This window comes from Bacillus sp. FJAT-26390 (assembly GCF_001682865.1).
GTDB lineage: Bacteria > Bacillota > Bacilli > Paenibacillales > Paenibacillaceae > Pristimantibacillus.
In genome coordinates, this window is the sequence record NZ_MAQX01000007.1 from 1 (window position 1) to 56,334 (window position 56,334).

Sequence of the window (56,334 nt, forward strand, 5' to 3'; positions counted from 1 at the left end):
ATCTTTCGTATCCAGTTTTCAGCGTGCAACACGCTACGTTTGGTGGCGATGGCGGAGGGGAACCACGCGTTCCCATACCGAACACGACCGTTAAGCCCTCCAGCGCCAATGGTACTTAGACCGCAGGGTCTTGGGAGAGTAGGACGTCGCCAAGCAGGTGTTATACTTACACCGAAGCAGCAACCGAGAGGTTGTCTGTAATTACCTTTGCACCTTGAAANGTTGTTTTCCCTTAGGGGAAATATTATGGAGAAATGTCCATCGTTCGGTTGAAAAACGGCCGCCTATGTATAAACAGAGTGCAACCGCACCAAGCTATTATATAAATGAATTTAAACGACCACTTGACCTTTTGCTAAAATTGCATATAATAAAATCAAAGTCAAAGAAAGTCAAAGTCAATTGTCCGAATATTCGGTGTCTGATGATTTTGGCTAAATAACAATTTTGTATTAATGTTTCAACTTTGGCTTTGTTGGTTATTTCTCAGGGAGGTTGGTGGTTTGCGTAACATTTCCGATCTCATCGAACAGTATCTGAAGCATATGCTCCAAGATAGCCCAGAGGGCGCAGTGGAAATTCAGCGTAATGACTTAGCTGACAAATTTTCTTGTGTACCGTCGCAGATCAACTACGTCATCAGCACTCGCTTTACCATGGAGAAAGGATACATGGTTGAAAGCAAGCGCGGAGGCGGAGGCTATATCCGTATACAACGGATTGATCTTCCGGCATTGAAGGCGATTCAATTCCACATCGAGGAAACGGTTGGAGAATGTGTTGATCAAAGTGCGGCGGAAGGACTTATTTATCAGCTGGAGGAAGCAAGGCTCATTACCAAGCGAGAAGGCAACCTGCTTCGTGCAGCCGTGCATCGCGATACAATCGCGCTCAAGCTGCCGCTAAGAGATGAAATGAGGGCCCGGTTACTCCGGTCCATGCTTATCTCATTGCTGGTTAAATAACGCGAAACCGTTTATACCCGGAGGAGGGATCACGCTTGTTTTGCCAAGAATGCGGCAAAAAGCCGGCTACGCTTCATTTTACAAAAATCATTAATGGTGAGAAGAACGAATTTCACATTTGTGAAAGCTGTGCTCGTGAGAAAGGGGAAGGAATTCCTGGGGCGCCGAATAGCTTCTCGATTCATAGCTTATTGTCAGGACTTCTTGATTTTGAGCATTTGGGCGGGTCAGGGATTGCCGGTATAAAGCAGGAAACGCTGCGATGCGAGGAATGCGGATTAACCTATTCCCAGTTCAGCAAGATCGGCCGCTTCGGCTGCAGCAATTGTTATCAAGCGTTTGAAGGTAAACTTGATCCTCTTCTCAAACGGGTTCACAGCAGTACCGTACACAGCGGAAAAATACCGAAGCGCTCAGGCGGACAAATTCAGTGCAAGCGCGAGATCGAACAGCTGAGGCGGGATTTGCAAGCGAAAATAGAGCATGAGGAGTTTGAGAGCGCAGCGCAGCTGCGTGATCGAATACGTGAACTGGAGCGCCAAATTGCCGACCTGTAAGCTGGCATAGAAGGAGTGAGTAAGGCTCTTGACTAAGCATCGATTCTCAGAACATGCACTAAGCGAATGGATGAAGGATGTAGGTCCCGAATCTGAAATTGTCATTAGCAGCAGAGTGCGCGTAGCTCGTAATCTAAGGCATCAGCCATTTCCATTACTTGCGACGAATCAGCAATCCAAGGATGTGATGGATCAGCTGACTGAAGTAAGCCAAAGCGGCAAGCTGCAGTCCATTGGTTCATTTGAAACGATTATTTTGTCAGATTTAAGCGAGCTTGATAAAAGGGTGCTCGTCGAAAAGCATCTGATAAGTCCTAATTTAGCGAATGATTCGCGATGCGGGGCCGTTATTTTGAGCGATAATGAATCTGTTAGCATAATGATTAACGAAGAAGATCACTTGCGCATCCAATGTCTATATCCAGGTTTCCAAATTCAAGAGGCTTGGGCGTTGGCCAGCGGAATTGACGATATTTTTGAAGATGCGGCTGATTATGCGTTTGATGAGAAACGCGGTTATTTAACGACATGTCCAACAAATGTTGGAACAGGCATTCGGGCTTCGGTGATGATGCATTTGCCGGCACTTGTGCTCACGTCCCAAATCAATCGTATTTTGTCAGCAGTCACGCAGGTGGGCTTAGCGGTTAGAGGATTGTACGGCGAAGGCAGCGAAGCGCTTGGCAACTTGTTTCAGGTGTCGAACCAAATTACGCTGGGACAATCCGAGAACGAGATCATTGAAAATCTTTATAGCGTAGCAAGGCAAATTATTGAGCATGAGAAAGCGGCTCGCAAGCGTCTTATGCAAGAGTCGCGGCTAAGAACGGAGGATCGCATAAAGCGATCGTACGGTATTTTGTCTCATGCATCGATTATGGATTCCAAGGAAGCGGCACAGCGATTATCGGATGTGCGGCTTGGAGCAGATTTGGGGATTTTATCTGATGTAACGCCACAAGTGTTGAATGAGCTTTTGGTAATGACTCAGCCCGGGTTTCTACAACAAACCTTCGACGAGAAGATGAGCCCAGAGCAGAGGGATTTCAGGAGAGCAGAACTCATCCGCAAGCAATTGCGCGGTGAAAAAGGCCATGGGGGTGCGTGAATATGATGTTTGGAAGATTTACGGAGCGAGCACAGAAGGTGCTTGCATTAGCGCAAGAAGAAGCAGTCCGTCTCGGACATAACAATATCGGTACAGAGCATATTTTGCTCGGTCTTATCCGCGAAGGAGAAGGAATAGCGGCCAAAGCCTTAATCGGACTTGGATTAGGACTTGAGAAAATTCAGGATGAGGTTGAAGCGTTGATCGGCCGTGGACAAGAGCAGCCGAACAACATTGCATATACGCCACGCGCGAAAAAAGTGATTGAGCTCTCGATGGATGAAGCGAGAAAGCTTGGCCACACGTATGTAGGCACAGAGCATATCCTTCTAGGCCTTATTCGTGAAGGAGAAGGCGTAGCAGCGCGCGTGCTGAATAACCTTGGCATCAGCCTCAACAAGGCTCGTCAGCAGGTGCTGCAGCTGCTAGGCAGCAGCGAGGCGGTATCGAGCAATCATGGCTCACCGGCTAACGTAAGCACGCCTACGCTTGATGGTCTTGCAAGAGACTTGACGGCTTATGCGAAGGAAGGAAATTTGGATCCTGTTATCGGACGGAGCAAAGAAATTGAGCGCGTTATTCAAGTGCTTAGCCGCCGTACGAAAAACAATCCAGTGCTAATCGGGGAACCCGGTGTAGGTAAAACAGCAATCGCTGAGGGCCTGGCACAAAAGATTATTGAGAATGAAATTCCAGAAACATTGCGCGACAAACGGGTCATGACGCTGGATATGGGCTCAGTTGTAGCCGGTACGAAATACCGCGGCGAGTTCGAGGACCGCCTGAAGAAGATCATGGATGAGATTCGCCAAGCCGGCAATATTATTCTATTCATCGATGAGCTTCATACATTGATCGGCGCAGGCGGAGCAGAGGGCGCGATCGATGCATCTAACATTTTGAAGCCCGCATTGGCACGTGGCGAGCTGCAATGTATCGGTGCAACTACGCTTGACGAGTACCGCAAATATATCGAGAAGGATGCAGCGCTCGAGCGCCGCTTCCAGCCGATTACGGTTGATCAGCCTTCGCCGGAAGAAGCGATTCAAATTTTGTACGGCCTGCGTGACCGTTACGAGGCTCATCACCGCGTGAAAATTACGGATGAAGCAATCGTGCAAGCGGTGAAGCTATCCGATCGTTATATCCCGGATCGTTTCTTGCCGGATAAAGCGATTGACCTTATTGATGAAGCTGGCTCTAAAGTACGCTTGCATTCTTATACCGTACCGCCAAATTTGAAACAGCTTGAAAATCGTTTGGAGGATATCCGCAAGGAGAAGGATTCCGCGGTTCAAAGCCAAGAGTTCGAGAAAGCGGCAGCGCTTCGCGATACGGAGCAAAAAATCCGCGAAGAGCTTGATGTAACGAAAAACCAATGGAAAGAAAAGCAGGGCCGTACCGATTCCGAGGTAACGCCGGAGGATATCGCTCAGGTTGTAGCTAGCTGGACGGGAATTCCGGTCAGCAAGCTCGCAGAAGGCGAGACGGAGCGTCTGCTCAAAATGGAAGAGATACTTCATGACCGTATTATCGGGCAAGAGGATGCCGTTAAATCGGTATCCAGAGCGATCCGTCGTGCTCGCGCTGGCTTGAAAGATCCGAAGCGTCCAATTGGTTCGTTCATTTTCTTAGGACCTACCGGCGTTGGTAAAACGGAGCTGGCAAGAGCGCTAGCCGAGGCGATGTTCGGTGACGAGAATGCGGTTATCCGGATCGACATGTCGGAGTATATGGAGAAGCATTCGACTTCACGTCTAGTCGGAGCGCCTCCTGGATATGTGGGCTATGAAGAAGGCGGCCAATTAACCGAAAAGGTACGTCGCAAGCCATATTCCGTTGTACTCCTTGACGAGATCGAGAAGGCTCACCCTGAAGTATTCAACATTTTGCTGCAGGTGCTTGAGGATGGCCGCTTGACTGATTCCAAAGGCCGCGTCGTCGATTTCCGGAACACATTGATTATTATGACGTCCAACGTTGGCGCTGACCAAATTAAACGCAATTCCTCGCTTGGCTTTACAGCCGTGCAGGATGCGGGACGTGATTTCTTGCAAATGAAGGACAAAGTGATGGCAGAGCTTAAGAAAAGCTTCCGTCCAGAGTTCCTCAACCGGATCGACGAGAGCATCGTATTCCACTCGCTTGGCGAGGAGCATATTGCTCAAATCGTTACGCTTATGTCAGAGGAGCTTCGCAAGCGCCTGCGTGAGCAAGAGGTTGATTTCGTCTTGACCGATGGAGCCAAAGCATTCCTTGCTAAGGAAGGTTATGATCCGCAATACGGAGCGCGACCGCTTCGCCGGGCAATCCAAAAGCATATCGAGGATCGTTTGTCCGAAGATTTGCTGATGGGTAAAATCCAAAAGGGCGATACGTTCACTATTGACGAAAAAGACGGCGCCTTGACGGTTACGAAAGCCATCTCGGAGCAAGAGCCTGAAGAATCAACTGCGAAATAAAGCATAAACCTAGACTGTCCCGCAACCAGAAATGATGCTTGCGGGACAGTTTTTATTATGGAATACAATTGACAATGAGAATCATTATCGTATAATGGCAGTAGAGCATTACATAGAAGGGGAGGAACAACGATGATAGTTGTTACAAATACAATTAAAGTAAAAAAGGGCCACGGGGAGACGGTAGCCAAACGTTTTCAAAATTCAAAAGGGATTGACCAATCGCCTGGTTTTGTGCGCATGGAGGTGTTGTTTACAGAAGGGCTAGAGGAATTTGATGAGCTGAAAGTAAGCACCACTTGGGAAAACAAAGCTTCCTTCGAGGGCTGGGTGAACAGCGACTCATTTCGCCAAGCGCATGCACATCGCGGAGGCCAGTCACAGGGCGCTGACGGACAGCAAACGGAAAGCGTCATGCTAGGCTCGCATCTGACGACGCATCGCGTTTTGGTTGCTCGACAAGCTGGAATTGAGGCGTAGTACATTTTTAACAAAACCCGTTTGATTCAGAATGATTTCGCTCTCTTATCCACTGTGGATAAAGGGGGCGTTTTTTTATAGATTATTTCTTTGAAAGGCTGTGGGGATATGTTGATGACTTGTGGATAATGTTGATAACTTGTTAATAAGTCTGTGGACAATGCCGATATTATAGAACAGGGATAGGTTGTATTGTGGGAAACGAATAATAGAAGCGATAATAACCTTTTTCATCAACAATGTGGGTTTATACATTGGGGATTAAATGGTAAACTTTATGTAGCATCATTTTAAGGAGTATCGCGAGGGATGGCATCAACTATTTGGTGCTAGCCCATAACGTTTAAGGAGTACGGAATGGCCAAAATTAAAACAAAGTTTGTTTGTACGGAATGTGGAACAGAAGCGGCTAAATGGCTCGGAAAATGTCCGGGTTGTCATGCATGGAACTCTATGGTGGAAGAAAAAGAAACCGTTGTGAAGACAAAGGGCGTCGGATTGTCATCGTTTCATGCGAAAGAAAAGCCGCAGTCCATCATACATATAGAAAGTGGGCAAGAGCCGCGTATCGAAACGAGGATGCTTGAGCTCAACCGAGTGCTCGGCGGAGGCGTTGTGCCTGGCTCGCTTATTCTGGTCGGCGGAGATCCCGGTATCGGCAAATCAACGCTATTGCTGCAAACCTCTCACGCGTTAGCGGTGAAGGGACTGAAGGTGCTCTATATTTCCGGGGAGGAGTCCGTGCGTCAGACGAGGCTAAGGGCGGATCGCCTTGGAGCGCTGACGGAATCGCTGTATGTATTATGCGAGACCAATATGGAGCAAATTAATGATGCTATCGAATCGGTTCAGCCAGATTTTCTCGTTATTGATTCGATTCAAACGGTGTATGACCCGAATGTGCAATCAGCGCCCGGCAGCGTATCGCAGGTCCGTGAATGTACGGCTCACTTTATGCGGGTCGCCAAAATCAAAGGGGTTGCGACTGTGCTTGTCGGCCATGTGACGAAGGAAGGCGCGATTGCCGGACCGAGGCTGCTGGAGCATATGGTGGATTGCGTTCTATATTTTGAAGGGGAGCGCCATCATACGTATCGTATCTTGCGGGCCGTAAAAAACCGGTTTGGTTCGACAAATGAAATCGGAATTTTCGAAATGGGCGAGGATGGCCTAAGGGAAGTATCGAACCCTTCCGAGTTATTTTTGTCGGAGCGCCCTCTTGGGGTATCAGGCTCGACGGTCGTCGCAAGCATGGAAGGAACAAGGCCTGTGCTGGTTGAGCTTCAGGCGCTTGTTGCGACAACCAATTTTCCATCTCCGAGAAGAATGTCTACGGGAATCGACCATCACCGTATGGCGCTGATCATTGCGGTGCTGGAGAAGAGAAACGGCATGTTCCTGCAAACGCAGGATGCGTACTTGAACGTTGCAGGCGGAGTGAAGCTCGATGAGCCGGCGGTTGACCTTGCAGCCGCCGTCAGCATTGCATCCAGCTTTCGGGATGCCCCAACCAAGCCATACGATGTCATCTTTGGCGAAGTAGGGCTAACGGGCGAGGTTCGTGCCGTATCGCGTGCGGAGCAGCGAGTGAAGGAAGCGGAGAAGCTTGGTTTTAAACGTGTCATTATGCCGGAGAAGAGCTTAAAGGGCTGGAAGCCACCCTCTGGCATAGAAATTATTGGCGTAACCACAGTGTCGGAAGCACTTAAGGCAGCGCTTGGATAGGGGGGCAGACGATGAAGGAACCTACGCAGTTAGAAATAATGAATCAATTATTGCAACTAGTCGCACCAGGTACCCCTTTTCGTGATGGGCTTGAGAATGTGCTTCGGGCCAAAACGGGGGCGTTACTTGTTGTTGGATATAGTCCTGAGGTGATGGAGGTTGTAGATGGGGGCTTCTCCATTAATTGCGACTTCTCACCGAACTATTTGTATGAGCTAGCCAAAATGGACGGCGCGATTATTTTGAGCGAGGATATGCGCAGAATATTGTATGCGAACACACAGCTCATTCCGAACAGCTCCATTCCATCGATTGAAACGGGTATACGTCACCGGACGGCGGAGCGCGTTGCTAAGCAAACGGGTAAGCTCGTCGTATCGATCTCGCAGCGACGTAACATTATTACGCTTTATCAAGGCAACCTGCGTTATTCGCTGAAGGATATGGGCGTTATTTTGACTAAGGCGAACCAGGCGATTCAAACGCTCGAGAAATATAAAGCGGTGCTTAGCCAATCGTTTACGAATTTATCTGCGCTTGAGTTTGAAGAGCTTGTTACGCTGCAGGAAGTGGCGCATGTTATTCAGCGTGTGGAGATGGTGCTGCGCATCAAGATGGAGATTAAGCGTTATGTTATTGAGCTAGGTACGGAAGGCCGATTGATCAGCATGCAAATGGATGAGCTGGTCGGCGGCGTAGAAGAGGACGCGTGGTACTTACTTAAGGATTACGCAAAAGAAAATTCGGATGAGAAGATTCGGGAAATTCGGGCAGGGTTGAAGAAGCTAAGCTCAGATGAGCTGCTTGATGCGCCGCCAATCATCCGTTTGATCGGTTATCCACATACGAGCAATATGAACGACGAATCCGTTTCCCCACGCGGTTATCGCCTCCTGAACAAAATACCGAGATTGCCGCTCATTATTATGAACAATCTAATTGAACGGTTCGGACGGCTGCCTCATATTTTGATGGCGACGATTGAAGAATTGGATGAGGTTGAAGGCATTGGAGAAGTGCGGGCACGGGCTATCAAAGAGGGTCTCAAGCGGATCCAAGAGCAGATGTTCATTGACAGGCAAATCTAAATCCCATACAATGGATTGAATGTGGTCTTTTAACGAGATGTACATTCGTTAAGGGTTTTGGGGCATAGTAGAGAAGAGGTGGAAAAGATGATCGCAAAATCGATACCGAGCCTTCTCACGGTGGGGAACCTATTTTTAGGGGTAATCGCCATCATTCTTGTATTTAATGAAAAACCAGATACAGCGGCCATGATGGTGTTAATCGCCATGCTGCTTGATGGTGTAGACGGACGCGTTGCTCGGGCGCTGAACGTTCAAAGTGAGTTCGGCAAAGAGCTAGACTCCTTATCCGATGTGATTTCGTTTGGCGTAGCGCCTGCTTTCATTATGTATGTTGTCGCTTTTCAAGATTTGAGTCCAACGTTCGCGTGGATTGTAACGGCATTGTTCCCCATATGCGGAGCGTTGCGCCTTGCTCGTTTCAACGTTATTTCAAGCGCGCCAGGCTACTTTATCGGGCTACCGATTCCGGCAGCTGGCGGTGTGTTAGCGACGCTCGCTTTATTCAAGGATGACATATACGTATCCGTGCTGCTTGCAAGCACGCTTGTGCTTTCCATACTTATGGTCAGTACGATTAAATATCCGAATTTCAAAAAGGTCGGTATTCCTAAAAGCGCGGTATGGGTTGTCCCAATCGTTATTGTGGTATCCGTCATACTTGGCCTCGTATTCAAAAACGATCTATCCAAAATATTGTTTGTACCGCTGCTGCTTTATGCGCTGTACGGCCTAAAAAAAAACGTTGATCGCCGATTGCCCAAGCGAAATCGCAAGCGGAAGAAACGCGATGAAGTCACTGAAGAGCCTGTTCAATCAGAGAAGCCAGCTTAAACCGTTAGCTTAAAAGATAAGTAAATAGCGTTCCTACACACGATCATCGGTGTGTAGGAACGCTATTTTTATTTTTTGTAATAAAATCGCAGAAATAAATGATTTAGAGCGTTGTTAACACGAAAATAAATATAATAATTGCGTACGAGATGTCGCATAATAACAGTTATACGACAAAATTAGACACAAATAATAAAATCAACACTTACTATTATATGCCATTAATACCATCTTTACAACGTGGTTTGCATTTTATATAGGCAATAAGAACCTCCTTCACTAGTCTGTTAGATATAGGCGATCAATAATTCTTCTACATAATCAGAAGCTGACTTCGTAAGTTGTTCGACGGTATGCAAATATCGCTGAGTCGTATTGATGTGCGAATGGCCAAGCGTTTCCTGCACCTGCTGCAAAGAAGCTCCGTTTAATAACGCAAGTGTGGCGTTTGTATGCCTTAGCCAGTGAGGGGTAACCGGCTTGTCCAAACCGCATTTTAAGCAAGCGGCTTTAATCATCCGCTCCACTTGTCTGGAAGTAATGCTGAACACTTGCGAATCAGAGCTGCTGCTTAGATGCGGCTTAGTACCTAAGTAGCTGGAAAATAGAAGCCATAAATGTCGTGGTACTTTTATATCTCTTATTTTACCACCTTTTCCTCTGGTGACGGTTAACCAAACGTTTGATTCCGTGGCATCTGAGTAAAAATCGCACCAGCGGATAGAGCATAATTCGGACACTCGCAAGCCCAGAAGAAGAAGGCTTAATGCTATTAAATAATTACGCTTGTTATCATATTGCAAAAATTGCAGCAGCTTGCCTACCTCATTCTTAGTTAGAAAATGCTTTTTGCTCATTAACGGAATGACGGGGAGGCGGACGCTGCTAGTCGGATTCTGCTGGAACAATCCGATGTTTGGATCACTGCCCCATTTATAAAACGATTTTAGAGCGGCGATGGTTGCGGATACGGAGGCTGGAGCAAGCGGCAAGCCTGTTTTTTCATTTTTGAGCGATAGGAGATAAACCTTGAAAGCCTCGATTTCTCTCCACGTAACATCGTTCATGTTCTTGTAGGATATGAACATCCGGAATCGTTCAATGGCTCTGTAGTAGCTCTTATAAGTATGCTGCGATCTGCTGCGGTTGCTCAAAAACATCTGGATTTTTTGTTCATCCGTAAATGTTATTTCTTTCTCCTTTACTACCTGTAAAGCTAGTCTTTCCTCTGAAAATGACCCAACTATCATCAGAATTCCTCCTCTTGTTGTCGTATAACTGTTATTATGCGACATCTCGCTGTATGTATAATATTTCAAGTCTATAGACTATATTTGACAAAATGAGCTCTAAAAGCAACTGTATGGCAATCTCGATGTGATTGAGAAGGAGAAGCGGATGACGATTAGTCCAGGTTATGCGGAAGTGATGTCCTTACAGCAAACCAACGTAGGCAGTTGGATGAAGTACTTGATGTATAAGAGTCCGGCTACTTATCGGCACTGTGTCAGAGTAGCCCTGTTGGCTGAAATATTCGCTCCACATTTACCTATTAGCGACAATGAGAAAGAAGCCTTCATAAGGGGAAGTTTCCTGCATGATGTGGGGAAGGTGAGAGTTCCAAATGAAATTTTGCACAAAAAAGGCCGATTGAGCGAATGGGAGTGGAGCATACTTCGCAGGCATCCCCAATACGGCGAGGAAATTTTGATCAATCATTCATTCTACGATGTAAATATTTTGCAATTGGTCAGATACCATCATGAGCGATACGACGGTGCCGGTTACCCTGACGGGCTCATGGGAGATCAAATCCCTATTTTCGCAAGAGCATGCTCGATTATTGATGCGTTTGATTCGATGCTGTCGTCTCGGCCTTATCGCATGCCCCTTACGAAGGAGCAGGCTTATACCGAGCTGCAAAAAAACAATGACTTACAGTTTGACGGGTCACTGGTGGATTTGTTTTTAAATATACCCGATGAAGAAATGGGGCTATATTTTAGCTGTATGAAGTCGAAGGCGAAGTAGCCGGACATAAAGAAAAAGCTTTGAGGAAAAGGTCCTCAAAGCTTTAGACAATGGTCTGGCTCAATCATTATGTCCTTGTAAGCACTTACGTTAAGTTAAACAGTCCTAAAGTCGAGCATTTGTCGTACTCGTCAGCAATAACCTCATCGAGTTGAATATCCAGCAAATTGCATAAAGCCGTCATGTAAAATAAGTTGCGTCCAAGATCAGACTTCAATACGTCGCGGCAATGCTCGCACACGGCTCCCGTGAGATGACTTTGCAGTGTTGTTTTTGCATCCTCAAGATTAAGTTCGTCTGAGTATTGCTGCTTGCGGGCATTTAGCTCGATACAGCCGCAATCTGTCACTGCTTTCGTGACTGCACGGTTGACAGAAGCGCTTGACTGACCGAATTTGGACATGACATCTAGTAAGCTGCGGTGCCGGAGCAGCAATTCGGATACTTGCTGCTGAAATTGATCCAGTGTAGGAGCGCTCATCGGTTCCACCTCTTTCACCAACCTCGTATGATGTAATCTTAATTTCCATTATAAGCTTCCTACCCTCTCTTTTCAAAATGTGAATTATTAAAATTTATAAATGTTTGCAATTAATAGGCTCCCCCACGGTTAGCAAGGCAATTATTGGAACATAATTGTAGTGGAGGTGAACCATAATGGTTAGACGAATTATTCAAATAATGGGTATGTTGTTCGGTGGTATGGCAGGCGGTGAGGTATACGGATGGATGAATGGAGCGACCGTATGGTCTGGCTCATCCTTCGGAATGCTACAGCGATCCGGCACTTATTACATGAATGTAGCAATTGGCGCGGTTTTTGGTGTGGTTGTGGCAACGATGCTTGCAGGGCAAGTCATTCGTTATATGCAAAAGGGCGCGGAGCAAACGGCAGCGCTTCCGATGCAGCAGTTGATTGCAGGGGCAGGCGGCCTGCTTGCGGGTTTATTGCTCACCGTATTGATTTATCCCGCTGTATCCGGCTTGGAAGGCTTAGGAAAACTCATTCCTGCAGCTATGATGGTATGCTTCGGCTATTTGGGTATGCGCATTGGCCTTCATAAGCAGGAGGAATTGGCTGAGGGCTTTGCTGCTTTAATTGAGAAGCGCAGGATCGCTCCGGCTGCAGATGAAGCAGGCGGCTACGAGGAGCATAAAATTTTGGACACGAGCGTTATTATTGATGGCCGTATTGCAGATATTTGCAAGACCGGGTTTATTGAAGGAACGCTTGTTATTCCGGAGTTTGTGCTCGAGGAGCTGCAGCATATAGCGGATTCTTCCGACTTGCTGAAGCGCAATAGAGGACGGCGCGGGCTCGATATTTTGAACAAGATTCAAAAAGAGCTTGATGTGAAGGTCCTTATTTATGAAGGAGACTTCGAGGAAATCGGAGAAGTGGACAGCAAGCTGGTTAAGCTGGCTAAGGCGCTTCACGGCAAAGTGGTTACGAATGATTTTAACTTAAACAAAGTGTGTGAGCTGCAAGGCGTATCGGTGCTGAATATTAATGATTTGGCTAATGCTGTGAAGCCTGTCGTCCTGCCGGGAGAAGAAATTATCGTTCAAGTGATAAAAGACGGCAAAGAGCATGGACAAGGTGTCGCGTATTTGGATGACGGCACGATGATCGTCGTTGAGGGCGGACGCGAATATATCGGCACGACGATGGAGGTGCTCGTGACAAGCGTGCTGCAAACGTCTGCGGGCCGAATGATATTCGCAAAGCCGAAGCTGTTGGAAAAAGCGCTGTAACAAGGTATGATAGTACTATTGTTTAAGCGCAAACGGCTGACGCCGTCCTTTGGCGTCAAAAGCTCGTTTCGCGGTGAAATATAAGAATATGGATAAGACGGAGTCTTATGCATGCTTATATTTTAACACAGTGTGAGGCGGGTCGAAGGCATGGGAGCAGATTGGGGAGTTATCATCGTTGCGGCCGGCAGAGGGACGCGGATGGGAACGAAGGAGAGCAAGCAGTACTTGCAGCTAGGGGACAAGCCTATTCTTGTCCATACGCTAGAGCTGTTTCAGTCGATGGATACAGTGAAGGAAGCTGTCCTTGTCGTAGGAAGCGATGATGTTGAGCGCTGCCGCAAGTGGGTTCAGGAATATGGAATAACGAAGGTAACAGCGGTAGTGACCGGGGGAGCAGAGCGGCAGCATTCCGTATATTGCGGACTTCAGGAGCTGACAAGCGAATGGGTGATGGTGCATGACGGCGTTCGGCCGCTTGTGACGGCTGATGCTGTCCGCGCATGCTGCGAGCAGGCGGAGAAGAGCGGCGCCTCGGTACTGGCTGTGCCGGTTAAAGATACGATTAAACAAGTGAATGAAGCGGGTGTGATCATTTCGACACCGGACCGCCGAAGCTTGTGGGCGATACAAACGCCGCAAGCTTTTCGACGTGTCCTGCTGCTGGAGGCGCATGAGCGCGCGTTGGCAGAGCAATTTGTTGGGACGGATGACGCGATGGTTGTAGAGCGTATGGGAGCTAGCGTCACCGTTGCGGAAGGCGAATACACAAATATTAAAATTACGACGCCTGAAGATTTGCCGTGGGCGGAATTTTTACTCGCGAAGCGTCGTGCCGATAGGGCAGAGGGGAACGGTGAGCAAGGATGATTCGAGTTGGGCAAGGATTTGACGTGCATCAATTGGTAGAAGGGCGTCCATGTATTATTGGGGGAGTTACAATTCCTTATGAGAAGGGATTGCTTGGACATTCGGACGCTGACGTGCTGCTGCATGCGATAACGGATGCGATTCTTGGAGCGCTTGGGCTTGGCGATATTGGCAAGCATTTTCCGGATACGGATGCCGCATTTAAGGATGCGGACAGCTTGAAGCTGCTTGAGGAGATATGGAAGCTTGTGCGCGAGCGCGGTTATAAGCTAGGCAATATCGATTCCACGATCATTGCCCAGCGTCCGAAGATGCTGCCTTATATCCCGCAAATGGCTGAAGTTATCGCTAAGGCGCTTGAGGCGGACGTATCGCAGGTGAATGTAAAGGCGACTACGACTGAACAGCTTGGTTTTACGGGACGCGGCGAAGGGATTGCTGCACAATCCGTTGTCTGTCTGATCAAGGATGTGCTATGATCGGGATTATTCAACTTTAGCCATAGTTCAGAAGCAAGCTTTTGCTTCGCAAGACTATATTAGTAAATGCTTACGAGGCAAGCTTTTGCTTCGAAAACTTTTAGGAGGTATTTGAGATGACAGCAGAGGTTCGAGTTCGGTATGCCCCATCTCCGACGGGTCATTTACATATTGGAAATGCAAGAACGGCCTTGTTCAATTATTTATTCGCAAGAAATCAAGGCGGTAAATTCATTATTCGGATCGAAGATACTGACGTGAAGCGCAATGTTGCAGGCGGGGAAGAAAGCCAGCTTAAATATTTGAAGTGGCTCGGCATGGATTGGGACGAGAGCATCGATATCGGCGGCGGGTACGGGCCGTATCGCCAGACTGAGCGCATCGAGATCTACAACAAGTACTGGCAGGAGCTGATTGATCGCGGTCTAGCTTATCGCTGTTACTGCTCCGAGGAAGAGCTTGAGCAGGAGCGGGAAGCGCAAACCGAGCGTGGCGAGACGCCGCGTTATTCCGGATTGCACCGTAACTTAACGGAAGAGCAGCGGCAAGCTTTTGAAGCGGAGGGTCGTGTGCCGAGCATTCGCTTCCGTGTGCCCGAAGGACGCACTTACACGTTTAATGATATCGTGAAAGGCTCGATCAGCTTTGATACAGCGGAGATGGGCGATTTCGTAATCGTGAAGAAGGATGGTATTCCAACCTACAACTTTGCGGTTGTGCTTGACGATTATTTGATGAAAATCAGTCATGTATTGCGCGGCGAGGACCATATCTCCAATACGCCTCGTCAGCTCATGATCTATGAAGCGTTCGGCTGGGAGCCGCCGCAATTCGGTCATATGACACTCATCGTGAATGAACAGCGCAAGAAGCTGAGCAAACGCGACGAGTCGATTATTCAGTTTATTTCCCAATACGACGAGCTTGGCTATTTGCCGGAGGCTATGTTTAACTTCATTACGCTTCTTGGCTGGTCGCCGGAGGGTGAGCAGGAGATGTTTACCCGCGAGGAGCTTGTTTCTGTATTTAATCCGGAACGTCTAAGCAAAAGCCCTGCTGTATTCGATACGCAAAAGCTGAGCTGGATGAACAATGAATATTTGAAAAAGGCGGATCTGCCGCGTCTCGTTGACCTTTGCTTGCCGCATCTGCAGCGGGCAGAGCGCGTAGCTAGCGACCTGGATGCGGAAGGCCGTGCATGGGTGACGGATCTTGTTGCGCTTCACCAGGACAAACTGCGCTATGCCGCTGAAATCGTGCCGATGACGGAGCTTTTCTTCCGCGATACGATTGAGGATGAGGGCGATGCGACTGTCGTGCTTGCAGAAGAGCAGGTGCCTGTCGTGCTTCAAGCTTTTCTGAAGCTTATTGAAGCGGGCGAAACGCCATTCCAAGTAGATGGAATAAAAGAAATGATCAAAGCGGTGCAGAAGGAGACGGGCTTCAAAGGCAAGCAGCTCTTCATGCCGATCCGCGCTGCGCTTACCGGGCAGACGCATGGCCCTGATTTGAACCAGTCGCTCGCTTTGCTTGGCAAAGAGAAGGTAACGAGCCGTCTTCGCGGACGTTTGGCTGGTTACGGGGTATAGACGCTTATAGCCGCTTTGTAATCGAGCGGACATAATGCCCTTGTCACATTTTTGGGTATTCGGTATACTATGACTAATAAATGAATGAATCGAACGGCCATGAACAGGAGAAGTACGTTTGCTTGTGGATTCGCAGAGAGGACAACCGTCATTCGAATCGGCGTCGCATCATGATGTGTGGCAATGGGAAAGCAGAATGGGGCTGAAAGTTGTCTGGTCCGCCGAACGGAAATATGCACCTGGGAGCTTTGTTCCGAGCTGTTGCATCAAGAAATGCGCGATAATAAGGGTAGGGCGGCTACGCCATATCATTTATGACGTACATTTTGCTGCACAGGGTAGGCAACAACGTATCGTCTGCGTTAAAGACCATAAGAGGAACGAATCATCAGCGCTTAAGCTGTCGATTTGTTCAAGCAGAGTGGAACCGCGAGATTACACGCCTCTGCAGCATAATATGCTGCAGAGGCTTTTTCTTTTTTATTGGAATCATATGAGCGCATGAAAAAGGAGCATTGCTTATGTTTCGTCATTTCCGATCGGACATAAATGCGGTTTTCGAGAATGATCCGGCCGCACGCAGTCGATTCGAGGTTATTTTCACCTATTCGGGCTTGCATGCCATTTGGGCTCATCGCATTGCTCATCCCCTTTTCCGCAGAGGATGGTATACTTTAGCACGAGTGATCTCTCAGGTGAGCCGTTTCATGACGGGCATCGAGATTCATCCGGGCGCTCAAATCGGTGAACGATTGTTTATCGATCACGGAATGGGTGTTGTCATTGGAGAAACCTGTGAAATTGGCGATGATGTCGTTATTTATCAAGGTGTGACTCTAGGCGGTACCGGCAAGGAAAAAGGAAAGCGCCATCCTACAATTGGCAATAATGTAGTTATTGGCTCTGGTGCGAAGGTGCTGGGCTCGTTCCAAGTCGGTGAGTTTTCCAGTATTGGATCGAATGCGGTTGTTCTGAGAGAAGTGCCTGCAAATTGCACCGTGGTAGGCAATCCGGGACGTGTCGTGAAACGCAATGGCGAGAGAGTGGGCGATCGGCTGGATCATACGCAGCTCCCCGATCCGGTAATCGAAATGTTCCGCACGATGCAGAAGGAAATAGATGAATTAAAAACCGAACTGAAGCAGCTTCGGGAACCTGTAGCTGGAGGAGAAATTCGAAAATGACAGTATCCATTTATAATACGGTATCAAGGGTTAAAGAGCCGTTTGTATCGCAAGAGCCGGGTAAAGTGAAGATGTATGTATGCGGTCCGACAGTCTATGATTACATTCATATCGGGAATGCGCGTCCCGTTATTTTCTTCGATGTTGTTCGTCGCTACTTGGAGGATGTCGGGAATGAGGTCCAATATGTTGTAAACTTTACGGATGTGGACGATAAGTTAATTCGCAAAGCGGAGCAGCTTGGTACAACAGTGCCTGAAGTGGCAGAAAAGTTTATTGCAGCGTTTTATGCGGATATCGAATCGCTTGGCGTTCATAAAGCGACGCTTAATCCGCGCGTGACGGAGCATATTCCTCAGATCGTAGCGTTTATTCAAGGGCTGATAGACAAAGGCTATGCTTATATGAGCGATGGGGATGTCTATTACCGTACAGCTGCATTCGCAGACTACGGCAAGCTGTCGCATCAGAATATTGAAGAGCTTCAATTCGGCATTCGCGTTGAAATTGGCGATCGCAAGGAGAACCAGCAGGATTTTGTATTATGGAAGGGCGCTAAGCCTGGGGAAATCAAATGGGAGAGCCCGTTTGGCGAAGGCCGTCCCGGCTGGCATATCGAGTGCTCGGCTATGGCGCGTGCCTATCTTGGAGATACGCTCGATATTCATGGGGGCGGGCATGATTTGCAATTTCCGCATCATGAGTGCGAGGTTGCCCAATCGGAGGCATTGACCGGCAAGCCCCTAGCAAACTACTGGATGCATAACGGCTATATTCACATAAACAACGAGAAAATGTCGAAATCGCTGGGCAACGGCATTTCGGTGCATGAGCTGGTGAAGCGGGTTAAGCCCCATGCGATCCGTTACTTTATGCTCTCGACACATTATCGCAGCCCGCTGAATTTCAGCGACGATACGGTTGCCCAAGCGGAGAACAGCGTAGAGCGGATCGCAAACTCTGCAGCAAATCTTAAGCACAGACTCTCAGCCATGGGCGGTGAATTTGCAGAAGCGGCAGGCAATGGCCTGGTCCCTTCGGGCGATGATGCGCTGGATGCGAGACTTAAGGCGATACATGAGCAATTCCATGCAAAAATGAGCGATGATTTTAACACGCCTGATGCGATAACCTCAGTATTCGATTTGGTAACGGAGGCGAATCAATATCTCAATCGTGCAGATGCGTCTGCAAACGGAGTATATGCTCTGCTTACTCTCCTTGAGCGTATGGATGCGGTACTTGGACTTCTGCCACAGCAGCAAGCGGACGCTGAACTGCTTGATGCGGATATCGAACAGTTAATTGTAGAGCGTACGGAAGCCCGTCAAACTAAAAACTGGGCTAGAGCCGACGAAATTCGCGATTTGCTGACGGAGAAAAACATCGTGCTTGAGGATACGCCGCAAGGCATCCGCTGGCGGCGCAAATGAGTGAGCATAATGATGTGAACATGCTGCTCTTTCATCCGCCTTCCAAAAAACCGCAGCTGATGAACCCGGTCGTTCTAGCTTATATTGGAGATGCCGTATTTGAGCTTCTCGTTCGGCAATACTTAATATCGCTTCCGAATCAGAAGCCGCATCATCTTCACCGCGAAGCGACCAAGTTTGTTTCGGCCAAAGGACAAAAGAGAACACTGGATTTATGGCAACCGCATTTGACCGAAGAAGAGGCGGACATTGTCCGCCGCGGACGCAATTCAAAATCGGGAACGCCTCCCAAAAATGCAGATCTCGCCGATTACCGGCTTGCTACCGCGCTTGAGAGCCTGGTAGGATATCTCTACTACGAGGGGCGTTTAGATAGACTGAACGAGCTGCTTGCAATAGCGCTTGGCGTTCAAGACAAGCAATAGGGCTGGAACAGCCAATCAAAATATAAAAATGATAAGAGGAGGGTAACCGATGACTGAAGAAACGATTCAAGATGAGATGATTGCCGGTAAGCACCCCGTGCTGGAGGCACTTCGTTCCGGACGCGAGATCAATAAAATTTGGATTGCCGATGGCGCGCAGAAAACGTTGACGCAGCCCATTGTTGCAGAAGCGAAGAAGTTCGGCATTGTCGTGCAGTTTGTAGACAAGAGAAAGCTTGACAGCCTCACCCCAGGCGTTACCCATCAGGGAGTTGTCGCTCAAGCGGCAGCTTTTGCCTATGTGGAAGTAGAAGAAATACTTGAACGTGCGAAGCAGCGTGACGAGGTTCCTTTTATCCTGCTGCTTGATGAAATTGAAGATCCGCATAACTTAGGCTCCATCCTGAGAACGGCTGAATGTACTGGCGTTCATGGCGTGATCATTCCGAAGAGGCGCTCTGCCGGACTTACGGCTACCGTGCTGAAGACATCAGCCGGCGCTGCCGAGCATGTTCCCGTTGCGCGAGTTACTAATTTGGCGCAAACGATCGATAAGCTGAAGGAAGCGGGCGTATGGGTTGCAGGCACTGACCTTAGCGCTTCACAGGATGTATATAAGATGAAATTTGATATGCCGCTAGTGATTGTTATTGGCAATGAGAGCAAAGGGATGGGAAGACTCATTAAGGAGAAATGTGATTTTCTCGTTAAGCTGCCTATGCTTGGCCAATTGAATTCATTGAATGCGTCAGTTGCGGCTGGCGTGCTGATGTATGAGGTCGTGCGGCAACGCCGGAGCATGTAGGCCATGAATCGGCGCGACGATATTTTATTGGTCGATGGGTATAACGTGATTGGCGCTTGGCCGGTTCTCGAGAAGCTGAAGGAGTACGCTCTGGAAGAAGCTCGGGATAAGCTGCTCGACATGCTGGCGGACTACCAAGGTTTTACGGGCATGCAAGTATACGTAGTGTTTGATGCGCATCAAGTGCCTGGACTCGGGGCCACTTATCGGCACCACAAGCTGATGATCGTATATACGAAAGAAAAGGAAACGGCTGATGAATGTATCGAGCGTCTCTGCTCGGAGCTGTTTGTAAGACGGAGGAACATTTATGTAGCCACGTCTGATCTAGTGGAGCAGCATGTCGCTTTCGGTAAAGGAGCGCTCCGCGTATCCGCGCGCGAGCTGCTTATCGATATCGGCCAAAACCGCAAAAACATCGAGCAGTCGCTGCGCGAGGATAAGCCGGGAAAACGCAATTCGGTAGACGCTATCGTCAGCCTTGAGGTTCGAAGCAAGCTCGAAAAGCTTCGCCGTGGAGAGAAATAATGGGAATGGGCTTTTCAATGGCTTTGGCAGAAGCGGGACATGTCGCCCCATTCATGCCACAAAGTTACAAAATTGCTATAAAATCGATGGTTTTCGGGTCTCCGATTGGTTGACGGTGTAAGGTTACATAATGTATACTGACTCTATTATTAGCGATAAGAACGTGTGGATTTTGCTCGGAATACTTTCTTATCTCTCGACGTGAAGCGCTGCTGAGCCCAAGCAATTGGGAACAGTTAGATAGGTTTGCGTGAATACGAATCTAGCGGTGTACGCCTTGCAGGCCGGAGGGATAGTTCGTGAGTATCGACCTCAAAGAATGGAGTACGCTCGAGTATGACAGCAGTACGGACGAGGATATCGTCGAAGCGGTCCGCAATGGCGACAGCATAGCGTTGGAATATTTGATTAACAAGTATAAGAACTTTGTGAGAGCCAAAGCGCGCTCGTATTTTCTTATCGGTGCGGATCGTGAAGATATCGTGCAGGAGGGTATGATTGGTCTTTATAAAGCAATTCGTGATTTTAAAGGGGACAAGCTTGCAAGCTTTAAAGCCTTTGCGGAATTGTGCATAACCAGACAAATTATTACCGCCATCAAAACAGCCACGCGTCAGAAACACATCCCGCTTAATTCCTACGTATCGCTCGATAAGCCCATTTATGATGAAGACTCGGATCGCACGCTGCTTGATGTCATTTGTGGCACGCGAGTATCTGATCCTGAAGAGTTAATCATTAATCAAGAAGAGTTTATTGGCCTAGAAGATAAGATGTCTGAAATATTAAGCGACCTTGAGCGTAAGGTGCTGATGCTTTATTTGGACGGAAGATCTTATCAGGAGATTGCAGTCGATCTGGATCGGCATGTGAAATCAATAGACAATGCCCTACAACGCGTGAAGCGCAAGCTTGAACGTTACTTGGAAGTCAGAGACATTAGCGGTTAACCGCATTTATACGTAAATCGTTTTTAACGAGGACTGTCTTCTATCTGGCGGTGTCCAGAGGGAATGTACAGTTCTTTTGTTTTAAAAGGGCATAAGTAGACTATACTGATAGGAACGAGCCCGATGTCGCGGTTGTTACCAATTATTCGTAGGCCAAACACTTATCTTTTACATTGACATCAAAATTGCTGTATGATAAAGTGTTTAGGTAGGCCTAAATTCGAAGGTTTTTTTCGTTTTGGCGTTGGAATCAATGAACTTTCATATAGAGCTTCATGATTCGTATTTTGTAGCAGTTCGGGAGGTGTAATTCAATGCGGGTAATTATCACGTTGGCATGCACAAACTGCAAACAGAGAAACTATGCGAGCAGCAAGAACAAACGCAATCACCCCGACCGCATCGAGTTGAAGAAGTTTTGCAAGTTCTGTAACGAGCAGACTCCTCATCGCGAGACGAGATAGTCAATTGGAGGTGTGAACGTGGCATTTTTGGCTAAACTAAAGCAAAGCTTTGGTACAACGTTTAGTTTTTTTGCCGACAGCTGGGCGGAACTTAAGAAGGTTCGCTGGCCAAGCCGTAAAGAGTTGACAAGCTATTCGATCGTGGTTTTGCTAACGATCACGCTTGTAACGATTTACTTCTGGCTTCTTGACATCGGGATCTCGTCTCTGGTTGAACTCATTGTTTAAGAAGGGTCCAAAGGTGGATTTGTGATGGAAAAAAGATGGTACGTCGTGCATACCTACTCAGGTTACGAGAACAAGGTGAAAGCCAATTTGGAGCGCCGTGTTGAATCAATGGGCATGGAAGACAAGATTTTCCGTGTGCTTGTTCCTATGGAAGATGAAGTGGTAGAGAAGGACGGTAAGAAGAAGACTGTCCAACGTAAAGTCTACCCCGGCTATGTTCTTGTGGAAATGGTTCAAACCGACGATTCTTGGTACGTTGTTCGAAATACGCCTGGCGTAACTGGATTCGTAGGATCAACAGGTTCCGGTTCAAAACCGATTCCTCTATTGCCAGATGAGGTTGAGCAAATACTCAAGCACATGGGCATGGAAGAGCCAAAGCCGAAAATTGAGTTCGATCTGAAGGAAACGGTTCGCGTCAAAGTAGGTCCTTTCGCAGATTTTGTTGGTACAGTAGAAGAAATTTTGCTGGACAAAGCAAAGTTGAAGGTTCATGTAAACATGTTTGGCAGGGAGACCCCGCTGGAGCTGGATTACACTCAAGTGGAGAAGATATAATATCTGGTTTCCGAACCCATCGGTTTATTCCGGTGGTGGTTTGGACGCGAAGTAACTATGCCCCTTTGGCGGCAAATGTTATTTACGCACGGAATAAAGGGTTAGGAGGTGTCAGGCATGGCAAAGAAAGTCATCAAGATGGTCAAACTGCAAGTTCCTGCAGGTAAAGCAAACCCAGCGCCGCCGATCGGTCCAGCACTTGGTCAAGCAGGCGTTAACATTATGGCGTTTTGTAAAGAGTTTAATGCTCGTACAGCAGATCAAGCAGGCTTGATTATTCCAGTCGTTATTACAGTATTTGAAGACCGTTCGTTTACGTTCGAAACAAAAACGCCGCCGGCAGCAGTATTGCTACGCGTCGCAGCTGGAATCGAAAAAGGTTCAGGCGAGCCGAACAAGAAGAAGGTCGCTACTGTAAAACGTGACAAAGTTCGCGAAATCGCTGAGCAAAAAATGCCGGATCTTAACGCAGCTTCTGTAGAAGCGGCAATGCGTATGGTTGAAGGTACTGCTCGCAGCATGGGCGTAACTATTGTTGACTAATACCGCGAGGTAGCTTGCTTTGCGAAGCTTCGGCTTTCGCGAGTGGGAGGATCATCCTTAGGAGGATTTTCCGCTACAACCACATAAGGAGGAAATTACAATGGCTAAACAAGGTAAAAAATATGTAGAAGCTGCTAAGCTTATCAACAGCGAAGCAACTTACGAGCCTTTGGAAGCGATCGAGCTTGTGAAAAAGGCAGCAACAGCTAAATTCGACGAGTCCGTTGAAGTAGCAGTTCGTTTGGGTGTAGACCCGCGTAAACAAGACCAAGCAGTTCGTGGTGTAGTTGTACTGCCGCACGGTACTGGTAAAACTAAACGCGTTCTCGTTTTCGCAAAAGGCGAAAAAGTGAAAGAAGCGGAAGCTGCGGGTGCTGATTTTGTCGGCGATGCAGACATGATTAACAAAATCCAACAAGGCTGGTTCGAATTCGACGTTTGCGTCGCAACTCCGGACATGATGGCTGAAGTTGGTAAACTTGGACGGATCCTTGGTGGTAAAGGTTTGATGCCTAACCCTAAAGCAGGTACGGTAACGTTTGACGTTGCTAAAGCCGTTCAAGAAATCAAAGCCGGTAAGATTGAATACCGTCTTGATAAAGCAGGTCAAATCCATGCTCCAATCGGTAAAGTATCTTTCGATGCTGAGAAACTCAACGAGAACCTCAAGTCATTGATCGACGCACTTAATCGTGCTAAACCGGCTGCTGCAAAAGGTGTTTACCTGAAAAACATTGCCGTTTCTTCGACAATGGGCCCTGGCGCTCGTGTTTCCACAGCGGTTTATCGCTAAGAAGAACGGAACTAAATTCGAATACGCATACCGTAGACAGTAGGTGCCTTTAGGCTTAATTTCCTACCGAGGTGTTATGATAAAACGTTTGTGAGCAACATTCGATCCTTTAGGGTTGATGCGCGATAACGACATCATGGCCTTCGCAGTGTCTGCGAAGGCCTTTCTCATGCATCGAGGCGTGGAAAGCCCGTCGTAATTAACGGAATGTATACTATTACGGGAGGTGTACAGTTTGGCTAACGCAAATATCATCCAAGAGAAACAAGAGGCAGTTGCCGTAATCGCGGCGAAAATTGCTGCTAGCTCCAGTACAGTTGTAGCTGACTATCGTGGATTGAACGTTGCGCAAGTAACTGAACTTCGGAAACAACTTCGTGAAGCAGGAATCGAATTCCAAGTTCTTAAAAACTCGCTCGTTCGCCGCGCAACTGAAGGTACGGATTTCGTAGAATTGAACAACATTCTTACAGGTCCTACTGCAATTGCATTCGGTAAAGAAGACGCTGTTGCTCCAGCTAAAATTTTGAACGATTTTGCTAAGAAGAACGATGCTTTGAAACTTAAAGGCGGCGTTGTAGAAGGTAAAGTCGTTTCACAAGAAGAGATTAAAGCACTTGCGGAACTTCCGTCCCGCGAAGGTTTGCTTTCTATGCTCCTCAGCGTATTGCAAGCTCCAGTGCGCAACTTCGCGCTTGCGGTTAAAGCAGTCGGCGAGAAACAAGAAGCACAAGCTTAATCAATTACAGTCACTAATTGCATTGAACCGGCGAAAGCCGGCTGCATGATAAAACAAAAAAATAAACCATATTCCCGGAGGTATAACCATGTCTAAAGAACAAATCTTAGAAGCGATTAAAGTTATGAACGTTCTTGAACTGAACGAGCTAGTTAAAGCAATTGAAGAAGAATTCGGCGTAACTGCAGCAGCTCCAGTAGCAGCAGCAGGTGCTGGCGCAGCTGTTGAAGCTGAGCAAACTGAATTCGACGTTATCCTTAACGGCGCTGGCGCTTCGAAAATCAACGTAATCAAAGTAGTTCGCGAAATCACAGGTCTTGGCCTGAAAGAAGCGAAAGACTTGGTTGACAGCGCTCCTAAAGCTGTTAAAGAAAAAGTTGCTAAAGACGAAGCAGAAGCAGTTGCAGCTAAGCTTACTGAAGCTGGCGCTTCCGTAGAAGTTAAGTAGTATTTTTACAATAAAATAAGCTGATCATGCGACTGAATGATGAATCGGCTGGCGAGCCCCTTGAACCGTCAGGTTTCAAGGGGTTCGTTGTATGTTAAAGGATAAGAATGTATAAGCGAGTCCTTATACATTCTTATCTTTCAACGCGAAACGCGCCTTTACCGCTGCGATCGGGCGATCGCTGTATGCGCTTGTAGCTAAGGAATAACGGGGGGTGATGGATCATGTCAAATCACTATTACTCGCAGAGCCCGGATGTGAAGCATAATCGTCAAATTCATGAAGCATCGCTTCGAGGCTTTTCATTTCGTTTTATGACGGATTCTGGCGTATTCTCGAAATCGGGTGTCGATTATGGAAGTCAGGTTTTGATCGACGCACTAATGCTGGATGATAAGGCAAAAGTGCTGGATGTCGGCTGCGGTTATGGTCCGATTGGGCTAACATCAGCGAAGCTTGCCCCAAACGGGCTTGTGACGATGATTGATATAAACGAGAGAGCGGTGGAGCTTTCACGTGAAAATGCAAAGCTGAATAACATCACGAATGTAACTGTTTTGCAAAGCAATGTATATGAGGCCGTCAAACATATGAAGTTTGATGCGATCGTTACAAACCCGCCTATTCGGGCGGGCAAGTCGGTGGTTCATCAGATTTTTGAGGAAGGCTATGAACTGCTGGAGCAAGGCGGAAGCATGTGGGTCGTCATTCAGAAGAAGCAAGGCGCGCCTTCGGCCAAAGCAAAACTCGAGTCATTGTTCAGTGATGTAGAGGAAGTTACGAAGGATAAAGGCTACCGGATTTTCCGAGCTGTAAAAGGCTAGTTAAATATCTCAAAAGCTGTTTTGAAATTAAGTTTGAAAGTAGAATTATATTTATTGACTTGACATTTTAGATATGGTAAAATTATAAAATGTCAGCATTAAATTGGGCTCGATCTCTTTAGTTAACTAAAATGTCAAGTGTAAATTTAAAGCGCGGAATGCATAAGTTTTACACATTTGACGTATAATGTTTACGTTTTGGGCAAAATTATTTGATATGAGACTATCGCGGCCGCGCTGTGATTGGTTAACTGCCGGAACATGCTCTTTTTTCGAACTATTCGATAAGGGCTTTTCTTTATTTGACTATATAGGCGGCTGGTCCGTCTATGGTGACGCAGTGGATATCGATGCTGTGATACAGACATGAGGGGTGAGGTTAAGTTGGCAGGACAACTTGTTCAGTATGGTCGGCGCGCGCGCAGAAGCTACGCCAGGATCAACGAGGTGCTGGAAGTCCCGAACCTGATTGAAATCCAACAAAAATCGTATGAGAAGTTTTTGGACAGCGACTTAATTGAGTTGTTCCAAGATATTTCTCCGATTTCGGACTTTACGGGCAATCTATCGCTTGAGTTTATCGACTATAGCTTGGGCGAACCGAAATATTCGGTCGATGAATCAAAAGAGCGCGACGTGACGTATGCGGCTCCTTTACGCGTTAAGGTACGACTTTTTAATAAGGAGACCGGCGAAGTAAAGGAACAAGAAGTTTTCATGGGTGATTTCCCGCTTATGACAGAGACAGGCACGTTTATCATTAACGGGGCCGAGCGTGTCATAGTCAGCCAATTGGTTCGATCCCCGAGTGTGTACTTCAGCACGAAGGTCGATAAGAACGGGAAGAAGAACTACACAGCGACGGTTATTCCTAACCGTGGCGCATGGCTAGAGCTTGAAACGGATGCTAAAGATATCATCTACGTTCGTATTGACCGGACCCGGAAAATACCGGTAACGGTACTTTTGCGTTCGCTCGGATTCGGTACTGACGCTGAGATTCTTGAGCTGCTTGGTCATGATGAGTACATTCGCAACACGTTAGACAAGGACAACACGGATTCAACCGAGAAAGCGCTGATTGAAATTTATGAGCGTCTTCGTCCGGGCGAGCCTCCGACTTTGGATAATGCGAAGAGCTTGCTAGTAGCTCGTTTCTTTGATCCAAAACGTTATGACTTGGCCAATGTAGGCCGTTACAAAATAAACAAAAAACTACACATCAAGAACCGTTTGTTTAACCAACGGCTTGCGGAAAATCTAGTTGATCCTACGACTGGCGAAATTATTGCTGAGTCCGGACAAATGATTGACCGTCGTTTGCTTGATGAAATTCTCGAAAAGCTCGAGAAGGATGTAGGTTTCAAAACGTATCACGTTGCTAACGGCGTATTGGATGCTGATAGTATTCCACTACAAACGATCAGCGTATTCTCGCCATATGACGAAAGCAAAGTTATTAAGGTAATTGCCAATGGCATTATTGATAAATCCGTGAAGCATATTACGCCAGCGGATATCATTTCTTCCATTAACTACTTTATTAATTTGCTTCATGGCGTAGGCAGCACGGATGATATCGATCACCTCGGTAACCGTCGTCTGCGTTCTGTAGGCGAGCTGCTTCAAAATCAATTCCGTATCGGTTTGTCTCGTATGGAGCGCGTTGTGCGCGAGAGAATGTCCATCCAAGACGCGAATGCGATTACGCCTCAGGCGCTAATCAACATTCGTCCGGTCATTGCATCTATAAAAGAGTTTTTCGGCTCCTCGCAGCTGTCCCAGTTTATGGACCAAACGAATCCGCTTGCTGAGCTCACGCATAAGCGTCGTCTATCAGCACTTGGACCCGGCGGTTTGACTCGGGAACGCGCGGGCTTCGAAGTCCGTGACGTCCATCACTCCCACTATGGGCGGATGTGTCCGATCGAGACGCCAGAGGGACCGAATATCGGTTTGATCAACTCCTTGTCATCCTTTGCCCGCATTAACGAATATGGCTTCATTGAAGCGCCGTATCGTTGGGTAGATCCGAAGACGGGAATTGTAACAGAGCAAATCGCTTACCTAACTGCTGACGAGGAAGATAACTACGTAATCGCGCAAGCGAATGCGAAGCTGACTCCTGATGATAAGTTTGCAGAAGAAAATACGATCGTTCGTTACAACAAGCAAGCTGATAACATTTTGACTATGCCAAGCGATCGCGTTGACTACATGGACGTATCTCCTAAGCAGGTAGTATCCGTTGCGACAGCGTTAATTCCGTTCCTGGAAAACGATGACTCCAACCGTGCCCTCATGGGATCAAACATGCAACGTCAAGCGGTACCGCTACTTATCCCTAGATCACCGCTCGTTGGTACGGGCATGGAGCACAAAGCTGCGAAAGACTCCGGCGTTTGTATCGTTGCGAAACATGACGGTATTATCGAACGGTCTTCCGCTAATGAAATTTGGCTTCGCCGCGTAGAGCAAATTGATGGCAAGCCGGTTACAGGCGACTTGGTAAAACATAAGCTACACAAGTTTATGCGTTCTAACCAAGGAACGTGCATCAACCAGCGTCCACTCGTACGCAAAGGCGACGTCATTAAGAAAGGTGATATTCTTGCAGATGGTCCTTCCACTGAAAAGGGCGAATTGGCTCTAGGACGCAACGTAGTCGTTGCATTCATGACGTGGGAAGGTTACAACTATGAGGATGCGATCCTGCTTAGTGAGAAGCTTGTGAAAGAGGATGTTTACACATCCATTCACATCGAGGAATATGAGTCCGAAGCTCGTGATACGAAGCTTGGACCAGAAGAAATCACTCGCGATATCCCGAATGTCGGCGAAGAAGCTCTTCGCAACTTGGATGAGCGCGGAATCATTCGTGTCGGTGCCGAAATCGGCGCAGGCGATATCCTGGTTGGTAAAGTAACGCCGAAGGGCGTAACGGAGCTTACTGCGGAAGAAAGATTGCTGCACGCTATCTTCGGTGAGAAAGCTCGTGAAGTACGTGATACTTCGCTTCGCGTACCGCATGGTACTGACGGTATCGTTGTAGACGTGAAAGTATTTACGCGTGAGAATGGCGATGAATTGCCACCTGGCGTTAACCAACTGGTACGTGCCTATATTGCTCAAAAACGGAAAATTTCCGAAGGCGACAAAATGGCCGGACGTCATGGTAACAAAGGGGTTATCGCCCGCATCATGCCAGAAGAAGATATGCCTTTCCTACCGGATGGCACACCAGTAGAGGTTGTTCTTAACCCGCTAGGCGTTCCGTCACGGATGAACATCGGCCAAGCGCTTGAAGTTCACTTGGGTATGGCTTGTAAACATCTCGGCATCCACGCCGCTACGCCAGTATTTGACGGCGCGCGCGAGAATGACGTTTTCGATACGATGGAAGAAGCAGGCATGCAGCGTAACGGTAAAACCGTACTGTATGACGGGCGGACAGGCGAAAACTTCGAGCGTGAAGTTACAGTTGGGGTCATGTACATGATCAAACTGGCGCACATGGTCGATGATAAAATCCATGCCCGTTCCACTGGTCCTTACTCACTTGTTACACAACAGCCGCTCGGTGGTAAAGCACAGTTCGGTGGTCAACGTTTCGGGGAGATGGAGGTATGGGCGCTTGAGGCTTATGGCGCTGCGTACACGCTTCAAGAAATATTGACGGTTAAATCCGATGACGTGGTTGGTCGTGTGAAAACGTACGAATCGATCGTCAAAGGCGAGAACGTTCCAGAACCGGGCGTTCCAGAATCGTTTAAAGTTTTGATCAAAGAGCTTCAAAGCTTAGGTATGGATGTTAAAATTCTGTCTGAGAATGAAGAAGAGATCGAAATGAAGGAAATGGACGATGAAGACGAGGCAACGGGTGATAAGCTCAACCTCAATATTGAAGGTGCCGAGATCGGCGCTGCTGAATAAACTAGTTGCTGGATTCCGTCACATGGTCACGCGCCTATGACGGAATCTAGCTGATTAGATAGACATTGTCATACATGACGGAGGAGGGTTGCTCCTTGTTGGACGTGAACAACTTCGAGTATATGAAAATCGGTCTGGCTTCGCCGGATAAAATTCGCTCGTGGTCCCGCGGAGAAGTTAAAAAACCGGAGACGATCAACTATAGGACCTTAAAGCCGGAGAAGGAAGGTCTCTTCTGCGAAAAGATTTTTGGACCTACGAAAGACTGGGAATGTCATTGCGGCAAATACAAACGTGTACGCTATAAAGGTGTCGTTTGTGATCGCTGTGGCGTTGAAGTAACTCGCGCTAAAGTTCGCCGTGAACGTATGGGTCACATCGAGCTAGCTGCTCCAGTTTCTCATATTTGGTACTTCAAAGGGATTCCAAGCCGTATGGGTCTTGCACTGGATATGTCGCCTCGTTCGCTTGAGGAGATCATCTATTTTGCATCCTATGTCGTGACGGACCCAGGTGATACGCCGCTTGAGAAAAAACAACTCCTTTCGGAGAAAGAATACCGCAGCTACCGGGAGAAATACGGGTATGGTTTCCATGCTGGCATGGGCGCCGAGGCTGTTAAAAAGCTTTTGCAGGATATCGACGTTGACAAAGAACTGGAGCAATTGAAGGAAGAGCTGCGTACGGCTCAAGGGCAACGACGCAATCGTGCCATTAAGCGCCTAGAAGTAGTCGAAGCATTCCGCAACTCCGGCAACGAGCCGGAATGGATGATTCTTGACGTGCTTCCTGTAATCCCTCCTGAGCTTCGTCCGATGGTACAGCTTGATGGCGGACGTTTTGCGACATCTGACCTTAATGACTTGTATCGCCGTGTTATTAACCGTAACAACCGTCTGAAGCGTCTTCTTGATCTGGGCGCTCCTGATATTATCGTGCAAAATGAAAAACGGATGCTGCAGGAAGCGGTTGACGCTTTGATCGACAACGGTCGTCGCGGTCGCCCTGTAACAGGTCCTGGTAACCGTCCGCTCAAATCTCTCAGCCACATGCTGAAAGGTAAGCAAGGACGTTTCCGTCAGAACTTGCTCGGTAAACGGGTTGACTATTCCGGTCGTTCGGTTATCGTCGTAGGTCCTAACCTGAAAATGTTCCAGTGCGGTCTTCCGAAGGAAATGGCACTTGAATTGTTCAAGCCTTTCGTTATGAAAGAGCTTGTTAATAAAGGCTTGGCACACAACATTAAGAGTGCTAAGCGCAAGGTTGAACGCGTAAGCCCAGAGGTATGGGATGTTCTTGAGGAAGTTATCAAGGAACACCCAGTGCTGCTTAACCGTGCCCCGACGCTTCATAGACTAGGTATTCAAGCATTTGAGCCTATTCTAGTTGAAGGCCGCGCTATTAAGCTTCACCCGCTCGTATGTACAGCTTATAACGCTGACTTCGACGGTGACCAAATGGCCGTTCACGTTCCGTTGTCTGCCGAAGCACAAGCGGAAGCTCGTTTGCTTATGCTTGCATCAGGCAACATCCTTAACCCGAAAGACGGCAAGCCGGTCGTTACTCCTTCGCAGGATATGGTTCTAGGAAGCTTCTACTTGACGATGGATAACAAAGAAGCTAAAGGTAGCGGTTCCGTATTCGGGACCATTAACGAGGCGATCTCTGCTTATCAGCGCGGTATTGTTTCCTTGCATGCAAGGATCTTCATTCCGGTTCGCGTCCTTAAGAAAGTTAACTTCACCGAGCAACAGCAAAACTCGCTGCTCGTTACTACAGTTGGTAAAGTAATCTTCAACGAAATTTTCCCTGAAGATTTCCCTTATATCAACGAAGCAACGAAAACGAACCTATTGCACGGTACGCCAGATAAATATTTCGTTTACGAAAAAGGTGCAGATCTTCCTAAGTTTTTGGATGCGATCGAGACGCCGGGTGCGGTAGGTAAGGATTATCTCGCATTAGTTATTGCGGAATGCTTCCGTCAATACCACACAACGCTTACTGCGATGCTTCTTGACCGCATTAAGCAGCTTGGTTTCACTTACTCGACTAAGGCAGGTATTACAATCGGCGTAGCTGACGTAATCATCCCGAAAGAGAAAAACGAAATCATGAAGCTCTCCGATGAGAAAGTCGCTACCGTTATGAATCAATACCGTCGTGGTTTGATTACGAATGAAGAGCGTTATGACCGGATCATCAGCATTTGGAGTAAATGTAAAGACGAGATCACTGACGTTCTTATGAAGTCAATGGATCGTTACAACAACATCATGCTCATGGTGGATTCCAAAGCACGGGGTAACAAATCTCAAATTACACAACTTGGCGGTATGCGTGGTCTGATGGCCAATCCATCGGGTCGTATCATCGAGTTGCCAATCAAATCAAACTTCCGCGAAGGCCTTACCGTCCTCGAGTACTTTATCTCGACTCACGGAGCGCGTAAAGGTTTGGCCGATACAGCACTTCGGACTGCCGATTCCGGGTACTTGACTCGTCGACTTGTTGACGTTGCGCAAGACGTAATCGTGCGCGAAGAAGATTGTGGAACGGACAAAGGCTTCAGCGTAAGCAAAATTCAAGACGGTAAAGAGGTTATTGAAGATCTCTATGACCGTATCGAAGGCCGCTATGCGTTTGAAACGGTTCGTAATCCAAAAACAGGTGAAATTATCGTTAACCGTAGCGAGTTGATCGACTCGAACAAAGCGGACGCGATTATCGATGCTGGCGTTGAGAAGCTGCAAATCCGTTCCGTATTGAGCTGCCGTGCTCGTCATGGCGTTTGTAAGATCTGTTACGGACGTAACCTAGCTACTGGTAAACACGTTGAAATTGGGGAAGCGGTAGGCATTATCGCGGCTCAATCGATCGGGGAGCCAGGAACACAGCTGACGATGCGTACGTTCCATACGGGCGGCGTTGCCGGCGATGATATTACACAAGGTTTGCCGCGTATCCAAGAGTTGTTTGAGGCGCGTAATCCGAAAGGTCAAGCGATCATTTCCGAGCTTGACGGTGTAATCAAAGAAATTCGTGAAGCTAAGGACCGTCGCGAAATCGAGGTTCAAGGCGAAGCGGAATCCAAAGTGTATGCCGTTACTTATGGTTCGCGTATCCGCGTAACGCAAGGGCAACAAATCGAAGCCGGCGATGAGCTGACTGACGGTTCCATTGACCCTAAAGATATGCTGCGCATCAAAGGTATTCGTGGCGTTCAAAACTACATTTTGCAAGAAGTACAGCGCGTTTACCGGAACCAAGGGGTAGAAATCAATGACAAGCACGTTGAGGTCATGATTAAGCAAATGCTCCGTAAAATCCGTATCGTAGATGCAGGCGGTACAACTCTGCTTCCTGGCGCATTTGTTGATATTCATGAATATGAATCACAAAACCGCGCTGCGATCTTTGCAGACCTTGAACCAGCTGTTGCAAAACCAGTTTTGCTCGGTATTACGAAGGCGTCGCTTGAGACTGATTCATTCTTGTCAGCAGCTTCCTTCCAAGAAACAACTCGCGTATTGACTGATGCGGCTATTAAAGGCAAAGTTGACCAGTTGCTTGGACTCAAGGAAAATGTTATTATCGGTAAGTTGATTCCAGCAGGTACTGGAATGGCTCGTTATCGTAACATTCGCTTTGCTGGCCTAGAAGATGAAATCGTTACTGCAGTAGAAGGCGAACTAGAAACAGAAGCTGTTACCGTCGACTAATCGTTGATTGAGCAGTTGTTTCAGTAACCGGACACTAACATATAACGAAAGAGCGTCACATCTTCCGCTTCATTTGGAAGCGGAGGATGACCGCTCTTTTGTATGTTTATAGTATGGGTTTTATTTACGAAATGTTTGCAAATGAATATCCTTAAAGTTTCTTGACACAAGCACAGTGTAGGTGGTACTATATCGAAGTGTGCCTAATTGTGTGATCGCTGAATGGAAGAATTGAAGGTGATTTTCATGCAATTCAAAGTCGGCGCAAAGCAGACGACCAAGATGCTCGAGCAACAAAGAGCCATTGAAGTCTATGTTGCACGAGATGCAGATCCGCAGATGAAAGAGAAGATCATTCATCTATGTGAGCGGGCGGGAGTTCCAGTTAAATGGTTCGATACGATGGAAGACCTCGGGGAAACCTGCGGCATTGATATCGGGGCCGCAATGGCAGCGCTCGTAACCGAAGAAGAATAACGCAATATCCGTTTTTGTTAGTTGATTATTTAACGATGATTGACTGGCGAGAACTTTTGTTTGTTCTTTTATGAACCGCCTGGATCTGTGGGCTTAATTTTAGGTAAAATGTCTACCATACAAGCGTATTCGGCTATTGCCGTCCTTTGGTGGAATGAGCTCGCCTACGCGAAGAAATATAAGTGGATTTATAAACGATAGATTATAAATGCTTATATTTTCGAAAAGACATGAATTTAGGAAGGGGGTGGCAACATGCCAACTATTAACCAGCTAGTCCGTAAAGGACGCCAAGCGAAAGTCGTTAAATCGAAATCGCCGGCATTGCAAAAAGGTTTCAATGCATTGAAACGTGAAGCTACAAACATCAGCGCTCCTCAAAAACGCGGTGTGTGCACTCGTGTAGGTACAATGACTCCTAAGAAACCGAACTCCGCGCTTCGTAAATATGCGCGTGTACGTCTTACTAACCGCGTTGAGGTTACAGCGTACATTCCGGGTATCGGACACAACCTGCAAGAGCACAGCGTGGTATTGATTCGTGGTGGACGGGTAAAAGACCTTCCAGGGGTACGTTATCATATCGTTCGCGGCGCACTTGATACTGCAGGCGTTAACAATCGGAACCAATCTCGTTCGAAATATGGTACGAAACGTCCGAAAGTTAAAAAATCATAAGAATAACCCTAACGGGTCATTGAAATGCTAGAAATAGCGACTATTAGAAGAAAGGGGGACTTTCTCATGCCACGCAAAGGTCCTGTAACGAAACGTGATGTGCTTCCAGATCCGCTGTATAACAGCAAACTGGTAACTCGCCTAATCAACCGCATTATGCTTGACGGTAAAAGAGGCGTTGCACAAACATTGTTGTATGATGCTTTCAAACTGATTCAAGAACGCACGAGTAAAGATCCAATGGAAGTATTCGATGCTGCAATGAAAAATATTATGCCAGTACTTGAGGTTAAAGCTCGTCGCGTTGGTGGTGCAAACTATCAAGTGCCGATCGAAGTTAAACCAGAACGCCGTACTGCACTTGCTCTCCGTTGGCTCGTGAACTATTCACGTAACCGCGGTGAGAAAACAATGGTAGAGCGTTTAGCTGCTGAAATCACAGATGCTTCCAATAACACTGGCGCAGCTGTTAAGAAGCGCGAAGACACTCACAAAATGGCTGATGCCAACAGAGCATTCGCTCACTACCGTTGGTAGGATTCTAACATTCGAGAGGAGACCATTTTATGTCAAGAGAGTTCTCCTTGAACAATACGCGTAACATCGGGATTATGGCGCATATTGATGCTGGTAAAACCACAACAACTGAACGGATTTTGTTCTTCACGGGCCGTACCCACAAAATCGGAGAAGTGCACGAAGGTGCAGCTACGATGGACTGGATGGAACAAGAACAAGAGCGCGGTATTACGATTACGTCTGCTGCGACAACTGCTCAATGGAATGGACACCGTATTAATATTATCGACACCCCGGGACACGTTGACTTCACAGTAGAAGTTGAGCGCTCCCTGCGCGTATTGGACGGGGCCGTTGGAGTTTTCAGTGCTAAAGAAGGCGTTGAGCCACAGTCCGAGACTGTATGGCGTCAAGCTGACCGTTACAACGTTCCGCGTATCGCTTACGTAAACAAAATGGACATCATTGGCGCAGACTTCCTTAACGTTATCAAAGATATGCGTGAGCGTCTGCAAGCTAATGCTGTTGCCATTCAAATTCCGATTGGCGCTGAGTCTGATTTTGTCGGCGTTATCGATATCGTTGAACGTGTAGCTTACAAGTACAAAGACGATACAGGTAAAGACCCTATTCAAGTTGAAATTCCTTCGGAGTATGCTGACCAAGTGGAAGAGCTTCGTACGGAATTGATTGAGAAGGTCGCTGAGCTGGATGAAGAGTTAACGATGAAATATTTGGAAGGTGAAGAAATCACTATTCCAGAAATTAAAGCAGCACTCCGTAAGGGTGTTTGCGAAGTTAAAATCTTCCCAGTAATCGTTGGTTCATCTTACCGCAATAAAGGCGTTCAATTGATGTTGGATGCGGTTGTTGACTATCTTCCATCTCCGCTTGACGTACCTTCAATTAAAGGTACGCTTGAAGACGGAGAAGAAGGTGAACGTCCATCATCCGATACAGATCCGTTCGCGGCTCTGGCATTCAAAATCATGACGGATCCTTATGTTGGTAGATTGACGTTCTTCCGTGTGTATTCAGGAATTCTGAAATCCGGTTCTTATGTTCTTAACTCAACTAAGGGCAAACGCGAACGGATTGGACGTATTCTGCAAATGCACGCGAACGCTCGTCAAGAGATCTCTGAAGTGTATGCAGGTGATATTGCTGCAGCTGTTGGTCTTAAAGACACAACAACAGGAGACACTCTTTGCGATGAGAAGAACATTATCATTCTTGAATCAATGAACTTCCCAGAGCCTGTTATCTCGGTTGCTATCGAGCCAAAAACGAAAGCTGACCAAGATAAACTAGGTATCGCAATTTCCAAACTGGCAGAAGAAGATCCTACTTTCCGCGCACATACAGACGAAGAAACAAACCAGACAATCATTTCTGGTATGGGTGAGCTTCACCTTGAGATTCTCGTTGACCGTATGTTCCGTGAATTCAAAGTTGAAACAAACGTTGGTAAGCCACAAGTTGCTTACCGTGAAACGTTCCGTGAAGCTGCGAAGGTTGAAGGTAAGTTCGTTCGTCAGTCCGGTGGTAAAGGTCAATTCGGTCATTGTTGGGTTGAATTCTCACCACTTGAGCCAGGTTCAGGCTTTATTTTCGAAAACAAAACAGTCGGTGGATCGATTCCTCGTGAGTTTATCGCTCCTATCCAAGCTGGTATCGAAGAGTCAATGAAGAACGGCGTTATCGCTGGCTTCCCGCTCGTTGATGTCAAAGCTGTTGTTGTTGACGGATCGTACCATGATGTTGACTCCTCGGAGATGGCGTTTAAAATTGCAGGTTCGATGGCGCTTAAAGCTGCCAAAGAAAAATGTAAGCCAGTTCTTCTTGAGCCAATCATGAAGGTAGAAGTTACTGTTCCTGAAGAGTACATGGGCGATGTTATGGGTATGCTTAACTCCCGTCGTGGTCGTATCGAAGGTATGGATACTCGTGCAGGTGCACAAATTATCCGCTCCAAGGTACCTCTCTCCGAGATGTTTGGTTATTCCACTACACTACGTTCCGGTACACAAGGACGCGGCGTATTCTCCATGGAGCTTTCTCACTATGAAGAAGTTCCAAAATCGATCTCTGAAGAGATCATTGCTAAGAACAAAGGCGAGTAATCGCTTTTGTACTTCTAAACAAGTGCTTTTGGCCGCCAGCTTAGTTTGCTTGCAAACCTGATGTCGGCCCACACATAAAAAAATTCATGATATATTGAGGAGGCTCAAGTTCAATGGCTAAGGCAAAATTTGAACGTAACAAACCGCACGTTAATATCGGTACTATCGGTCACGTCGATCACGGTAAAACGACTTTGACAGCAGCTATCACAACTGTACTTTCCAAAAAATACGGCGGTGCAGCAATCGCATTCGACCAAATCGATAAAGCTCCAGAAGAGCGCGAGCGTGGTATCACGATCTCGACAGCTCACGTTGAGTATGAGACGCCTGCTCGTCACTACGCACACGTTGACTGCCCAGGTCACGCCGACTATGTAAAAAACATGATCACTGGTGCTGCACAAATGGACGGAGCTATTCTTGTAGTTTCCGCTACTGACGGCCCTATGCCACAAACTCGTGAGCACATCTTGCTTTCGAAACAAGTAGGCGTACCTTACATCGTAGTATTCTTGAACAAATGCGACATGGTTGAAGACGAAGAGCTTCTTGAATTGGTAGAAATGGAAGTTCGTGACCTTCTTTCTGAGTATGAGTTCCCAGGTGACGACACTCCGATCATTCGTGGTGCTGCTCGTGAAGCTCTTGCTAACCCAGAAGGTCCTTGGGCTGAAAAAATCATCGAGCTCTTCGAGCAAGTTGACACTTACATCCCAACTCCTGAGCGCGACACAGCTAAGCCTTTCCTTATGCCTGTCGAGGACGTATTCACAATCACTGGCCGTGGTACAGTTGCTACAGGTCGCGTAGAGCGTGGCGTTATCAAAGTCGGCGACGAGGTAGAAATTATCGGTCTTGCTGAAGAATCCCGTAAATCCGTAGTAACAGGCGTTGAAATGTTCCGTAAATTGCTTGACTCCGCTCAAGCTGGGGACAACGTAGGCGCATTGCTTCGCGGTGTAGACCGTAGCAACATTGAGCGTGGACAAGTTTTGGCTAAACCGGGTTCGGTTAAACCACACACTAACTTCACTGCACAAATCTACGTTCTTACTAAAGAAGAGGGTGGCCGTCACAAGCCTTTCTTCACAGGTTACCGTCCACAGTTCTACTTCCGTACAACTGACGTAACGGGTATCATCAACCTGCCAGAAGGCACTGAGATGGTTATGCCTGGCGACAACATCACTGTAACGGTTGAGCTTATCGCTCCAATCGCTGTTGAAGAGGGAACTCGTTTCTCTATTCGTGAAGGCGGCCGTACTGTAGGCGCTGGCGCTGTAGCTTCTATCCAAAAATAATTGATGGCGGCTTTAGCCGCTATGAATAACAAAAGCCCTCACCTCGGTGGGGGCTTTTGATTTATGTAGAAGCAGAGTCGGTCAATAGGTCGGCTTACTTAATTTTACATTCAACTAATGATTGACTGTACACCTCACGCCCATTTAATATTAGGGAATAGTAGAAGAATGTCGTCTTTGCTCGTTAACAAACAGCCGATTACGTACAGTCATAGACTTTAATGAGAGAAAGCGATGATGCTTTGCTGTACTTGATTAGTTCATAACAGCTTCTTTACAAGACGACTTATAAGATGAGAGGGGTTTAAAGGATGAACAGAAAGTTTTGGCTAAGTATTGCACTGGCTTCAATTATGGTTGTAACGGCGGCATGTGGTGCCAACACAGGTAAATCAGGCACGAACAACGAAGGTTCGACAACAAACACGGCCGGCTCGTCCGAAAAAACGTACAAAATCGCAGTTTCACAAATCGTGGAACATCCATCGCTTGACGCGACTTATGACGGCTTCGTTGCTGCTCTTAAGGATGCAGGAATTGAAGAAGGCAAAAACTTGGAGCTTGATTTCAACAATGCACAAGGCGATCCTACAAATATTAAGACGATTTCTCAAAAAATCGCTAACAGCAAAAGCGATCTTGCACTAGGTATCGCTACACCGACCGCACAGGCTCTTGCTGACGATGTTAAGGACATGCCTGTATTGTTTGCGGCAGTAACAGATCCTGTTGAAGCAGGAATCGTAACGCAGCTCGAGGCGCCAGGCGGCAACATTACAGGTGCATCGGATACAAATCCTGCAGCTATTACTCAAACAATGGACTTTATCGCATCCCAAATTCCTGACGTGAAAAATGTTGGTCTAATCATTAACGAAGGTGAGCAAAACGCTGTCGTTATGGCCAAAATTGCTGAGGAAGCACTTGCTAAACATAATATCAAGCTTATCAAAGCATCTGTAGCCAATTCTTCAGACGTTAAACAAGCTGCCGATTCATTGGTTGGCCGTGTTGATGCCATTTATATTACGCTTGATAATATGGTTGTTACCGGCGCAGACGCAATTATTGAAGTAGCTAATGAAAAGGATATTCCATTTTTCTCGGCTGACCGCGATACCGTTGAAAAAGGCGCATTCGCAGCAGTAGGCTTCAAATATTATGATCATGGTTATGAAGTTGGCCAAATGGCTGTCGAGATTTTGAAAAACGGCAAAAAACCAGCGGAGATGAATGTTACGGTCCCACAAAAGCTGGATTTCATCTTCAATATGAAAGCTGCTGCAGAGCAAGGCATTACTGTAACTGACGAGATGAAAGCATTCGTTAAAGACCAAGCGAACAACATCATCGAGTAATTTAGTGCTGTTAAGATAAAAGTAATACAACAAAGGTATACATGGGGTGATCGGGTTACTCGTTCACCCCCTTGTTATGATAAAGGAGGTATGTCATTTGCTCGCATCGATGCAAGGCGCCGTAGAAAGCGGATTATTGTATGCACTTATGGCACTTGGGGTTTATATTACATTCCGGATTCTTGACTTTCCGGATCTAACTGTTGACGGCAGCTTTACAACAGGCGCTGCTATTGGAACTGTTTTAACCGTAAACGGAACGGCACCTTGGCTTGCAATTATATGTTCATTTATAGGCGGAGCTATCGCAGGTACCTTTACGGGCTTGCTTCACACGAAGGGTAAAGTTAACGGTTTATTGTCAGGTATTATTATGATGATTGCCTTGTATTCCATTAACTTAAGAATAATGGGTAAGCCGAATCTGTCCCTAAGAGGACATGACAATTTATTTGATAACGTATCGACGCTTGCTGTAATGATCGTATTTGTAATCATCGTTAAGCTGGTGCTCGATTTATTTTTCCGTACGGACATCGGTTTAAGCTTGCGCGCTACAGGGGATAACTCTCGTATGATCCGCAGCTTTGGCGCAAACACTGATGTTACGACGATATTTGGCATTGCTTTATCGAATGCGCTTGTAGCAACATCTGGCGGTCTGGTTGCTCATTACCAGAAGTACGCCGACAATAGCATGGGGATCGGTATGATCGTTATCGGGCTTGCATCGGTTATTATCGGGGAAGCGATATTCGGAGCTCGTACGATTTTTAGAGCGACGCTCGCAGCCGTGCTCGGATCGATCATCTATCGGATCATTTATGCATTCGCGCTCCGCGTGGATTGGTTGGACGCTTCAGACATGAAGCTGATTACAGCAGTTATCATTATATTTGCACTGGTAGTGCCGTCAACGCGCAGAGTAATGAAGCAAAAAAACATAGCGCGAAGACGAACGGCAGAAATGCTTGCTTCCCTGGATAAAGCGCAGCCTGGAGGTGGACGCTAATGTTGGAGATAGCGAAAGTGTCCAAGCTGTTTAATCCAGGCACTGTAGATGAGAAGACGGCGCTTGTTGGCGCCAACCTTATTATGAAGCCGGGCGATTTTATTACGGTGATCGGGAGCAACGGCGCTGGCAAATCTACGCTGATGAATATCATTTCAGGCGTAATGAAGCCGGATGCCGGTGAGGTTCGGATTGACGGACGCAATATAAGCCAGCTTACTGAGTATCAACGCAGCCAATGGATCGGCCGCGTATTCCAAGACCCGATGGCCGGCACGGCGCCGCGCATGTCCATTGAAGAGAATCTGGCGATTGCATATGCTCGTGGAAAATCTCGTGGCTTCTCGTTCGGAGTAACACGTGCGAAGCGTACTATTTTCAAAAAAGAGCTTCAGCGGCTTGGTATTGGCCTAGAGAACCGTCTAGGAGCAAAAGTAGGGTTATTGTCAGGTGGAGAGAGACAAGCGCTTAGCTTGCTTATGGCTACCTTTACAAGGCCGCAGATATTGCTGCTCGATGAGCATACCGCTGCGCTTGATCCTTCTCGCGCCGAGCTCATCACTACGCTGACAGAAACGCTTGTCCGTGAGATGAATTTGACTACGTTAATGGTTACGCACAATATGGAGCAGGCTATCCGACTTGGCAATCGACTGATTATGATGGATAAAGGCCGAATCATTCTCGATGTGCCTGAAGAACGCAAAAAGGATCTTACTGTCGAGCAGCTGCTCGGTGAGTTCGAGCTCATTAGCGGCAAGAAGCTGGCTGACGATAGAATCGTTCTAGGATAAAGGTTGGAAGAATGGAGCACGCAGCGACCAATGGTCTCTGTGTGTTTTTATTTGCGGCAGAATGATGCCCTTAAACGTTGGCGTTATTTGGTGGTGTCTTTTCGATCGCGATGTGTTTATAATCAGATAGCGCCCATTAAGTCCGTTATTATAATAATAGGTTCTAAACGATTGTAATAAGGGACATAATGGGCGTTATATGGACAAGTTATGCGTTATTGCCAGACAAGCTGCAGTGAAGTTAATGGTTTCACCCATGAACGGAAGTGTTTCTTCTATTATATATGTAGCGCGGGATGCGAGCTGTTCCAGTTACCGATATAGGAATGCGGCATAAAATTTATTCATGATTTCTCATTAATATGCGTGAATAGAAAATGATTTAACTTTATGTTGCATTTGCCTATTGGATTCGGTATAATAGTGTCTGTTGGTCTGACGTTGCGATGATGTGAGAGGTTGCCGACACACCCGGCCCCTTTGCCATGGGGCATGTGCCAGGGTTTTCTCACGGAGTATGTCCGATAATAAATTGGGCGATAGAAGGAGGGACTTATATGGCAAAGCAAAAGATTCGTATCCGCTTGAAAGCATACGATCACAGAATTCTTGATCAATCCGCAGAGAAAATCGTTGAAACTGCAAAACGTTCCGGTGCAGGCGTATCCGGGCCGATTCCGTTGCCAACGGAAAAGCAAATCATCACCATTCTCCGTGCGGTACACAAGTACAAGGATTCCAGGGAGCAATTCGAACAACGCACTCATAAGCGTTTGATCGACATTGTAAACCCAACGCCGCAAACGGTTGATGCGTTGATGCGCCTGGATTTACCATCCGGTGTAGATATCGAAATCAAACTGTAATATCAGCATATGCGATCATAGAAAGGAAATGAGGTGTCAACATGAAAGGTATCTTAGGAAAAAAACTTGGTATGACTCAAGTGTTTACTGCTGAAGGTAATGTCGTTCCTGTAACGGTTATCGAAGCTGGACCTTGCGTAGTACTTCAGAAGAAAGACCAAGAGAACGATGGCTACGAAGCTGTTCAGTTCGGTTTCTCTGACAAGAAAGAAAGCAGATCGAACAAGCCAGAAGCTGGTCATGCTAAAAAAGCTAACACAACACCTAAGCGCTACGTTCGTGAAATTCGCGGAATTAACCTGGGTGATTATGAAGTTGGCCAAGAAGTGAAAGCTGACCTATTCACAGAGGGCGAATTCGTTGACGTAACAGGTATTTCTAAAGGTAAAGGCTTTGCCGGCGTTATCAAACGTTGGGGACAAAGCACGGGTCCTATGTCTCACGGTTCCCGTTACCACCGTGGACCAGGTTCGATGGGTTCTATCCAAGCGAACCGTGTACCGAAAGGCAAACGCCTTCCAGGACATATGGGTCACGAAACAATTACGATTCAAAAGCTTGAAGTTATCCGTGTAGATGCAGAACGTAACGTTCTTCTTGTAAAAGGATCCATTCCGGGCCCTAAAAACGGATTTGTAAAAGTAAAACAAACTGTTAAGAACTAATTGCTCTTAAAGAAAGGAGGAACAGGAAATGCCAAAAGTAACAGTATATAACGTGAGCGGCGCGCAAGTGGGCGAACTAGAACTGGCTGAAACGGTTTTCGGAATTCAACCAAACGTTCATGTTCTGCACAGTGCTGTTGTTAATCAACAAGCATCTGAACGCTTCGGTAATCACAAAACTAAAGGACGCTCCGAAGTACGTGGTGGCGGTCGTAAACCTTGGAAACAAAAAGGTACTGGCCGTGCTCGTCAAGGTAGCATTCGCTCCCCGCAATGGGTTGGCGGCGGCGTAGTATTCGGACCGACTCCACGCTCATACGGATTCAAGCTTCCTAAGAAAGTTCGTCGTCTAGCGATTAAATCGGCATTGTCATCGAAAGTGATTGCAAACGAGATTATCGTTTTGGATCAACTGACATTTGCAGCTCCTAAGACGAAAGAATTCGCAGCAATCTTGAGCAACCTTAAAGTTGGCCGCAAAGCACTAGTTGTAACGGCTAACTACGAAGACAATGTAGCATTGTCTGCTCGTAACATCCCAGGTGTGAAGTTCGTTGCAGCTGACGGCATCAATGTTCTGGATGTACTCGTGCATGATAATCTTATCATCACTAAAGAAGCAGTAGAGAAAGTACAGGAGGTGCTTGCGTAATGAAAAATCCACGCGATATTATCAAGCGCCCGGTTATCACGGAACGTACGAGCGATTACATGGTTGACAAAAAGTACGTGTTTGAAGTAGATCTTCGTTCAAACAAAACTGAAATCAAACTTGCAATCGAGCAAATCTTTAAAGTAAAAGTAACCGGCGTTAACACAATGCGTGTTGCGGGTAAACCAAAACGTTATGGTAAACATAGCGGATACAGACCGGATTGGAAAAAAGCGATCGTTCAACTGAGCGCTGATAGCAAAGAACTTGAATTCTTTGAAACGTCTGTTTAGAAAAGGAGGAAATCGAAGTGCCAATTAAAAAGTACAAACCGACATCTCCAGCTCGTCGTAACATGTCCGTATCGACTTTCGAAGAGATTACGACAAGCACACCGGAGAAATCGTTGCTTGCTCCTCTTTTCAAAAAAGCAGGACGCAACAACCAAGGTAAAATTACGGTTCGTCACCATGGCGGCGGACACAAACGTAAATACCGTATCATCGACTTCAAACGTACTAAAGACGGTATTGTTGGTAACGTAGCGACGATCGAATACGATCCGAACCGTTCATCCAACATCGCTTTGATCCATTACGTAGATGGTGAAAAAGCATACATCATCGCTCCTAAAGGTTTGAAAGTTGGAGATCAAGTAACTTCTGGCGTAGGTTCTGATATCAAGCCAGGCAACGCGTTGCCACTTGTGAACATCCCAGTCGGTACAGTTATCCACAACATCGAATTGAAACCAGGCAAAGGCGGACAACTTGTTCGTGCAGCTGGTACTAGTGCTCAACTTCTTGGTAAAGAAGATAACTACGTATCCGTTCGTTTGTCATCCGGTGAAGTTCGTCGTATCTTGAACACTTGCCGTGCAACAATCGGTTCTGTTGGTAACGAAGATCACGAACTCGTGAAAATCGGTAAAGCCGGCCGTAACCGTTGGCTCGGAAATCGTCCACAAGTACGTGGTGTTGTAATGAACCCTAACGATCACCCACACGGTGGTGGTGAAGGCCGTGCTCCAATCGGACGCAAATCGCCAATGTCGCCTTGGGGTAAACCAACTCTTGGTTACAAAACGCGCAAGAAGAAAAAAGCATCGAGCCAATACATTATTCGTCGTCGCACGAAATAATAGCAGCTTGATAAAAACCGCGTGATGCGCAAGTATCGCTACCGCTTATATGAAGGGAGGAACACAAATGGGTCGCAGTTTAAAGAAAGGTCCGTTTATTGACGGTTACCTGCTTAAAAAAGTCGAGGTATTGAACGAAGCTGAGAAAAAGGTCGTTATCAAAACCTGGTCCCGCCGCTCGACCATTTTCCCGCAATTCATTGGTCACACGTTTGCAGTATATGACGGACGCAAGCACGTACCGGTATATGTAACGGAAGATATGGTTGGACACAAGCTTGGTGAATTTGCACCAACTCGTACGTACAAAGGCCATGCTGGCGAAGACAAAAAAACGGGCAGACGTTAATTTGCCCTTAACATCTTTCACTGAACGAGAGGAGGTTCCTACATGCCAGAAGCTAAAGCGCACGCTAAATTTATCCGTATTGCTCCCCGTAAAGCACAGCTTGTTGCGGATTTGATTCGCGGTAAACAAGTTGGCGAAGCAATCGCGATTTTGCGTCACACGCCTAAGTCTGCATCCCCAATTTTGGAGAAGCTGCTGAACTCTGCCATTGCTAACGCTGAGCACAACTATCAGCTTGACGTAAACAAATTGTTTATATCGCAAGCCTTCGTTAACCAAGGGCCAACGATGAAACGTTTCCGTCCTCGTGCGATGGGTCGCGCAAGCCGGATCAATAAAAGAACCAGCCACATTACCTTGGTGGTATCTGAAAAATAAGGAGGGATTACGTGTGGGTCAAAAGGTAAATCCAGTAGGCTTCCGGGTCGGAGTTATCCGTGATTGGGAGTCCAAATGGTTCGCGGGCAAAGATTTCGGCGATCTTCTTATGGAAGACGTTAGAATCCGTGAATACTTGAAAAACAAGCTGAAAGACGCAGCAGTTTCTCACATCGAGATCGAACGTGCAGCTAACCGCGTGAACGTAACGATTCAAACCGCAAAACCAGGTATGGTAATTGGTAAAGGCGGTTCCGAAGTAGAAAACCTACGTACTGAGCTTGGTAAAATTACTAAAGGCAAAAAAGTACACATCAACATCTCTGAAATCAAACATGCAGATCTTGACGCTATTCTTGTAGCTGAAAGCATCGCACAACAACTTGAGCGTCGTGTATCTTTCCGTCGCGCATTGAAGCAAGCAATTCAACGCTCCATGCGTTCAGGTGCTAAAGGGATTAAAACTGCAGTTAGCGGTCGTCTCGGTGGCGCGGAAATCGCACGTTCGGAAGGCTACAGCGAAGGAACAGTACCACTTCATACACTACGCGCTGATATTGATTACGGCACGGCTGAAGCGGCTACAACATACGGCCTAATCGGCGTTAAAGTATGGATCTATCGCGGCGAAGTCCTTCCGACTAAGAAGAAAGCTCCCCAGGAAGGAGGCAACTAATCATGTTGGTACCTAAACGTGTCAAACACCGCAAACAACAACGCGGTCATATGAAGGGTCGCGCTAAAGGCGGCACTACAGTAGCATTCGGCGAATTTGGTCTTCAAGCTCTAGAACCATCATGGATCACTAACCGTCAGATCGAAGCGGCTCGTATTGCAATGACTCGCTACATCAAACGTGGTGGTAAAGTATGGATCAAGATTTTCCCTGCCAAACCAATTACTCAAAAGCCTCTTGAAGTGCGTATGGGTAGTGGTAAAGGTAACGTTGAGAAATGGGTAGCCGTAGTTAAACCAGGTAAAATCCTGTTTGAACTTGCTGGCGTATCCGAAGAAACCGCTCGTGAAGCGATGCGTCTTGCGGCTCATAAATTGCCAATCAAGACTAAATTCGTGAAACGTGAAGAAGTGGGTGGTGAAGCAAATGAAAGCTAGTGAATTTAGAAACCTAACCTCTGCTGAGCTTGAACAACAGGTCGCTGGTTTTAAAGAAGAGCTTTTCAATCTTCGTTTCCAACTGGCTACTGGCCAATTGGATAACCCGACTCGGATCCGTGATGTGCGTAAAGGAATTGCTCGTGCTAAAACGATTTTGCGTGAAAGAGAACTCGGAATTAGCAGCTAGTCTATCCCTTACATGAATGCATAAACACGGCTGAAGGAAGGAGGAAGAACATGAGTGAACGCAATGCCCGTAAAGTTCTAATCGGCAAAGTGGTAAGCGACAAAATGGATAAAACAATCGTAGTTGCTATTGAAACATATAAAAAACACGATTTGTACCATAAACGCATTAAAGTTACGAAAAAATTTAAAGCGCACGATGAGAACAACCAAGCTAAAATTGGTGATATCGTGAAAATCATGGAGACTCGTCCGCTTTCGAAAGACAAGCGCTTCAGACTCGTAGAAGTTGTTGAAGTAGCTGTTATTATCTAATGAGCGTATGCAGTATCTGAGCATTTTTCCGAAAGGAGGACGTTGAAATGATTCAACCATTTTCGCGCTTAGCGGTTGCTGACAACTCTGGCGCAAAAGAATTGATGTGTATCCGTGTACTTGGTGGAACGGGACGTCGCGTTGGACACATCGGCGATTTGATCGTTTGCTCAGTAAAACAAGCAACACCAGGCGGCGTTGTCAAAAAGGGTGACGTTGTTAAAGCGGTTATCGTTCGTACAAAGCGTTCGGTTCGTCGTAAAGACGGTTCGTACATTGCATTTGATGAGAATGCAGCTGTAATTGTAAAAGAAGATAAAAGCCCACGTGGTACTCGTATCTTTGGACCTGTTGCCCGTGAACTTCGCGATAAAGATTTCATGAAAATCGTATCGCTAGCACCAGAAGTAATCTAAGAACCTATATAAGCTTGAAAGCACAAGCGCGCAGGAGGTGTAACTCATGCCAAGGCTGAAAAAAATTCTCGAATCCCATAATAACAAATTGCACGTGAAAAAAGACGACACGGTTATCGTCATTACCGGTAAAGACAAAGGTAAGAAGGGCCGCGTTATCGCTGCGTACCCGCGTGAAAATCGCGTACTCGTAGAAGGTGTCAACACTGTTAAGAAACATACTCGTCCATCGCAAGCTAATCCACAGGGCGGTATTATCGAACAAGAAGCACCAATTCACGTTTCAAACGTTATGCACATCGATCCGAAAAGCGGTAAAGTAACACGTATCGGATACAAAGTGCTCGACAACGGCAAGAAAGTTCGGATCGCGAAACGTTCCGGAGAAGTAATCGACTAATCGTTACGGTAGGAAAGGAGGTCCATGATCAATGGCAGCAAGATTGAAAGGTCGTTTCTTAAACGAAATAACTCCTGCTCTTATGCAGAAGTTCAACTATACGTCTGTTATGCAAGTGCCGAAAATTGAGAAGGTAGTTATCAACATGGGGGTAGGCGAAGCGGTTTCCAATTCGAAAATCCTTGATGTAGCTGTTGAAGAGCTTCGTATCATTTCCGGTCAAAAACCAGTCGTTACTCGTGCGAAGAAGTCTATTGCAGGCTTCAAACTTCGTGAGAACATGCCAATCGGGGTTAAGGTTACATTGCGCGGCGAGCGTATGTACCATTTCCTAGATAAACTGTTCAACATCTCTCTACCGCGTGTACGTGACTTCCGCGGTGTATCGAATAAAGCTTTCGACGGTCGCGGTAACTATACGCTTGGCTTGAAAGAGCAATTGATATTCCCAGAGATCGAGTACGATAAAGTCGATAAAGTGCGCGGTATGGACATCGTCATCGTCACGACGGCAAAAACGGACGAAGAATCTCGTGAATTGCTGACCCAAATGGGCATGCCGTTCACGAAGTAATCCACTTTTAGGAGGTGTAATACCCAGTGGCAAAAACTTCGATGAAAGTGAAGCAACAACGCACACCGAAATTTAAAGTGCGCGCGTATACGCGCTGTGAGCGTTGCGGCCGTCCGCATTCTGTTTTGCAAAAGTTTAAAATTTGCCGGATTTGTTTCCGTGAGTTAGCACATAAGGGCCAGATTCCTGGCGTTAAAAAAGCAAGCTGGTAATCAGCCTAGTTTGGGAAGGAGGTTAACACAATGGTTATGTCTGATCCGGTTGCAGATATGTTGACGCGTATTCGTAACGCGAATGTCGTTCGTCACGAGACCGTGGAAATGCCCGCTTCGAAAATGAAGAAGCAAATCGCTGAGATTTTGAAGCGCGAGGGTTTTATCCGCGACGCTGAATATATCGAAGACAATAAACAAGGGATTATCCGTATTTTCTTGAAATACGGCCCTAACCAAGAGCGCGTTATTACTGGCTTGAAACGTATTTCAAAACCAGGCCTTCGCGTTTATACACAATCAACTGAAATCCCTCGTGTACTCGGTGGACTTGGAATTGCAATTATTTCCACTTCCAAAGGGATTATGACTGATAAAGAAGCTCGTCAGGTTAAATCCGGCGGCGAAGTAGTTTGCTACGTTTGGTAAGTAACAAGTCATAAAGATAGGAGGTGTAACAATGTCCCGTATTGGTCGCAAACCAATCCAAGTGCCTAACGGCGTAACAATCAGCTTGGACAACACAGTTATTACTGTAAAAGGACCTAAAGGATCGCTTTCTCGTGAAATTCACAAAGAAATGAAAGTGAATGTAACGGAAACGGAAATTCTTGTAGAACGTCCTTCCGATAATAAATTGCATCGTTCGTTGCACGGAACTACTCGCAGCGTCATCGCTAACATGGTGAGCGGCGTTACAGAAGGCTTCTCCAAAAACTTGGAGCTAGTTGGCGTAGGTTACCGTGCTAACAAAACTGGTGATAAAATCGTTCTTAACGTTGGTTACTCTCACCCAGTCGAAATTGCTCCAGATAACGGCATCGAGTTCGATGTACCTGCTAACACGAAAATCACTGTTCGCGGTATTGATAAAGAGCTAGTTGGTGCTACTGCAGCAAAAATTCGTTCCGTACGTGAACCAGAACCGTATAAAGGTAAAGGTATCAAGTACGAAGGCGAGCGCATCATCCGTAAAGAAGGTAAAGCCGGTAAGAAAAAATAAGCAAACAGTAAGTTTGCTTAAGATAGCGTCTTAAGGCATAAGGAAAGGAGTGAACCTTGAATGATTACGAAAGGCGACAAAAACAAGGCTCGTCTGAAAAGACACCTTCGTGTTCGTAAAAAAATTAACGGTACAGCTGCACGTCCGCGTCTATCTGTATTCCGTTCCTCCAAGCATATGTATGCACAATTGATCGACGATGTTGCAGGTGTAACAATCGCTTCCGCATCCACACAGGATAAAGAGTTGGTTGAAGCAGTTGGCAACGGTGGTAACATCGATGCAGCGACAAAAGTCGGAGAATTGATTGCGAAACGCGCTCAAGCTAAGGGTGTATCCCAAGTAGTGTTTGATCGCGGCGGTTACTTGTATCACGGCAGAATTCAGGCGCTTGCTACAGCAGCTCGCGAAGCTGGCCTTGAATTCTAATCGACTTTATTTATAAGGAGGTTAAACGACTTGCGTGTAGATCCAAATACGTTAGAACTGACTGAAAAAGTTGTTAATATCAATCGCGTATCTAAAGTTGTAAAAGGCGGACGCCGTTTCAGCTTTAGTGCACTTGTAGTAGTCGGCGACGGTAAAGGCTACGTTGGCGCAGGGATCGGTAAAGCAGGCGAAGTACCTGATGCAATCCGCAAAGGTATCGAAGATGCTAAGAAAAACCTGATCCACGTACCAATCGTAGGAACGACTATTCCTCACCTTGTACTCGGACATTTCGGCGCAGGTGAAGTTCTTCTGAAGCCAGCTTCCGAAGGTACTGGCGTTATCGCTGGCGGCCCAGTTCGTGCAGTACTTGAACTTGCTGGTGTCGGCGACATCTTGACGAAATCGCTAGGTTCTTCGAACTCCATGAACATGGTTAACGCAACGCTTGAAGGTCTTTCCCGTCTTAAACGCGTGGAAGATGTTGCAAAGCTTCGTGGAAAAACAGTCGAAGAGCTGTTACGCTAAGGAGGGAAATAAGATGGCAAAATTGCAAATCACCCTCGTTCGCAGTTTAATCGGTCGCAACGAGAAACAACGTGCAACGGTTGAATCTTTAGGTCTAAAAAAGATTCGTCAGGCAGTTGTTTTGAACGATAGCCCAGCTATCCGTGGCATGGTTAACACTGTTAGTCACTTGGTAAATGTAGAAGAAGTATAAGAATAGATTTTGGTTCTAAGAAATAAATAAGGAGGTGCACGAACGATGAAATTGCATGAGCTAGCACCAGCACCGGGCTCAACCCAAGCGCCTAAGCGCAAAGGTCGCGGTATCGGTTCCGGTAACGGTAAAACGGCCGGTAAAGGTCACAAAGGTCAAAACGCTCGTTCCGGCGGCGGCGTTCGTCCTGGTTTCGAGGGCGGACAAAATCCTTTGTATCGTCGAGTGCCGAAACGTGGATTTAACAACCCGTTCCGCAAAGAGTACGCGATTGTCAACATTGAAGAGCTAAATGCGTTTGCAGCAGGTACTGAAGTCACTCCAGAAGTTCTCATCGAGACTGGGATCGTAAAGAACCCGCTCGCAGGAATCAAAATTTTGGGTAATGGTGAAGTTAGCGTTACACTTACTGTAAAAGCAAACAAGTTCTCTCAATCTGCGGTAGAGAAAATCCAGGCTGCCGGCGGTAAAACCGAGGTGATCTAATTGTTCAAGACCGTGTCCAATATTTGGAAAGTGGCGGATCTTCGTACAAGGATCCTCTTCACCCTTTTCATCCTTTTAGTATACCGTATCGGTTCTTTCATACCGGTACCCGATGTAAACAAAGATGTGTTTAAGCAGGTTGATGCAGCCGGTGCGGATCTGTTCGGCTTGCTTAACACGTTTTCCGGCGGTGCTTTGTTCCAATTCTCAATCTTCGCAATCGGAATTACGCCTTACATTACAGCGTCGATTATCGTACAGCTGTTATCGATGGACGTTATTCCTAAATTTGCGGAGTGGGCAAAGGAAGGCGAGAACGGTAAACGTAAACTCGCACAAATCACTCGTTATGGTACGATTGTTCTTGGTTTGATCCAAGGTTTCGCAACAGCGATCGGATTTAACCGTCAATACGGTTATGAGATGATCGTTGGCGCAACATTCGTAGACTATTTACTCATCGCGATCATCCTGACTGCAGGTACTGCATTCTTGATGTGGCTCGGCGAGCAAATTACGGAAAAAGGAATCGGAAATGGTATTTCCATTCTTATCTTTGCAGCAATTGCAGCTGGTATCCCAGGACACATTCGTACGATCGTGCAAGATCAATTCGTAGGTGCCCAAGATCAACTGTTCTTGAACATCATCAAAATGGTACTGATTCTGATTGCGATTATCGCAATCATCGTCGGTGTTATATTCGTACAACAAGGTATTCGTAAAATTCCTGTTCAATACGCTAAACGCGTCGTTGGACGGAAAATGTACGGCGGACAATCGACACACATTCCGATGAAAGTGAATGGCGCAGGCGTTATTCCAGTCATTTTCGCGGTTTCACTTATCATGTTCCCGATTACGATTGCACAGTTCTGGTCCAATCAGGTCTGGGCAAAATGGATTATTGACAATATGAACTATGACAGACCGCTTGGTATGGTATTGTACGTATTGTTAATTATCGGTTTTACCTTCTTCTACACATTCGTGCAAATTAATCCGGTGCAAATGGCTGATCAGATGAAGAAAAACGGTGGATACATTCCTGGCATTCGTCCAGGTAAACCGACCTCGTCATACCTAACACGCGTTATGTCGCGTATTACGTTGACGGGTGCGATCTTCCTGGCTATCATCTCTGTATTGCCAGTGTTCTTCGGAACACTTGCAGGATTACCGCGCTCAGTGCAGCTAGGCGGCACCTCGTTGCTAATCGTTATCGGTGTTGCACTGGATACGATGAAGCAAATTGAGAGCCAGTTGATCAAACGCCATTACAAAGGGTTTATCAATAAATAACAATAGGTTCTGACCGGGCTTCCGCGTTCGTCAACTAGCGTTGTGCGGCAGCCCGCCCGAGCCTATTGTGCTTAAAGCGAGGAACTCAGCAATGAACATTTTATTCATGGGCCCTCCGGGAGCCGGTAAAGGTACACAAGCTGAACGGATCGTTGAAGAGTTCGGTATTCCCCACATTTCAACTGGCGATGCTTTCCGCCTCGCTATGAAACAAGGAACTGCACTTGGAATCAAAGCGAAAGAGTATGTCGATCAAGGCCTGCTCGTTCCCGATGAGATCACGAACGGTATTGTGAAAGAAAGACTCGAAGCAGATGATTGCAAAAATGGTTTCTTGCTCGACGGGTTTCCTCGCACACTGCAGCAGGCTGAAGCACTTGATGCTATGCTTGCGGAGCTCGGTCGCAGTATCGACCATGTTGTAAATTTAAAGGTTGACCGCAGTTTGCTGCTTGCTCGCTTGACGGGCAGACGCATATCTAGAACGACAGGTACGACTTATCATGTAATCTTTAACCCCCCTAAGGTCGAAGGTATCTGCGACAAGGACGGCGGGGAATTGTATCAGCGCTCTGATGATACAGAGGAAAAGGTCGGAACTCGTTTGGACGAATACACATCCAAAACCGCGCCTCTACTCGATTACTACAGTGCTAAAGGTCTCCTACGCGAAGTCGACGGCGAGAAGGACATCGATGTTGTAACATCAGACATTGTTTCCTGCTTGCGAGGTTCATTGTAATGATAATATGCAAATCCGAATCGGAGCTGCAGTTTATGAGGGAAGCCGGACGTATTGTCGCGGAAACGCATCGATTGATGTCGGAAGCTGTGAAACCAGGCATCACTACACGTGAGCTTGACCAAATCGCTGAAACGTACATTAAGAGTCAAAATGCGATCCCTTCCTTTAAAGGTTACAATGGTTTCCCTTCCAGCATTTGCGCTTCTGTGAATGACGAGCTGGTGCACGGCTTCCCTGGGTCACGCAAGTTGAACGAAGGCGATATAATCAGTATCGATATCGGTGCGCAGTTTGAAGGCTATCACGGTGACTCGGCTTGGACCTATGCGGTAGGAGCCGTTACGCCTGAAGTACAAAGGCTGCTTGATGTGACGGAAGCTTCGCTTTATGCGGGACTTGCGCTGATCAAACCAGATATTAGACTATATACAATTTCGCATGCTATTCAGAAGGTAATTGAAGATGCAGGATTCTCCGTAGTACGGGAATACGTAGGGCACGGAATCGGCGCGGACCTCCATGAGGAACCACAAATACCGAACTACGGCATACCAGATCGCGGACCTCGTCTGAAGACCGGAATGGTGCTTGCAATCGAACCAATGGTTAATATCGGTGAACGATATGTCCGGACGCTCGAAGACAATTGGACGGTTGTAACGGAAGACAGCTCATGGTGCGCTCATTTCGAGCATACAGTAGCTGTTACAGAGGACGGCTTTGAAATATTGACCATTTTGCCGCAGCAGCCATAGTCTATGATTATGGAAGCTCGTCCCCAGATTGGTCAGTTCGTCAAAGTACTTCGCGGTAAAGATGAGGAAAGCTATGCGATTATCTTGGCAATCGTCGACGATCGATTCGTTATGATTGCGGATGGGCACAAGCGCCGATTTGATCAGCCGAAGAAAAAGAACGTTCTACATCTCGAGTTACAGCCTGCAATTAGTTCAGAGGTTTCAAGCAGCATGCAAGAAACCGGCAGGGTTACCAACGCTAAGTTACGTTACGCAATTCAGAAGTTTGCACATGCGAAAGGAGAATGACGGTTGGCTAAGGAAGACATCATTGAGGTCGAAGGTACGGTCATTGAGCCGTTGCCGAATGCCACGTTCAAGGTGGAGCTGGAGAACGGTCATCAAATTCTCGCACATGTTTCCGGTAAGCTCAGAATGCACTTTATTCGCATCCTGACAGGAGACAAGGTGGTTATACAGTTATCGCCTTATGATTTATCAAAAGGGCGCATCACCTATCGTAAGTAAGTCCAGCAGGGACTTGCTCACGAAAGATTCGGGAGGTAATCACAATGAAGGTTAGACCTTCGGTAAAGCCGATCTGCGAAAAATGCAAAGTCATTCGTCGCAAAGGCAACGTTATGGTGATTTGTGAAAATCCGAAACACAAACAAAAACAAGGATAGAAGGAGGGGAATATAGCCTATGGCACGTATAGCTGGTGTAGACTTGCCGCGTGACAAACGCGTCGAAATCGCCCTGACATACATTTTCGGTATCGGCAAAACAACGTCGCAACAACTTTTGAAAACAGCTGAAGTTAGCTTCGATACTCGCGTTCGCGATTTGACAGAAGACGAACTTGCTCGCCTTCGCGAAGCAATCGACAAATCTGTTAAAGTAGAAGGCGACTTGCGTCGTGAAATTTCGCTTAACATTAAGCGTCTGACTGAAATCGGATGCTACCGTGGTCTTCGTCACCGTCGCGGCTTGCCTGTTCGCGGTCAACGCACGAAAACGAATGCACGTACTCGTAAAGGTCCTCGTCGGACTGTAGCTAACAAGAAGAAATAAGAAGGGAGGATAATGGACAATGGCTAAACCAAAAAAAATCGTTCGTACGAAACGTCGCGACCGGAAAAATATTGAGACTGGCGTTGCGCACATTCGCTCGACATTCAACAATACGATCGTTACGATCACGGATCCGCACGGCAATGCAATTTCATGGGCAAGCTCTGGTAACATGGGCTTCAAAGGCTCACGTAAGAGCACGCCTTTCGCAGCTCAAATGGCTGCTGAAACAGCTGCTAAAGCAGCGATGGAGCATGGCATGAGAACCGTCGAAGTGATGGTAAAAGGTCCAGGCGCTGGCCGTGAAGCTGCGATTCGTTCGCTTCAAGCTGCCGGGTTGGAAGTTAACCTCATTAAAGACGTAACACCAGTACCTCATAACGGATGCCGTCCGCCGAAACGTCGTCGCGTATAGTTGGATCCGATGTGGTATCAAATGTCAACAACTTGTGAATAATGGTTGTGAAGGTTTGGCATACTACAAGATTTGACTTAAAATAACGGTAAGGTAACGGAGCGACGTTTGAAGGAGGGTACTATTAGTGATTGAGATCGAAAAGCCGAAAATCGAAACCGTAGAACTGAATGATGAGGGAACTTACGGACGTTTCGTCGTCGAGCCGCTTGAGCGCGGATATGGCACGACGCTAGGAAATTCGCTTCGCCGGATTTTGTTGTCGTCGTTGCCGGGTGCAGCAGTAACCTCGGTTCAAATCGATGGAGTGCTTCACGAGTTCTCTACGGTTCCCGGAGTGATTGAGGATGTTACCGAGATCATTCTG

The 56,334-nt window shown here is 46.9% G+C and carries 69 protein-coding genes, 1 rRNA gene and 1 other annotated feature (1 of these 71 only partly in view); of the genes, 68 read left to right on the forward strand and 2 right to left on the reverse strand.

Annotation, left to right across the window (positions count from 1 at the left end; genetic code table 11):
- The first annotated feature begins 38 nt into the window (after nt 1–38).
- From rrf to pssA, 9 genes are all read left to right on the forward strand, one after another.
- Nucleotides 39–155, forward strand: a 5S ribosomal RNA gene (rrf, locus tag A7975_RS10950).
- Nucleotides 156–503: 348 nt separating this feature from the next.
- Nucleotides 504–965: a CtsR family transcriptional regulator gene (locus A7975_RS10955; protein WP_053373863.1), complete on the forward strand. Its 462-nt coding sequence runs from the start codon at nt 504–506 to the stop codon at nt 963–965.
- Nucleotides 966–1,000: 35 nt separating this feature from the next.
- The gene (mcsA, locus tag A7975_RS10960; protein ID WP_053373864.1) at nt 1,001–1,522 is read left to right on the forward strand and encodes a protein-arginine kinase activator protein McsA; all 522 of its coding nucleotides are present in this window, start codon (nt 1,001–1,003) and stop codon (nt 1,520–1,522) included.
- A 28-nt stretch (nt 1,523–1,550) separates the two neighbouring features.
- Nucleotides 1,551–2,630, forward strand: coding sequence for a protein-arginine kinase McsB (gene mcsB, locus A7975_RS10965; RefSeq protein WP_082198138.1), 1,080 nt, complete (start codon nt 1,551–1,553; stop codon nt 2,628–2,630).
- Between the two features lie 2 nt (nt 2,631–2,632).
- Nucleotides 2,633–5,092 (forward strand): ATP-dependent protease ATP-binding subunit ClpC, encoded by a 2,460-nt coding sequence (gene clpC / locus A7975_RS10970; protein ID WP_053373865.1) that lies wholly within the window; start codon nt 2,633–2,635, stop codon nt 5,090–5,092.
- Nucleotides 5,093–5,224: 132 nt separating this feature from the next.
- Nucleotides 5,225–5,572 (forward strand): antibiotic biosynthesis monooxygenase, encoded by a 348-nt coding sequence (locus A7975_RS10975; protein ID WP_053373866.1) that lies wholly within the window; start codon nt 5,225–5,227, stop codon nt 5,570–5,572.
- Nucleotides 5,573–5,929: 357 nt separating this feature from the next.
- On the forward strand, nt 5,930–7,297 hold the full coding sequence (gene radA, locus A7975_RS10980) for a DNA repair protein RadA (protein ID WP_053373867.1): 1,368 nt from the start codon (nt 5,930–5,932) through the stop codon (nt 7,295–7,297).
- A gap of 11 nt (nt 7,298–7,308) precedes the next feature.
- Entirely contained in the window at nt 7,309–8,385 is a 1,077-nt protein-coding gene (gene disA, locus A7975_RS10985; RefSeq protein WP_053373868.1) for a DNA integrity scanning diadenylate cyclase DisA, read from the forward strand.
- Nucleotides 8,386–8,472: 87 nt separating this feature from the next.
- The gene (pssA, locus tag A7975_RS10990; protein WP_053373869.1) at nt 8,473–9,219 is read left to right on the forward strand and encodes a CDP-diacylglycerol--serine O-phosphatidyltransferase; all 747 of its coding nucleotides are present in this window, start codon (nt 8,473–8,475) and stop codon (nt 9,217–9,219) included.
- 287 nt (nt 9,220–9,506) lie between these two features.
- Here pssA and A7975_RS10995 read toward each other — a convergent pair whose 3' ends face one another.
- Nucleotides 9,507–10,469, reverse strand: coding sequence for a tyrosine-type recombinase/integrase (locus A7975_RS10995; RefSeq protein WP_053373870.1), 963 nt, complete (start codon nt 10,467–10,469; stop codon nt 9,507–9,509).
- 148 nt (nt 10,470–10,617) lie between these two features.
- Here A7975_RS10995 and A7975_RS11000 point away from each other — a divergent pair, with 148 nt between their 5' ends.
- Nucleotides 10,618–11,250: an HD-GYP domain-containing protein gene (locus tag A7975_RS11000; protein ID WP_082198139.1), complete on the forward strand. Its 633-nt coding sequence runs from the start codon at nt 10,618–10,620 to the stop codon at nt 11,248–11,250.
- A gap of 85 nt (nt 11,251–11,335) precedes the next feature.
- Here the strand turns inward: A7975_RS11000 and A7975_RS11005 are convergent, their stop codons facing one another.
- A complete protein-coding gene (locus tag A7975_RS11005) occupies nt 11,336–11,731 on the reverse strand; it encodes a nucleoside triphosphate pyrophosphohydrolase family protein (RefSeq protein ID WP_053373872.1) in 396 nt (131 codons plus the stop codon).
- 176 nt (nt 11,732–11,907) lie between these two features.
- On the opposite strand from A7975_RS11005, the gene A7975_RS11010 reads away from it, so the two are divergent.
- The 58 genes from A7975_RS11010 to A7975_RS11295 form a co-directional block, all read left to right on the forward strand.
- Entirely contained in the window at nt 11,908–13,005 is a 1,098-nt protein-coding gene (locus A7975_RS11010; protein ID WP_065385168.1) for a PIN/TRAM domain-containing protein, read from the forward strand.
- A gap of 150 nt (nt 13,006–13,155) precedes the next feature.
- Nucleotides 13,156–13,875 (forward strand): 2-C-methyl-D-erythritol 4-phosphate cytidylyltransferase, encoded by a 720-nt coding sequence (gene ispD, locus A7975_RS11015; RefSeq protein WP_065385169.1) that lies wholly within the window; start codon nt 13,156–13,158, stop codon nt 13,873–13,875.
- Nucleotides 13,872–14,354: a 2-C-methyl-D-erythritol 2,4-cyclodiphosphate synthase gene (ispF, locus tag A7975_RS11020; protein WP_053373875.1), complete on the forward strand. Its 483-nt coding sequence runs from the start codon at nt 13,872–13,874 to the stop codon at nt 14,352–14,354. Before ispD ends, ispF begins: the two co-directional genes overlap by 4 nt.
- A 116-nt stretch (nt 14,355–14,470) precedes the next feature.
- Nucleotides 14,471–15,943 (forward strand): glutamate--tRNA ligase, encoded by a 1,473-nt coding sequence (gene gltX, locus A7975_RS11025; protein WP_065385170.1) that lies wholly within the window; start codon nt 14,471–14,473, stop codon nt 15,941–15,943.
- A 521-nt stretch (nt 15,944–16,464) separates the two neighbouring features.
- The gene (cysE, locus tag A7975_RS11035) at nt 16,465–17,127 is read left to right on the forward strand and encodes a serine O-acetyltransferase (RefSeq protein ID WP_053373877.1); all 663 of its coding nucleotides are present in this window, start codon (nt 16,465–16,467) and stop codon (nt 17,125–17,127) included.
- A complete protein-coding gene (gene cysS / locus A7975_RS11040) occupies nt 17,124–18,560 on the forward strand; it encodes a cysteine--tRNA ligase (protein ID WP_053373878.1) in 1,437 nt (478 codons plus the stop codon). Before cysE ends, cysS begins: the two co-directional genes overlap by 4 nt.
- A complete protein-coding gene (locus A7975_RS11045; protein ID WP_065385172.1) occupies nt 18,557–18,985 on the forward strand; it encodes a Mini-ribonuclease 3 in 429 nt (142 codons plus the stop codon). Before cysS ends, A7975_RS11045 begins: the two co-directional genes overlap by 4 nt.
- A gap of 49 nt (nt 18,986–19,034) precedes the next feature.
- Nucleotides 19,035–19,790, forward strand: a complete 756-nt coding sequence (rlmB, locus tag A7975_RS11050) for a 23S rRNA (guanosine(2251)-2'-O)-methyltransferase RlmB (protein ID WP_053373880.1) — start codon at nt 19,035–19,037, stop codon at nt 19,788–19,790.
- A 3-nt stretch (nt 19,791–19,793) separates the two neighbouring features.
- Nucleotides 19,794–20,318, forward strand: coding sequence for an NYN domain-containing protein (locus A7975_RS11055; RefSeq protein ID WP_053373881.1), 525 nt, complete (start codon nt 19,794–19,796; stop codon nt 20,316–20,318).
- A 299-nt stretch (nt 20,319–20,617) separates the two neighbouring features.
- Complete coding sequence (sigH, locus tag A7975_RS11060; RefSeq protein ID WP_053373882.1) at nt 20,618–21,268, forward strand: RNA polymerase sporulation sigma factor SigH; 651 nt, start codon at nt 20,618–20,620, stop codon at nt 21,266–21,268.
- 314 nt (nt 21,269–21,582) lie between these two features.
- Nucleotides 21,583–21,732, forward strand: coding sequence for a 50S ribosomal protein L33 (rpmG, locus tag A7975_RS33040; RefSeq protein ID WP_015847242.1), 150 nt, complete (start codon nt 21,583–21,585; stop codon nt 21,730–21,732).
- A gap of 18 nt (nt 21,733–21,750) precedes the next feature.
- On the forward strand, nt 21,751–21,960 hold the full coding sequence (secE, locus tag A7975_RS11065) for a preprotein translocase subunit SecE (RefSeq protein ID WP_053373883.1): 210 nt from the start codon (nt 21,751–21,753) through the stop codon (nt 21,958–21,960).
- A 24-nt stretch (nt 21,961–21,984) separates the two neighbouring features.
- Nucleotides 21,985–22,518 carry a transcription termination/antitermination protein NusG gene (gene nusG / locus A7975_RS11070; RefSeq protein WP_053373884.1) on the forward strand — a complete coding sequence of 178 codons (534 nt, stop codon included), beginning with the start codon at nt 21,985–21,987 and terminating at the stop codon, nt 22,516–22,518.
- Nucleotides 22,519–22,635: 117 nt separating this feature from the next.
- Nucleotides 22,636–23,061, forward strand: coding sequence for a 50S ribosomal protein L11 (gene rplK, locus A7975_RS11075; protein WP_028609671.1), 426 nt, complete (start codon nt 22,636–22,638; stop codon nt 23,059–23,061).
- Nucleotides 23,062–23,161: 100 nt separating this feature from the next.
- Nucleotides 23,162–23,854, forward strand: a complete 693-nt coding sequence (gene rplA, locus A7975_RS11080; protein WP_053373885.1) for a 50S ribosomal protein L1 — start codon at nt 23,162–23,164, stop codon at nt 23,852–23,854.
- Between the two features lie 12 nt (nt 23,855–23,866).
- Nucleotides 23,867–24,032 (forward strand) — a sequence feature (ribosomal protein L10 leader region).
- A 57-nt stretch (nt 24,033–24,089) separates the two neighbouring features.
- The gene (rplJ, locus tag A7975_RS11085; protein WP_053373886.1) at nt 24,090–24,593 is read left to right on the forward strand and encodes a 50S ribosomal protein L10; all 504 of its coding nucleotides are present in this window, start codon (nt 24,090–24,092) and stop codon (nt 24,591–24,593) included.
- An 88-nt stretch (nt 24,594–24,681) separates the two neighbouring features.
- A complete protein-coding gene (gene rplL / locus A7975_RS11090) occupies nt 24,682–25,041 on the forward strand; it encodes a 50S ribosomal protein L7/L12 (RefSeq protein ID WP_053373887.1) in 360 nt (119 codons plus the stop codon).
- A 224-nt stretch (nt 25,042–25,265) separates the two neighbouring features.
- The gene (locus tag A7975_RS11095; protein WP_176707714.1) at nt 25,266–25,865 is read left to right on the forward strand and encodes a class I SAM-dependent methyltransferase; all 600 of its coding nucleotides are present in this window, start codon (nt 25,266–25,268) and stop codon (nt 25,863–25,865) included.
- Between the two features lie 384 nt (nt 25,866–26,249).
- Nucleotides 26,250–29,798: a DNA-directed RNA polymerase subunit beta gene (rpoB, locus tag A7975_RS11100; RefSeq protein ID WP_053373889.1), complete on the forward strand. Its 3,549-nt coding sequence runs from the start codon at nt 26,250–26,252 to the stop codon at nt 29,796–29,798.
- 95 nt (nt 29,799–29,893) lie between these two features.
- Nucleotides 29,894–33,520 (forward strand): DNA-directed RNA polymerase subunit beta', encoded by a 3,627-nt coding sequence (gene rpoC / locus A7975_RS11105; protein WP_053373890.1) that lies wholly within the window; start codon nt 29,894–29,896, stop codon nt 33,518–33,520.
- A 246-nt stretch (nt 33,521–33,766) separates the two neighbouring features.
- A complete protein-coding gene (locus A7975_RS11110; RefSeq protein WP_053373891.1) occupies nt 33,767–33,997 on the forward strand; it encodes a ribosomal L7Ae/L30e/S12e/Gadd45 family protein in 231 nt (76 codons plus the stop codon).
- A 255-nt stretch (nt 33,998–34,252) separates the two neighbouring features.
- Entirely contained in the window at nt 34,253–34,675 is a 423-nt protein-coding gene (rpsL, locus tag A7975_RS11115) for a 30S ribosomal protein S12 (RefSeq protein WP_053373892.1), read from the forward strand.
- A 66-nt stretch (nt 34,676–34,741) separates the two neighbouring features.
- Entirely contained in the window at nt 34,742–35,212 is a 471-nt protein-coding gene (rpsG, locus tag A7975_RS11120) for a 30S ribosomal protein S7 (RefSeq protein WP_053373893.1), read from the forward strand.
- A gap of 29 nt (nt 35,213–35,241) precedes the next feature.
- Entirely contained in the window at nt 35,242–37,317 is a 2,076-nt protein-coding gene (fusA, locus tag A7975_RS11125) for an elongation factor G (RefSeq protein ID WP_053373894.1), read from the forward strand.
- A 113-nt stretch (nt 37,318–37,430) separates the two neighbouring features.
- Nucleotides 37,431–38,621 (forward strand): elongation factor Tu, encoded by a 1,191-nt coding sequence (gene tuf, locus A7975_RS11130; protein WP_053373895.1) that lies wholly within the window; start codon nt 37,431–37,433, stop codon nt 38,619–38,621.
- A gap of 311 nt (nt 38,622–38,932) precedes the next feature.
- Nucleotides 38,933–39,979 (forward strand): ABC transporter substrate-binding protein, encoded by a 1,047-nt coding sequence (locus A7975_RS11135; RefSeq protein WP_065385174.1) that lies wholly within the window; start codon nt 38,933–38,935, stop codon nt 39,977–39,979.
- 109 nt (nt 39,980–40,088) lie between these two features.
- A complete protein-coding gene (locus A7975_RS11140; RefSeq protein ID WP_065385179.1) occupies nt 40,089–40,991 on the forward strand; it encodes an ABC transporter permease in 903 nt (300 codons plus the stop codon).
- On the forward strand, nt 40,991–41,785 hold the full coding sequence (locus A7975_RS11145) for an ABC transporter ATP-binding protein (RefSeq protein ID WP_053373897.1): 795 nt from the start codon (nt 40,991–40,993) through the stop codon (nt 41,783–41,785). Before A7975_RS11140 ends, A7975_RS11145 begins: the two co-directional genes overlap by 1 nt.
- Before the next feature lie 557 nt (nt 41,786–42,342).
- Entirely contained in the window at nt 42,343–42,651 is a 309-nt protein-coding gene (gene rpsJ / locus A7975_RS11150; protein ID WP_017692074.1) for a 30S ribosomal protein S10, read from the forward strand.
- Between the two features lie 41 nt (nt 42,652–42,692).
- The gene (gene rplC, locus A7975_RS11155) at nt 42,693–43,316 is read left to right on the forward strand and encodes a 50S ribosomal protein L3 (protein ID WP_053373898.1); all 624 of its coding nucleotides are present in this window, start codon (nt 42,693–42,695) and stop codon (nt 43,314–43,316) included.
- 28 nt (nt 43,317–43,344) lie between these two features.
- On the forward strand, nt 43,345–43,968 hold the full coding sequence (gene rplD / locus A7975_RS11160) for a 50S ribosomal protein L4 (protein WP_053373899.1): 624 nt from the start codon (nt 43,345–43,347) through the stop codon (nt 43,966–43,968).
- Entirely contained in the window at nt 43,968–44,261 is a 294-nt protein-coding gene (rplW, locus tag A7975_RS11165) for a 50S ribosomal protein L23 (RefSeq protein ID WP_053373900.1), read from the forward strand. Before rplD ends, rplW begins: the two co-directional genes overlap by 1 nt.
- Nucleotides 44,262–44,278: 17 nt before the next feature.
- Entirely contained in the window at nt 44,279–45,109 is an 831-nt protein-coding gene (rplB, locus tag A7975_RS11170; protein ID WP_053373901.1) for a 50S ribosomal protein L2, read from the forward strand.
- A gap of 67 nt (nt 45,110–45,176) precedes the next feature.
- Entirely contained in the window at nt 45,177–45,458 is a 282-nt protein-coding gene (rpsS, locus tag A7975_RS11175) for a 30S ribosomal protein S19 (protein WP_053373902.1), read from the forward strand.
- Between the two features lie 42 nt (nt 45,459–45,500).
- Nucleotides 45,501–45,836, forward strand: coding sequence for a 50S ribosomal protein L22 (gene rplV / locus A7975_RS11180; RefSeq protein ID WP_028609649.1), 336 nt, complete (start codon nt 45,501–45,503; stop codon nt 45,834–45,836).
- 13 nt (nt 45,837–45,849) lie between these two features.
- Entirely contained in the window at nt 45,850–46,512 is a 663-nt protein-coding gene (gene rpsC / locus A7975_RS11185; RefSeq protein ID WP_053373904.1) for a 30S ribosomal protein S3, read from the forward strand.
- A gap of 2 nt (nt 46,513–46,514) precedes the next feature.
- Nucleotides 46,515–46,949 carry a 50S ribosomal protein L16 gene (gene rplP, locus A7975_RS11190; RefSeq protein WP_028609647.1) on the forward strand — a complete coding sequence of 145 codons (435 nt, stop codon included), beginning with the start codon at nt 46,515–46,517 and terminating at the stop codon, nt 46,947–46,949.
- Entirely contained in the window at nt 46,939–47,139 is a 201-nt protein-coding gene (gene rpmC / locus A7975_RS11195) for a 50S ribosomal protein L29 (protein ID WP_053373905.1), read from the forward strand. The genes rplP and rpmC overlap by 11 nt, the downstream gene beginning before the upstream one ends.
- Before the next feature lie 50 nt (nt 47,140–47,189).
- Nucleotides 47,190–47,453 (forward strand): 30S ribosomal protein S17, encoded by a 264-nt coding sequence (gene rpsQ / locus A7975_RS11200; RefSeq protein ID WP_053373906.1) that lies wholly within the window; start codon nt 47,190–47,192, stop codon nt 47,451–47,453.
- A gap of 47 nt (nt 47,454–47,500) precedes the next feature.
- The gene (gene rplN, locus A7975_RS11205) at nt 47,501–47,869 is read left to right on the forward strand and encodes a 50S ribosomal protein L14 (protein ID WP_053373907.1); all 369 of its coding nucleotides are present in this window, start codon (nt 47,501–47,503) and stop codon (nt 47,867–47,869) included.
- A gap of 46 nt (nt 47,870–47,915) precedes the next feature.
- Nucleotides 47,916–48,269, forward strand: coding sequence for a 50S ribosomal protein L24 (gene rplX, locus A7975_RS11210; protein ID WP_081417369.1), 354 nt, complete (start codon nt 47,916–47,918; stop codon nt 48,267–48,269).
- A 31-nt stretch (nt 48,270–48,300) separates the two neighbouring features.
- Nucleotides 48,301–48,843: a 50S ribosomal protein L5 gene (gene rplE / locus A7975_RS11215; protein ID WP_053373908.1), complete on the forward strand. Its 543-nt coding sequence runs from the start codon at nt 48,301–48,303 to the stop codon at nt 48,841–48,843.
- Between the two features lie 26 nt (nt 48,844–48,869).
- Nucleotides 48,870–49,055, forward strand: coding sequence for a type Z 30S ribosomal protein S14 (locus A7975_RS11220; RefSeq protein WP_037291562.1), 186 nt, complete (start codon nt 48,870–48,872; stop codon nt 49,053–49,055).
- Nucleotides 49,056–49,085: 30 nt separating this feature from the next.
- Nucleotides 49,086–49,484, forward strand: a complete 399-nt coding sequence (rpsH, locus tag A7975_RS11225; protein WP_053373909.1) for a 30S ribosomal protein S8 — start codon at nt 49,086–49,088, stop codon at nt 49,482–49,484.
- Between the two features lie 31 nt (nt 49,485–49,515).
- Entirely contained in the window at nt 49,516–50,058 is a 543-nt protein-coding gene (rplF, locus tag A7975_RS11230; protein ID WP_053373910.1) for a 50S ribosomal protein L6, read from the forward strand.
- Nucleotides 50,059–50,118: 60 nt separating this feature from the next.
- The gene (gene rplR, locus A7975_RS11235) at nt 50,119–50,487 is read left to right on the forward strand and encodes a 50S ribosomal protein L18 (protein WP_053373911.1); all 369 of its coding nucleotides are present in this window, start codon (nt 50,119–50,121) and stop codon (nt 50,485–50,487) included.
- A 30-nt stretch (nt 50,488–50,517) separates the two neighbouring features.
- Nucleotides 50,518–51,015, forward strand: a complete 498-nt coding sequence (gene rpsE, locus A7975_RS11240) for a 30S ribosomal protein S5 (protein WP_053373912.1) — start codon at nt 50,518–50,520, stop codon at nt 51,013–51,015.
- Between the two features lie 13 nt (nt 51,016–51,028).
- A complete protein-coding gene (gene rpmD / locus A7975_RS11245) occupies nt 51,029–51,208 on the forward strand; it encodes a 50S ribosomal protein L30 (protein ID WP_053373913.1) in 180 nt (59 codons plus the stop codon).
- A gap of 45 nt (nt 51,209–51,253) precedes the next feature.
- Complete coding sequence (rplO, locus tag A7975_RS11250) at nt 51,254–51,694, forward strand: 50S ribosomal protein L15 (protein WP_053373914.1); 441 nt, start codon at nt 51,254–51,256, stop codon at nt 51,692–51,694.
- Nucleotides 51,695–52,996: a preprotein translocase subunit SecY gene (gene secY, locus A7975_RS11255; protein ID WP_053373915.1), complete on the forward strand. Its 1,302-nt coding sequence runs from the start codon at nt 51,695–51,697 to the stop codon at nt 52,994–52,996.
- A gap of 91 nt (nt 52,997–53,087) precedes the next feature.
- Entirely contained in the window at nt 53,088–53,738 is a 651-nt protein-coding gene (locus tag A7975_RS11260; RefSeq protein ID WP_053373916.1) for an adenylate kinase, read from the forward strand.
- On the forward strand, nt 53,738–54,496 hold the full coding sequence (map, locus tag A7975_RS11265; RefSeq protein WP_053373917.1) for a type I methionyl aminopeptidase: 759 nt from the start codon (nt 53,738–53,740) through the stop codon (nt 54,494–54,496). Before A7975_RS11260 ends, map begins: the two co-directional genes overlap by 1 nt.
- A gap of 9 nt (nt 54,497–54,505) precedes the next feature.
- On the forward strand, nt 54,506–54,787 hold the full coding sequence (locus A7975_RS11270) for a KOW domain-containing RNA-binding protein (RefSeq protein WP_082198143.1): 282 nt from the start codon (nt 54,506–54,508) through the stop codon (nt 54,785–54,787).
- A gap of 3 nt (nt 54,788–54,790) precedes the next feature.
- Nucleotides 54,791–55,006 (forward strand): translation initiation factor IF-1, encoded by a 216-nt coding sequence (gene infA, locus A7975_RS11275; protein WP_053373919.1) that lies wholly within the window; start codon nt 54,791–54,793, stop codon nt 55,004–55,006.
- Between the two features lie 44 nt (nt 55,007–55,050).
- Complete coding sequence (gene rpmJ / locus A7975_RS11280; protein ID WP_003333770.1) at nt 55,051–55,164, forward strand: 50S ribosomal protein L36; 114 nt, start codon at nt 55,051–55,053, stop codon at nt 55,162–55,164.
- Nucleotides 55,165–55,183: 19 nt separating this feature from the next.
- Nucleotides 55,184–55,552, forward strand: a complete 369-nt coding sequence (gene rpsM / locus A7975_RS11285) for a 30S ribosomal protein S13 (RefSeq protein WP_053373920.1) — start codon at nt 55,184–55,186, stop codon at nt 55,550–55,552.
- Between the two features lie 19 nt (nt 55,553–55,571).
- Nucleotides 55,572–55,967 (forward strand): 30S ribosomal protein S11, encoded by a 396-nt coding sequence (gene rpsK / locus A7975_RS11290; RefSeq protein WP_065385175.1) that lies wholly within the window; start codon nt 55,572–55,574, stop codon nt 55,965–55,967.
- Nucleotides 55,968–56,094: 127 nt separating this feature from the next.
- Nucleotides 56,095–56,334, forward strand: the beginning of a protein-coding gene (locus tag A7975_RS11295) for a DNA-directed RNA polymerase subunit alpha (protein ID WP_053373922.1). The gene runs 705 nt beyond the window's last position; only the first 240 of its 945 coding nucleotides appear in the window; its start codon is at nt 56,095–56,097; its stop codon lies off the right edge, out of view.

Excerpts from the sequence above, each read along its gene's own strand:
- rplC (WP_053373898.1), top strand. The coding sequence starts at position 42,693 with ATGAAAGGTATCTTAGGAAAAAAACTTGGTATGACTCAAGTGTTTACT.
- rplD (WP_053373899.1), top strand. The coding sequence starts at position 43,345 with ATGCCAAAAGTAACAGTATATAACGTGAGCGGCGCGCAAGTGGGCGAA.
- rpsL (WP_053373892.1), top strand. The coding sequence starts at position 34,253 with ATGCCAACTATTAACCAGCTAGTCCGTAAAGGACGCCAAGCGAAAGTC.
- pssA (WP_053373869.1), top strand. The coding sequence starts at position 8,473 with ATGATCGCAAAATCGATACCGAGCCTTCTCACGGTGGGGAACCTATTT.
- A7975_RS11140 (WP_065385179.1), top strand. The coding sequence starts at position 40,089 with ATGCAAGGCGCCGTAGAAAGCGGATTATTGTATGCACTTATGGCACTT.
- rpsQ (WP_053373906.1), top strand. The coding sequence starts at position 47,190 with ATGAGTGAACGCAATGCCCGTAAAGTTCTAATCGGCAAAGTGGTAAGC.
- rplX (WP_081417369.1), top strand. The coding sequence starts at position 47,916 with ATGCCAAGGCTGAAAAAAATTCTCGAATCCCATAATAACAAATTGCAC.
- ispF (WP_053373875.1), top strand. The coding sequence starts at position 13,872 with ATGATTCGAGTTGGGCAAGGATTTGACGTGCATCAATTGGTAGAAGGG.
- A7975_RS11010 (WP_065385168.1), top strand. The coding sequence starts at position 11,908 with ATGGTTAGACGAATTATTCAAATAATGGGTATGTTGTTCGGTGGTATG.
- clpC (WP_053373865.1), top strand. The coding sequence starts at position 2,633 with ATGATGTTTGGAAGATTTACGGAGCGAGCACAGAAGGTGCTTGCATTA.
- rpmD (WP_053373913.1), top strand. The coding sequence starts at position 51,029 with ATGGCAAAATTGCAAATCACCCTCGTTCGCAGTTTAATCGGTCGCAAC.
- gltX (WP_065385170.1), top strand. The coding sequence starts at position 14,471 with ATGACAGCAGAGGTTCGAGTTCGGTATGCCCCATCTCCGACGGGTCAT.
- rplW (WP_053373900.1), top strand. The coding sequence starts at position 43,968 with ATGAAAAATCCACGCGATATTATCAAGCGCCCGGTTATCACGGAACGT.
- rpmJ (WP_003333770.1), top strand. The coding sequence starts at position 55,051 with ATGAAGGTTAGACCTTCGGTAAAGCCGATCTGCGAAAAATGCAAAGTC.
- rpsS (WP_053373902.1), top strand. The coding sequence starts at position 45,177 with ATGGGTCGCAGTTTAAAGAAAGGTCCGTTTATTGACGGTTACCTGCTT.
- rpsG (WP_053373893.1), top strand. The coding sequence starts at position 34,742 with ATGCCACGCAAAGGTCCTGTAACGAAACGTGATGTGCTTCCAGATCCG.
- A7975_RS11110 (WP_053373891.1), top strand. The coding sequence starts at position 33,767 with ATGCAATTCAAAGTCGGCGCAAAGCAGACGACCAAGATGCTCGAGCAA.
- A7975_RS11135 (WP_065385174.1), top strand. The coding sequence starts at position 38,933 with ATGAACAGAAAGTTTTGGCTAAGTATTGCACTGGCTTCAATTATGGTT.
- fusA (WP_053373894.1), top strand. The coding sequence starts at position 35,242 with ATGTCAAGAGAGTTCTCCTTGAACAATACGCGTAACATCGGGATTATG.
- rpmG (WP_015847242.1), top strand. The coding sequence starts at position 21,583 with ATGCGGGTAATTATCACGTTGGCATGCACAAACTGCAAACAGAGAAAC.
- map (WP_053373917.1), top strand. The coding sequence starts at position 53,738 with ATGATAATATGCAAATCCGAATCGGAGCTGCAGTTTATGAGGGAAGCC.
- rpmC (WP_053373905.1), top strand. The coding sequence starts at position 46,939 with ATGAAAGCTAGTGAATTTAGAAACCTAACCTCTGCTGAGCTTGAACAA.
- rpsH (WP_053373909.1), top strand. The coding sequence starts at position 49,086 with ATGGTTATGTCTGATCCGGTTGCAGATATGTTGACGCGTATTCGTAAC.
- cysE (WP_053373877.1), top strand. The coding sequence starts at position 16,465 with ATGTTTCGTCATTTCCGATCGGACATAAATGCGGTTTTCGAGAATGAT.
- A7975_RS11145 (WP_053373897.1), top strand. The coding sequence starts at position 40,991 with ATGTTGGAGATAGCGAAAGTGTCCAAGCTGTTTAATCCAGGCACTGTA.
- A7975_RS11095 (WP_176707714.1), top strand. The coding sequence starts at position 25,266 with ATGTCAAATCACTATTACTCGCAGAGCCCGGATGTGAAGCATAATCGT.
- A7975_RS11260 (WP_053373916.1), top strand. The coding sequence starts at position 53,088 with ATGAACATTTTATTCATGGGCCCTCCGGGAGCCGGTAAAGGTACACAA.
- rplR (WP_053373911.1), top strand. The coding sequence starts at position 50,119 with ATGATTACGAAAGGCGACAAAAACAAGGCTCGTCTGAAAAGACACCTT.
- rplA (WP_053373885.1), top strand. The coding sequence starts at position 23,162 with ATGGCTAAACAAGGTAAAAAATATGTAGAAGCTGCTAAGCTTATCAAC.
- rplF (WP_053373910.1), top strand. The coding sequence starts at position 49,516 with ATGTCCCGTATTGGTCGCAAACCAATCCAAGTGCCTAACGGCGTAACA.
- A7975_RS10995 (WP_053373870.1), bottom strand. The coding sequence starts at position 10,469 with ATGATAGTTGGGTCATTTTCAGAGGAAAGACTAGCTTTACAGGTAGTA.
- A7975_RS10975 (WP_053373866.1), top strand. The coding sequence starts at position 5,225 with ATGATAGTTGTTACAAATACAATTAAAGTAAAAAAGGGCCACGGGGAG.
- rplE (WP_053373908.1), top strand. The coding sequence starts at position 48,301 with ATGGCAGCAAGATTGAAAGGTCGTTTCTTAAACGAAATAACTCCTGCT.
- rplV (WP_028609649.1), top strand. The coding sequence starts at position 45,501 with ATGCCAGAAGCTAAAGCGCACGCTAAATTTATCCGTATTGCTCCCCGT.
- A7975_RS11000 (WP_082198139.1), top strand. The coding sequence starts at position 10,618 with ATGACGATTAGTCCAGGTTATGCGGAAGTGATGTCCTTACAGCAAACC.
- rpsK (WP_065385175.1), top strand. The coding sequence starts at position 55,572 with ATGGCTAAACCAAAAAAAATCGTTCGTACGAAACGTCGCGACCGGAAA.
- A7975_RS11045 (WP_065385172.1), top strand. The coding sequence starts at position 18,557 with ATGAGTGAGCATAATGATGTGAACATGCTGCTCTTTCATCCGCCTTCC.
- radA (WP_053373867.1), top strand. The coding sequence starts at position 5,930 with ATGGCCAAAATTAAAACAAAGTTTGTTTGTACGGAATGTGGAACAGAA.
- rplL (WP_053373887.1), top strand. The coding sequence starts at position 24,682 with ATGTCTAAAGAACAAATCTTAGAAGCGATTAAAGTTATGAACGTTCTT.
- rpsJ (WP_017692074.1), top strand. The coding sequence starts at position 42,343 with ATGGCAAAGCAAAAGATTCGTATCCGCTTGAAAGCATACGATCACAGA.
- rpsM (WP_053373920.1), top strand. The coding sequence starts at position 55,184 with ATGGCACGTATAGCTGGTGTAGACTTGCCGCGTGACAAACGCGTCGAA.
- A7975_RS11270 (WP_082198143.1), top strand. The coding sequence starts at position 54,506 with ATGGAAGCTCGTCCCCAGATTGGTCAGTTCGTCAAAGTACTTCGCGGT.
- rplK (WP_028609671.1), top strand. The coding sequence starts at position 22,636 with ATGGCAAAGAAAGTCATCAAGATGGTCAAACTGCAAGTTCCTGCAGGT.
- rlmB (WP_053373880.1), top strand. The coding sequence starts at position 19,035 with ATGACTGAAGAAACGATTCAAGATGAGATGATTGCCGGTAAGCACCCC.
- tuf (WP_053373895.1), top strand. The coding sequence starts at position 37,431 with ATGGCTAAGGCAAAATTTGAACGTAACAAACCGCACGTTAATATCGGT.
- rplN (WP_053373907.1), top strand. The coding sequence starts at position 47,501 with ATGATTCAACCATTTTCGCGCTTAGCGGTTGCTGACAACTCTGGCGCA.
- disA (WP_053373868.1), top strand. The coding sequence starts at position 7,309 with ATGAAGGAACCTACGCAGTTAGAAATAATGAATCAATTATTGCAACTA.
- A7975_RS11005 (WP_053373872.1), bottom strand. The coding sequence starts at position 11,731 with ATGAGCGCTCCTACACTGGATCAATTTCAGCAGCAAGTATCCGAATTG.
- ispD (WP_065385169.1), top strand. The coding sequence starts at position 13,156 with ATGGGAGCAGATTGGGGAGTTATCATCGTTGCGGCCGGCAGAGGGACG.
- A7975_RS11055 (WP_053373881.1), top strand. The coding sequence starts at position 19,794 with ATGAATCGGCGCGACGATATTTTATTGGTCGATGGGTATAACGTGATT.
- rplO (WP_053373914.1), top strand. The coding sequence starts at position 51,254 with ATGAAATTGCATGAGCTAGCACCAGCACCGGGCTCAACCCAAGCGCCT.
- nusG (WP_053373884.1), top strand. The coding sequence starts at position 21,985 with ATGGAAAAAAGATGGTACGTCGTGCATACCTACTCAGGTTACGAGAAC.
- cysS (WP_053373878.1), top strand. The coding sequence starts at position 17,124 with ATGACAGTATCCATTTATAATACGGTATCAAGGGTTAAAGAGCCGTTT.
- rplP (WP_028609647.1), top strand. The coding sequence starts at position 46,515 with ATGTTGGTACCTAAACGTGTCAAACACCGCAAACAACAACGCGGTCAT.